This is a genomic window from Citrobacter sp. Cb080 (assembly GCF_030334745.1).
Lineage (GTDB): Bacteria > Pseudomonadota > Gammaproteobacteria > Enterobacterales > Enterobacteriaceae > Citrobacter > Citrobacter braakii.
The window spans coordinates 1-57,671 of sequence record NZ_JAOWDG010000037.1 but is presented as its reverse complement, the minus strand read 5'-3'; the positions used below and the strand labels follow the sequence as shown (position 1 = coordinate 57,671).

The 57,671-nt window shown below is 50.7% G+C and carries 49 protein-coding genes, 1 other RNA gene, 5 pseudogenes and 1 other annotated feature (1 of these 56 running past the window's edge); of the genes and pseudogenes, 34 read left to right on the top strand and 21 right to left on the bottom strand.

Going from position 1 to position 57,671, the window contains the following annotated elements; translation table 11 throughout:
• Window positions 1–188, bottom strand: partial view of a Fe-S cluster assembly scaffold SufA gene (sufA, locus tag OGV38_RS07280; protein WP_016152905.1) — the 5' portion only. The gene continues 181 nt to the left of window position 1, outside the view; only the first 188 of its 369 coding nucleotides appear in the window; its start codon is at window positions 186–188; the stop codon falls past the left edge of the window.
• 724 nt (window positions 189–912) lie between these two features.
• Between sufA and OGV38_RS07275 the strand changes: the two genes are divergently transcribed.
• Window positions 913–1,395 (top strand): Hcp family type VI secretion system effector, encoded by a 483-nt coding sequence (locus tag OGV38_RS07275; protein ID WP_016156368.1) that lies wholly within the window; start codon window positions 913–915, stop codon window positions 1,393–1,395.
• The gene (locus OGV38_RS07270; protein WP_286473115.1) at window positions 1,392–1,871 is read left to right on the top strand and encodes a DUF2778 domain-containing protein; all 480 of its coding nucleotides are present in this window, start codon (window positions 1,392–1,394) and stop codon (window positions 1,869–1,871) included. The genes OGV38_RS07275 and OGV38_RS07270 overlap by 4 nt, the downstream gene beginning before the upstream one ends.
• Before the next feature lie 701 nt (window positions 1,872–2,572).
• Here the strand turns inward: OGV38_RS07270 and OGV38_RS07265 are convergent.
• Window positions 2,573–3,460, bottom strand: coding sequence for a LysR family transcriptional regulator (locus tag OGV38_RS07265; protein ID WP_016156365.1), 888 nt, complete (start codon window positions 3,458–3,460; stop codon window positions 2,573–2,575).
• 122 nt (window positions 3,461–3,582) lie between these two features.
• Here OGV38_RS07265 and OGV38_RS07260 point away from each other — a divergent pair, with 122 nt between their 5' ends.
• Entirely contained in the window at window positions 3,583–4,434 is an 852-nt protein-coding gene (locus tag OGV38_RS07260) for a Vmh family MBL fold metallo-hydrolase (RefSeq protein ID WP_200103890.1), read from the top strand.
• Between the two features lie 67 nt (window positions 4,435–4,501).
• Here the strand turns inward: OGV38_RS07260 and OGV38_RS07255 are convergent, their stop codons facing one another.
• The 3 genes from OGV38_RS07255 to ydiJ form a co-directional block, all read right to left on the bottom strand.
• A complete protein-coding gene (locus tag OGV38_RS07255) occupies window positions 4,502–4,690 on the bottom strand; it encodes a YdiH family protein (protein ID WP_029139522.1) in 189 nt (62 codons plus the stop codon).
• 77 nt (window positions 4,691–4,767) lie between these two features.
• The gene (gene menI, locus OGV38_RS07250) at window positions 4,768–5,178 is read right to left on the bottom strand and encodes a 1,4-dihydroxy-2-naphthoyl-CoA hydrolase (protein ID WP_016152900.1); all 411 of its coding nucleotides are present in this window, start codon (window positions 5,176–5,178) and stop codon (window positions 4,768–4,770) included.
• Window positions 5,175–8,231, bottom strand: coding sequence for a D-2-hydroxyglutarate dehydrogenase YdiJ (gene ydiJ / locus OGV38_RS07245; protein WP_269517305.1), 3,057 nt, complete (start codon window positions 8,229–8,231; stop codon window positions 5,175–5,177). Before ydiJ ends, menI begins: the two co-directional genes overlap by 4 nt.
• A gap of 213 nt (window positions 8,232–8,444) precedes the next feature.
• On the opposite strand from ydiJ, the gene ydiK reads away from it, so the two are divergent.
• From ydiK to OGV38_RS07200, 9 genes are all read left to right on the top strand, one after another.
• Complete coding sequence (gene ydiK, locus OGV38_RS07240; protein ID WP_286473112.1) at window positions 8,445–9,554, top strand: AI-2E family transporter YdiK; 1,110 nt, start codon at window positions 8,445–8,447, stop codon at window positions 9,552–9,554.
• A gap of 184 nt (window positions 9,555–9,738) precedes the next feature.
• An RNA gene (gene rprA / locus OGV38_RS07235) (antisense sRNA RprA) lies at window positions 9,739–9,846 on the top strand.
• Between the two features lie 158 nt (window positions 9,847–10,004).
• Window positions 10,005–10,361 carry a YdiL family protein gene (locus OGV38_RS07230; protein WP_016156361.1) on the top strand — a complete coding sequence of 119 codons (357 nt, stop codon included), beginning with the start codon at window positions 10,005–10,007 and terminating at the stop codon, window positions 10,359–10,361.
• A gap of 48 nt (window positions 10,362–10,409) precedes the next feature.
• Entirely contained in the window at window positions 10,410–11,630 is a 1,221-nt protein-coding gene (locus OGV38_RS07225; protein WP_269517306.1) for an MFS transporter, read from the top strand.
• 240 nt (window positions 11,631–11,870) lie between these two features.
• Entirely contained in the window at window positions 11,871–13,106 is a 1,236-nt protein-coding gene (locus OGV38_RS07220; RefSeq protein ID WP_137380454.1) for an MFS transporter, read from the top strand.
• Window positions 13,107–13,127: 21 nt separating this feature from the next.
• Entirely contained in the window at window positions 13,128–13,994 is an 867-nt protein-coding gene (ydiB, locus tag OGV38_RS07215; RefSeq protein WP_016156358.1) for a quinate/shikimate dehydrogenase, read from the top strand.
• Between the two features lie 36 nt (window positions 13,995–14,030).
• A complete protein-coding gene (aroD, locus tag OGV38_RS07210; protein WP_046274672.1) occupies window positions 14,031–14,789 on the top strand; it encodes a type I 3-dehydroquinate dehydratase in 759 nt (252 codons plus the stop codon).
• A gap of 156 nt (window positions 14,790–14,945) precedes the next feature.
• Complete coding sequence (locus tag OGV38_RS07205; protein WP_046274671.1) at window positions 14,946–16,541, top strand: acyl CoA:acetate/3-ketoacid CoA transferase; 1,596 nt, start codon at window positions 14,946–14,948, stop codon at window positions 16,539–16,541.
• A 13-nt stretch (window positions 16,542–16,554) separates the two neighbouring features.
• The gene (locus OGV38_RS07200) at window positions 16,555–17,706 is read left to right on the top strand and encodes an acyl-CoA dehydrogenase (protein WP_003836610.1); all 1,152 of its coding nucleotides are present in this window, start codon (window positions 16,555–16,557) and stop codon (window positions 17,704–17,706) included.
• 54 nt (window positions 17,707–17,760) lie between these two features.
• Here the strand turns inward: OGV38_RS07200 and OGV38_RS07195 are convergent, their stop codons facing one another.
• Complete coding sequence (locus OGV38_RS07195) at window positions 17,761–18,651, bottom strand: AraC family transcriptional regulator (RefSeq protein WP_016156354.1); 891 nt, start codon at window positions 18,649–18,651, stop codon at window positions 17,761–17,763.
• Between the two features lie 505 nt (window positions 18,652–19,156).
• On the opposite strand from OGV38_RS07195, the gene OGV38_RS07190 reads away from it, so the two are divergent.
• The 5 genes and pseudogenes from OGV38_RS07190 (at window position 19,157) to fadK (ending at window position 24,240) form a co-directional block, all read left to right on the top strand.
• The gene (locus tag OGV38_RS07190; protein WP_016156353.1) at window positions 19,157–19,921 is read left to right on the top strand and encodes an electron transfer flavoprotein; all 765 of its coding nucleotides are present in this window, start codon (window positions 19,157–19,159) and stop codon (window positions 19,919–19,921) included.
• Window positions 19,922–19,942: 21 nt separating this feature from the next.
• Window positions 19,943–20,878 (top strand): electron transfer flavoprotein subunit alpha, encoded by a 936-nt coding sequence (locus OGV38_RS07185; protein ID WP_019076670.1) that lies wholly within the window; start codon window positions 19,943–19,945, stop codon window positions 20,876–20,878.
• A gap of 53 nt (window positions 20,879–20,931) precedes the next feature.
• Window positions 20,932–22,220: pseudogene (locus tag OGV38_RS07180) on the top strand (FAD-dependent oxidoreductase).
• Complete coding sequence (locus OGV38_RS07175; protein ID WP_016152887.1) at window positions 22,217–22,510, top strand: ferredoxin family protein; 294 nt, start codon at window positions 22,217–22,219, stop codon at window positions 22,508–22,510. The pseudogene OGV38_RS07180 and the gene OGV38_RS07175 overlap by 4 nt, the downstream one beginning before the upstream one ends.
• Window positions 22,511–22,593: 83 nt before the next feature.
• Window positions 22,594–24,240 (top strand): medium-chain fatty-acid--CoA ligase, encoded by a 1,647-nt coding sequence (gene fadK, locus OGV38_RS07170; RefSeq protein WP_049040470.1) that lies wholly within the window; start codon window positions 22,594–22,596, stop codon window positions 24,238–24,240.
• A gap of 95 nt (window positions 24,241–24,335) precedes the next feature.
• On the opposite strand, the gene ppsA is transcribed toward fadK, so the two are convergent.
• Window positions 24,336–26,714 carry a phosphoenolpyruvate synthase gene (ppsA, locus tag OGV38_RS07165; protein ID WP_016152885.1) on the bottom strand — a complete coding sequence of 793 codons (2,379 nt, stop codon included), beginning with the start codon at window positions 26,712–26,714 and terminating at the stop codon, window positions 24,336–24,338.
• Between the two features lie 328 nt (window positions 26,715–27,042).
• On the opposite strand from ppsA, the gene ppsR reads away from it, so the two are divergent.
• The 8 genes from ppsR to OGV38_RS07125 all read left to right on the top strand — a co-directional run bounded on the left by ppsR (window position 27,043) and on the right by OGV38_RS07125 (window position 35,125).
• Entirely contained in the window at window positions 27,043–27,876 is an 834-nt protein-coding gene (ppsR, locus tag OGV38_RS07160; protein ID WP_016152884.1) for a posphoenolpyruvate synthetase regulatory kinase/phosphorylase PpsR, read from the top strand.
• Between the two features lie 126 nt (window positions 27,877–28,002).
• The gene (gene aroH, locus OGV38_RS07155; RefSeq protein WP_016152883.1) at window positions 28,003–29,049 is read left to right on the top strand and encodes a 3-deoxy-7-phosphoheptulonate synthase AroH; all 1,047 of its coding nucleotides are present in this window, start codon (window positions 28,003–28,005) and stop codon (window positions 29,047–29,049) included.
• A 124-nt stretch (window positions 29,050–29,173) separates the two neighbouring features.
• Window positions 29,174–29,404 carry a hemin uptake protein HemP gene (hemP, locus tag OGV38_RS07150; protein ID WP_016156349.1) on the top strand — a complete coding sequence of 77 codons (231 nt, stop codon included), beginning with the start codon at window positions 29,174–29,176 and terminating at the stop codon, window positions 29,402–29,404.
• A gap of 74 nt (window positions 29,405–29,478) precedes the next feature.
• Window positions 29,479–31,464 carry a TonB-dependent hemoglobin/transferrin/lactoferrin family receptor gene (locus OGV38_RS07145; protein ID WP_153646486.1) on the top strand — a complete coding sequence of 662 codons (1,986 nt, stop codon included), beginning with the start codon at window positions 29,479–29,481 and terminating at the stop codon, window positions 31,462–31,464.
• Window positions 31,465–31,511: 47 nt separating this feature from the next.
• Entirely contained in the window at window positions 31,512–32,543 is a 1,032-nt protein-coding gene (gene chuS, locus OGV38_RS07140) for a hematinate-forming heme oxygenase ChuS (RefSeq protein ID WP_016152880.1), read from the top strand.
• Window positions 32,540–33,361, top strand: a complete 822-nt coding sequence (locus OGV38_RS07135; protein ID WP_286473110.1) for a heme/hemin ABC transporter substrate-binding protein — start codon at window positions 32,540–32,542, stop codon at window positions 33,359–33,361. Before chuS ends, OGV38_RS07135 begins: the two co-directional genes overlap by 4 nt.
• Window positions 33,361–34,353 carry a FecCD family ABC transporter permease gene (locus OGV38_RS07130; protein ID WP_286473109.1) on the top strand — a complete coding sequence of 331 codons (993 nt, stop codon included), beginning with the start codon at window positions 33,361–33,363 and terminating at the stop codon, window positions 34,351–34,353. Before OGV38_RS07135 ends, OGV38_RS07130 begins: the two co-directional genes overlap by 1 nt.
• Window positions 34,346–35,125, top strand: a complete 780-nt coding sequence (locus OGV38_RS07125; RefSeq protein ID WP_104651784.1) for a heme ABC transporter ATP-binding protein — start codon at window positions 34,346–34,348, stop codon at window positions 35,123–35,125. Before OGV38_RS07130 ends, OGV38_RS07125 begins: the two co-directional genes overlap by 8 nt.
• Here the strand turns inward: OGV38_RS07125 and selO are convergent.
• The 6 genes and pseudogenes from selO to btuC all read right to left on the bottom strand — a co-directional run bounded on the left by selO (window position 35,122) and on the right by btuC (window position 40,541).
• A complete protein-coding gene (gene selO, locus OGV38_RS07120) occupies window positions 35,122–36,564 on the bottom strand; it encodes a protein adenylyltransferase SelO (protein WP_137380460.1) in 1,443 nt (480 codons plus the stop codon). The genes OGV38_RS07125 and selO overlap by 4 nt on opposite strands.
• A 61-nt stretch (window positions 36,565–36,625) precedes the next feature.
• Window positions 36,626–37,338 (bottom strand): annotated as a pseudogene (locus OGV38_RS07115) (EAL domain-containing protein).
• A gap of 319 nt (window positions 37,339–37,657) precedes the next feature.
• On the bottom strand, window positions 37,658–38,122 hold the full coding sequence (locus OGV38_RS07110; RefSeq protein WP_003832591.1) for an NlpC/P60 family protein: 465 nt from the start codon (window positions 38,120–38,122) through the stop codon (window positions 37,658–37,660).
• A 77-nt stretch (window positions 38,123–38,199) separates the two neighbouring features.
• Complete coding sequence (btuD, locus tag OGV38_RS07105) at window positions 38,200–38,949, bottom strand: vitamin B12 ABC transporter ATP-binding protein BtuD (RefSeq protein ID WP_016152874.1); 750 nt, start codon at window positions 38,947–38,949, stop codon at window positions 38,200–38,202.
• Entirely contained in the window at window positions 38,949–39,500 is a 552-nt protein-coding gene (locus OGV38_RS07100; RefSeq protein ID WP_047500296.1) for a glutathione peroxidase, read from the bottom strand. The genes btuD and OGV38_RS07100 overlap by 1 nt, the downstream gene beginning before the upstream one ends.
• 60 nt (window positions 39,501–39,560) lie before the next feature.
• Window positions 39,561–40,541: a vitamin B12 ABC transporter permease BtuC gene (btuC, locus tag OGV38_RS07095; RefSeq protein WP_286473108.1), complete on the bottom strand. Its 981-nt coding sequence runs from the start codon at window positions 40,539–40,541 to the stop codon at window positions 39,561–39,563.
• A gap of 304 nt (window positions 40,542–40,845) precedes the next feature.
• Between btuC and OGV38_RS07090 the strand changes: the two genes are divergently transcribed.
• The 5 genes and pseudogenes from OGV38_RS07090 (at window position 40,846) to OGV38_RS07070 (ending at window position 45,284) form a co-directional block, all read left to right on the top strand.
• Window positions 40,846–41,004, top strand: a complete 159-nt coding sequence (locus OGV38_RS07090) for a DUF1427 family protein (RefSeq protein ID WP_049268801.1) — start codon at window positions 40,846–40,848, stop codon at window positions 41,002–41,004.
• An 85-nt stretch (window positions 41,005–41,089) separates the two neighbouring features.
• Window positions 41,090–42,304 carry a PfkB family carbohydrate kinase gene (locus tag OGV38_RS07085; protein ID WP_286473107.1) on the top strand — a complete coding sequence of 405 codons (1,215 nt, stop codon included), beginning with the start codon at window positions 41,090–41,092 and terminating at the stop codon, window positions 42,302–42,304.
• 31 nt (window positions 42,305–42,335) lie between these two features.
• On the top strand, window positions 42,336–43,070 hold the full coding sequence (locus OGV38_RS07080; RefSeq protein ID WP_016152869.1) for an outer membrane protein OmpK: 735 nt from the start codon (window positions 42,336–42,338) through the stop codon (window positions 43,068–43,070).
• Window positions 43,071–43,087: 17 nt separating this feature from the next.
• Window positions 43,088–44,050, top strand: a complete 963-nt coding sequence (locus OGV38_RS07075; RefSeq protein ID WP_047417849.1) for a nucleoside hydrolase — start codon at window positions 43,088–43,090, stop codon at window positions 44,048–44,050.
• Window positions 44,051–44,053: 3 nt separating this feature from the next.
• A pseudogene (locus tag OGV38_RS07070) lies at window positions 44,054–45,284 on the top strand (NupC/NupG family nucleoside CNT transporter).
• A 40-nt stretch (window positions 45,285–45,324) separates the two neighbouring features.
• Here the strand turns inward: OGV38_RS07070 and ihfA are convergent.
• The 8 genes from ihfA to thrS all read right to left on the bottom strand — a co-directional run bounded on the left by ihfA (window position 45,325) and on the right by thrS (window position 52,608).
• A complete protein-coding gene (ihfA, locus tag OGV38_RS07065) occupies window positions 45,325–45,624 on the bottom strand; it encodes an integration host factor subunit alpha (protein WP_003030571.1) in 300 nt (99 codons plus the stop codon).
• Between the two features lie 4 nt (window positions 45,625–45,628).
• Window positions 45,629–48,016, bottom strand: coding sequence for a phenylalanine--tRNA ligase subunit beta (pheT, locus tag OGV38_RS07060; protein WP_269517309.1), 2,388 nt, complete (start codon window positions 48,014–48,016; stop codon window positions 45,629–45,631).
• 15 nt (window positions 48,017–48,031) lie between these two features.
• Window positions 48,032–49,015, bottom strand: a complete 984-nt coding sequence (pheS, locus tag OGV38_RS07055) for a phenylalanine--tRNA ligase subunit alpha (RefSeq protein WP_016152865.1) — start codon at window positions 49,013–49,015, stop codon at window positions 48,032–48,034.
• 167 nt (window positions 49,016–49,182) lie between these two features.
• Window positions 49,183–49,307, bottom strand: a sequence feature (Phe leader region).
• Window positions 49,258–49,302 (bottom strand): pheST operon leader peptide PheM, encoded by a 45-nt coding sequence (gene pheM, locus OGV38_RS07050; protein ID WP_001386830.1) that lies wholly within the window; start codon window positions 49,300–49,302, stop codon window positions 49,258–49,260. Its footprint overlaps the feature before it by 45 nt.
• Window positions 49,308–49,427: 120 nt before the next feature.
• Window positions 49,428–49,784: a 50S ribosomal protein L20 gene (rplT, locus tag OGV38_RS07045; RefSeq protein WP_003030578.1), complete on the bottom strand. Its 357-nt coding sequence runs from the start codon at window positions 49,782–49,784 to the stop codon at window positions 49,428–49,430.
• A gap of 55 nt (window positions 49,785–49,839) precedes the next feature.
• Window positions 49,840–50,037, bottom strand: a complete 198-nt coding sequence (gene rpmI / locus OGV38_RS07040; protein WP_003030583.1) for a 50S ribosomal protein L35 — start codon at window positions 50,035–50,037, stop codon at window positions 49,840–49,842.
• Window positions 50,038–50,133: 96 nt separating this feature from the next.
• A complete protein-coding gene (gene infC, locus OGV38_RS07035) occupies window positions 50,134–50,676 on the bottom strand; it encodes a translation initiation factor IF-3 (RefSeq protein WP_048997935.1) in 543 nt (180 codons plus the stop codon).
• Between the two features lie 3 nt (window positions 50,677–50,679).
• Window positions 50,680–52,608 (bottom strand): threonine--tRNA ligase, encoded by a 1,929-nt coding sequence (thrS, locus tag OGV38_RS07030; protein WP_016152864.1) that lies wholly within the window; start codon window positions 52,606–52,608, stop codon window positions 50,680–50,682.
• A gap of 527 nt (window positions 52,609–53,135) precedes the next feature.
• Here thrS and OGV38_RS07025 point away from each other — a divergent pair.
• The 4 genes and pseudogenes from OGV38_RS07025 (at window position 53,136) to ltrA (ending at window position 57,579) form a co-directional block, all read left to right on the top strand.
• Entirely contained in the window at window positions 53,136–54,233 is a 1,098-nt protein-coding gene (locus OGV38_RS07025) for a glycosyltransferase family protein (protein ID WP_286473104.1), read from the top strand.
• Window positions 54,234–54,779: 546 nt separating this feature from the next.
• Window positions 54,780–54,902, top strand: a pseudogene (locus OGV38_RS25065) (transposase); the annotation flags it as partial.
• An 88-nt stretch (window positions 54,903–54,990) separates the two neighbouring features.
• Window positions 54,991–55,398: pseudogene (locus OGV38_RS07020) on the top strand (IS3 family transposase); the annotation flags it as partial.
• A 672-nt stretch (window positions 55,399–56,070) separates the two neighbouring features.
• Window positions 56,071–57,579, top strand: coding sequence for a group II intron reverse transcriptase/maturase (gene ltrA / locus OGV38_RS07015; protein WP_001189111.1), 1,509 nt, complete (start codon window positions 56,071–56,073; stop codon window positions 57,577–57,579).
• Window positions 57,580–57,671 lie beyond the last annotated feature (92 nt).

Here is a 57,671-nt window from a genome sequence, read left to right as displayed (position 1 = left end):
GCCTGGCGAACGGTGTCCAGCACGTAGCCAAATCCCGCGCATCCCGTTTGCTTCACGCCTAAACGCACGCCTAACATGTCGGGTTGCTTTGCCACCAGCTCGCGGATGTGCGCCGCAGCCGCTGGCGTTAACGTCAGACCACGCCAGGCAAAATCGTCCGGGTTAAATGTTCCTGAATGCAATTCCATAGGGTTACCTCGAGTCACTAGCTTTCAAGCTATAACAACATGTTAGTGATAATGATTATCACTTCAACCCCTCAACAGCAGGGGCATTCGGGTTAATCGCCCTTTTTACCCCCTTTTACTAAGCATAGACCCTGCTGCGTGGGTTAACAGGGATGGATTTTTTTGTTCAATGCATTGATTAATAATGGATTTTAACAATTGAATCGTACAGACAGGTCAAAGACTAAAAGATGTATAGATAATGTCTATTTAAGTGATAAGTTTTAAAAATTTAATGAAATCATACGACTATTGTATAATCATTCTCTTAATCTCTTCTTGTTATAGACAAAAACGGACTAGTTAATCCTCTAAATTGCGCCCCAGTGCGTTTTTGCCCCCCAAACTTCACCCTTTTTCATGCGCCCTCTGCGCGTGATTTATCCCAAACACCACAACACCTTCCGAACAAAATCGACAGTACGGTTTGCGCGTCTACTTTTAAGATCCTGCTTGATAGCATTACAAAGACTTTCTCAATATCAGAATTAAGAAATATATTTCGCTTCAAAATCTCACTATTCTTATATGTGCATCATTACTATTCATTTTTAATTCTAAGCTTTTTATTCCTCTCATAAATATCAATAAAACATAATAAAAATGTATGACATTTATTGCCTTGCGTATTCATGCGTCATGTCGTTTATTACAGTTACCTTGCGTATGTGAAATGGAGTTTTAAATGGCTATACCTGCGTATTTGTGGTTAAAAGATGATGGAGGAGCAGACATCAAGGGTTCTGTAGATGTTCGCGACCGTGTGGGGAGCATTGAGATCTTAGGGTTTAGTCATGGCCTGCACCTCCCTACCGACAACAACACAGGGAAAATAACAGGAACACGAGTACACACCGCTCTTATATTTGAAAAGGAGTTTGATAGCTCCAGTCCATATTTTTACAAAGCAGTAGCCACTGGACAAACCCTTAAAGAGGCCGAATTTAAATGGTACAAAATCAATGATGCAGGACAGGAAGTTGAATACTTCAATATGCTACTCGAAACAGTGAAGGTGGTTTCAATTTGTCCTCTAATGCATGACGTGAAAAACGCAGCCACTGAAAAACACAATCACCTTGAAAGTATTGCTCTTAGATATGAACGAATAACCTGGAAACACTGCGACGGGAATATAATATTTTCTGATTCCTGGAGTGAACGGTGATTCGTTGCACATTTCATTTAAACGGTGGGCAGCTATCAAGTCTTAGCTGCCCCGGAGTTGGCTTCTTCCCTGCATATTCAGGTAACAGTGGGGAGCATAGAAACAACCCTGAATCGATAGCAATTAAGGATATCGGGCCGCTTCCTCCCGGTAAATACTATATTGTTTCGCGTCCGAAAGGCGGGATTTTCAGCGCAATTAAAGATTATACTGCGTCAGAGATTAGCGGTTCAGACCGCGATATCTGGTTCGGATTATTCAGAGAGGATGAAAAATTAGATGACGTTACGTTCTATAACAAGGTCAGCTGTGGGTATTTCAGATTGCACCCTGCGGGGTATACTGGCGTCAGTAATGGCTGCATAACTCTTCCCAGCAGAGCTCATTACAACATACTCCGGGAAGCACTTTTAAGCACTCCACAAATGCTGGTTACCCCCAGTCTTCGTGCATACGGCACTATTCAGGTGTATTAATGAAACATATTAAAAAAGTCATCACATGGTATTTATTTGCAATATCTTGGGTTTGTTTTTTTCTATTTATTTTCAAATATTTACCTGAAAATAAATTATTTGATTTAATCTATCCCGATGTGAAAGAGATGGACCCCAGCGTCTGGGACAATACACACATGACCATTATCTTTATGGGCGCATTATTATTGAACGGAATTTTTATATTGTTCATGTCAATGATAATGGAAAGATGCAAAAATTAAATGAAAATGCTGAACAGTGGGACTTCAGTCCCACTGTTTTCAGTATCGAACCTACCCCACTGCCAATTTAGGCGAGTTCACATTCCACAACCCAATTGGCTGGCAACAAGGTCATCTAGTCAGTATGCGTCGTTGATAGCCAGTTGCCTACAGCACTGTCCTCAATCGCAAGGCTGGTAAAAAAAATTCTTTAGATTTAGATATATACTCATTTTACAGAATTAATATCTATTTAGAGAGACGTAGGAATGACGGGAGGGAAAAAATTCAAATTATGAACAAACAACAAAAAACCCTTAAGGCTGCTTGCTGGCAGGCTTAAGGGTTCCGGCCCCATCCGGCGCTTATCTCCGGCACTCACGATGGCTTAGCTCTTGAAGGGGCGATAAGAATAATCTCACTTCCGGATATGTTTTGTTTAACACAAATTGCGATTTGACTATTTTATAAGCGTATTCAATCAATTATTAGGCGCTGTTTTTCACTGAGCGCGTCCAGCAACAGGCGCAGTCCTGCAGGCTGATGCTCCCGCGAAAGATATAAACCATAAATTGGCAGGCTTTTTGGTTGAAGCTCGGGCAAGAGTCTAACCAGCTTTCCCTGTGCCAGCCCTTCCCGCGCCTCCAGTTCCGGCACCAGCGCAATGCCCGTTCCCGCCAACGCCGACTCACAGAGCAACGAAGAGATCCCGGCGCTCAAATTGCCTTTAATCGCAACAGCGGCAGCCCGCCCCTGGGCATCCAGAAAGTGCCAGGATTTTCCGGCAAACCCGCTGTAGTAGAGACAATTATGCTGCGTAAGGTCGTCGATAGTCTCAGGAGTGCCATGTTGATGCAGGTACTCTACAGACGCGCACAGTACCGATTTACAGTCGCCAAGGCGACGGGCGATAGTTCCAGGTTCAGGGTTTTCCGTTATACGGATCGCCACATCAATGCGTTCTCCAACGAGGCTTACCGGTTGATTATTGATCTCCACCTCGATACGCAGTTGTGGATACTTCGTCAGAAACGCGGGCAGTACCGGCGCTAAAATATGCATAGCTGTAAAATGCGCACAGGCCACACGTAGCGTGCCAGAGGGAGTTTGCGCGGCGCTGGCGGCTCCAATATCCAGCGAAAGCTGCGCCAGAGAACGCGTTTTCACCAATGCCTCTTCACCCGCTGGCGTGATCGTCAGACGGCGCGACGAGCGATGGATAAGCCTTGCACCCGCCCATTTTTCCATCTCGTCGAGGTAACGACTGACCATCGGACGGGAAAGCCCCAGCGCACGCGCGGCGGCGCTCAGACTGCCCAAATCACAGATATGGTTGAATACCGTTGCCGCCATCACTCTGTCCATTACATCCCATCCGATCGTTTTATGAAACTCAGCATGTCCTAATAAGGGAATTCTAACAGATCCGAATTTCCTTAAAATACAGGAACTATCAAAAGACAATTTCCTGCACAAGGATACCTGGCATGAAAGTTAAAACGCTGGCCCTGCTGTTACCTCTGTTCGCCTCTTCAACCTTTGCCGCGACACTACAGCTGGACGTCTACAATCCACAGGACAAGGCTATTTTCCCGGTCTCTTCAACGCTGGTTTCAGGACCGAAAGAAGCAATATTGTTTGACGCACAGTTCAGTACTAAAGATGGTGAACAGCTGGTGCAGATGATTCGCGCCAGCGGTAAAACGCTGAAGGCCATCGTGATCACCTCCGGCGATCCGGATTTCTATTTCGGACTGCAGCCTATCGTCAAAGCCTTTCCACAGGTAAAAGTCCTGGCAACACCGCACGTAGTAGACCATATCCGTGCCACCAAAGAGGCCAAACTGCAATTCTGGGGTCCGCAAATGAAGGATGGCGCGCCAACATCGCTCACTGTTCCGCAAGCGACAACGCAAACGCATTTCACAGTTGATGGTGAAGCGCTGGAACTGCGCCACCCTAATGATTATGCAGCCTATGTCTGGATCCCGGCGAACCGTGCCATTATTGGCGGTACCGGCGTGGCGTCTGGTATACACGTCTGGACGGCGGATACGCAATCTGCAGAACAGCGTAGCGCGTGGCGTAGCGTACTGAGCGAAATGCAGAAGTTACAACCCACCCAGGTGGTCCCGGGGCATTACATCGGCGAACGCCCTGCGGGCGATAAAGCGATTCGCTTCACACAGGACTATCTGCAATCGTTTGAGCAGGCGTTAGGGGCGAAGAAAGGTTCGGATTATGTGATTAAAACCATCACCGCGGCATGGCCAGGTCTTGCAGACGCAAGTTCTCTGGAGCTAAGTGCGAAGGTTAATACTGGTGAGATGAAGTGGTGATTGAGATTTAACGCAAAAAATAACCCCGAACGCGTGTCGGGGTTTCATTACGATAAGCATACCGGAATCAATGAACGCCCATGCGCCAGGCAAAATAGATCTCTTCTTTTAGTTCAGTCGAAGAAAGCGTCAATAAATCCGCGAACTCCAGCTCTAACTGTTTCAGTCTTTTCAGGTACTGAGCTGGTGAAAGATCGGTTTTATCACGACGTAAAAACTCTATTGCCAGTTGGGCCGGGTCTAATTGGGTAGACATATCATCCTCGCTTGTGTTCAAAACCTGCACAGTATAACACCATTCCCTGTGCAGATAATGACCAAAAGCAATATGCATCACAAAATTGCTGTCGTCAGACGCGACGTGCAGCACAATCGTCCCTGCTCATCGAAGATTTCGATTTGCCAAACCTGATGACGAGAGCCGGTATGCACCGCGCGACATACCCCTCTGACTCGCCCTTCCCGCGCCGAGCGAATATGGTTGGCGTTGACCTCCAGGCCCACCACTTTCTGCTCACCCTGAGTACACAGGTAGCCAGCCACCGAACCAATGCTCTCAGCCAGCACTACGGACGCGCCGCCGTGCAGCAAACCAAATGGTTGTTTAGTACGGTGGTCTACCGGCATTGTGGCTTCCAGCGTGTCATCGCCAATGTGCACAAAACGAATATCAAGCAGCCCAACCATATTTCCTTCACCCATGGCGTTGAGCGCTTCGAGTGTGACTTCACGTTTCCAGATCATCCTATAATCTCCAGCAGTGCCTGTAATGGATGGCGAACGCCCGTACCTTCAACGCGTTTAACCTGACTGCGACAGGAGTATCCGGTAGCCAGACAACGGTTACGCGGCAATCGTTGCATTGCCTGGTGCCATGATAGCTCATAGATCCCCAGTGAGTTCTGATGATTCTTCACTTCGTGGCCATAGGTGCCCGCCATGCCACAGCACCCTACGCTGATGTTCTCCAGCTTTGCGCCAAAGCGGGCAAAAATAGCCGCCCACTGAGCAGGCGCGCCCGGCAGGGCCGTCACTTCGGTACAGTGTCCAAAGAAGTACCACGGTTCACCGCCCACAGCGACTGGCGGCTGTGACTCCACAACTGTCGATAACCATTCGTTGGCGAGTAACACATGGAAATCACCCCGCTGTTCCCCGAGCGCCAGTTTGTATTCATCGCGATAGCAAAGCACCAGCGCCGGATCGACACCCACCATCGGAATATTCAGCTTCGCCACCCGATTGAGAAACTCAGATGTTTTCTTTGCGGTTTTAGCAAAACGGTTTAAAAAGCCCTTAATATGCTGGGCCTTGCCGTTTGGCGAGAACGGCAGCAGTACCGGCTGCAAACCCAGCTTTTCAACCAGACGTATAAAATCAGCCACCACCTGTGCATCGTAATAGCTGGTGAACGGATCCTGCACCACCAGCACCGTACGGTTTTTTTGCTCAAGGCTGAGTAATTCGAGCTGTTCCAGCGTCATATTGGCGGAACGATGACCAACCAACTGACGTTGAAGCGACGGCGCAGACAGCAGCGGTAAGTCGACCATGCCGATGTGCTTTTTAGCCAGATTACGCACCAGCGGCTGGTTGATGAAGAAGTTAAACGTGTTGGGCGCCCGCGCCATTAACGGCGCATAGCTCTCAACGGTCGCCACCATGTGATCGCGCAACGGCCGCAGATAACGCGTGTGATACAACTGCAGGAAGCGTGAGCGGAACTCCGGCACATCGATTTTAATCGGACACTGTGTGGAGCAGGCTTTACACGCCAGACAACCCGACATTGCCTCTTTCACTTCGTGCGAGAAATCGTATTCGCCTTTGCGCGCATGCCAGCTGTTGCGGGTACGGGCAATCAGCGTACGTAAACTGGCACGTTTTTCCGGTAGCTCTTTTTCCAGCTGTAGCGGGTCAATCCCGCGATCTGCCAACAGACGCAGCCATTCACGCACCAGCGTAGCTCGCCCTTTCGGTGAATGGATGCGGTTGAGGCTGATTTTCATCGACGGACACATCGGGCTTTTCGCATCAAAGTTAAAGCATAACCCGTTGCCGTTACACTCCATCGCCCCACGCCACTCCTGGCGTACGGCCAGCGGGATCTGACGGTCATACGTTCCGCGCTTCACCGCGTCCACTTTCATCATCGGCGCATCAACATCCTCCGGTGGACAGATTTTGCCCGGATTGAGCCGGTTTTGCGGATCAAACACCGATTTCACTTTACGCAGTTCGCGATACAATTCCTCACCGAAGAACGCCGGGCTATATTCTGCACGAAAACCTTTCCCGTGCTCGCCCCACAGCAGACCGCCATATTTTGCCGTCAGCGCGACAACATCGTCAGAAATGCGTTTCATCAGCACTTCCTGCTGCGGGTCGCACATATCCAGCGCCGGTCTGACGTGCAGCACGCCTGCATCCACGTGACCAAACATGCCGTAACTCAGGCCGTGGCTATCGAGCAGCGCACGGAACTCGGCAATATAGTCAGCCAGATGTTTCGGCGGAACGCAGGTATCTTCAGCAAACGGAATCGGCTTCGCGGCCCCTTTCGCATTCCCCAGCAGACCGACGGCTTTTTTACGCATCGCGTAAATGCGCTCGACGCCTGCCAGCTCGGTACATAGCTGCCAGCCTATAACACCCGCTTCCTGACGCGCAATTAAGCCATCCAGCCGTTCGCACAGTGCGCTGACCTGCGAATCAATCAATGCTTCATCGTCACCGGCAAACTCTACAATATTCAGACCCAGCATCTCTTTATCCGCCACATCGGTAATCAATTCACTTACCGAGTGCCAGACAATATCTTCCCGTGCCAGGTTAAGCACTTTGGAGTCGACGGTTTCTACCGACAGCGCGCGCGCTTCTACCATCACCGGGGCATTACGCAATGCCGAGTCGAAAGAGTCGTACTTAACGTTAACCAGTTGTCTGACTTTGGGTAGCGGCGTGATATCGAGACGGGCTTCGGTGATAAACGCCAGCGTACCTTCAGAGCCAGTAAGAATGCGGGTTAAATCAAATTCGGTCATCTCATCGTTAAAGACGTGCCGCAGATCGTAACCGGTCAGGAAGCGATTAAGTTTCGGGAATTTATCAATGATCAGCTGTCGGTTGTCGCGGCAACGCTCATAAACCGTCTTGTAAATGCGGCCAATAGTGGTGTTGCTATTACCCAGAGTTTGGGCAAGTTCGACCGGCATTGGCTGGGTATCAAGAATATCGCCGCCCATTAGCACCGCGCGGATACCCAGCACGTGATCGGAGGTTTTACCGTAAACCAACGAGCCTTGTCCGGATGCGTCGGTATTGATCATCCCACCCAGCGTTGCCCGGTTACTGGTGGATAACTCGGGGGCAAAGAAATAGCCGTAAGGCTTCAGAAACTGGTTGAGCTGGTCTTTTATCACCCCGGCTTCAACCCGCACCCAACCTTCCTGCACATTGATTTCAATGATGCGGCTCATATAGCGGGACATATCAACAATAATGCCCTGATTCAGCGCCTGACCGTTGGTCCCGGTGCCGCCGCCGCGTGGGGTAAAAATCAACGAAGAGAAAAGAGGTTCCGCCGCCAGACGAGCGATGAGCGCCACATCTGCGGTTGAACGAGGGAATACGACAGCATCAGGAAGCAGCTGATAAATACTGTTATCCGTCGACATTGTCAGACGATCGGCATAGCTCGTTGCCGTATCGCCCGTAAATCCTTGCTGCTCCAGTGCCTGCAAAAAATTGAGCACCAGTTGAACGACACCTGGCGCCTGAGAAATTTGTGGAATCATTATAGTGACCCTTTCCTGCGGTCTGTGTTGTGAATTTAATCGTTTGCGTGTTGCTTTGTTTGTTGTATCACATTTTTTTCTAATACGCTCAGCAGATTTACAGGCAGAATCCGCCTGTTAAAAACCGCTGAAATTGCTCATCATTACAGGGTGTCATTTAAGTGTTCACGTCGCGTCAACGTTCTGGCGCAAAGACAAAGGTGAAAAGTATTTATGGTAAATTTCCGCCAGCCCAAGGATATTGCACAAGTGCTGCTATCGGCGCTGTTTTTAGCCGTCATGATTGTGGCCTGTCTTTGGATTGTTCAGCCCTTTATCCTCGGTTTTGCATGGGCGGGGACGGTGGTCATTGCGACCTGGCCGATCCTGCTACGCTTACAAAAATTGCTCTGGGGCCGTCGCTCGCTGGCCGTGCTGGTGATGACCCTGCTGCTGGTGCTGTTGTTCATCATTCCTATCGCGCTACTGGTCAATAGCATTGTTGATGGCAGCGGGCCATTGATCCATGCCGTAACCGCAGGCGATATGACCCTGCCGGATCTGGCGTGGCTGAATAGTATTCCGTTGGTCGGCGCCAAATTGTATGCCGCTTGGCACAGTCTGCTGGATATGGGCGGCGCGGCCATCATGGCCAAGGTTCGTCCTTATATCGGCACGACGACGACCTGGTTTGTTGGCCAGGCTGCACATCTTGGCCGCTTTATGATGCACTGTGGTCTGATGCTGCTGTTCAGCGCCCTGCTGTACTGGCGCGGTGAACAGGTGGCGTTAGGTATTCGCCACTTCGCTTGTCGCCTGGCATCCAAACGTGGCGATGCCGCCATTCTGCTGGCAGCACAAGCCATTCGCGCCGTCGCATTAGGGGTTGTGGTCACCGCGCTGGTGCAGGCAGTGCTCGGTGGTATTGGTCTGGCGGTAACCGGCGTGCCGTACGCCACGCTGCTGGCGGTATTGATGATCCTGTCTTGTCTGGTGCAACTGGGGCCATTGCCGGTGCTGGTCCCGGCCATTATCTGGCTGTACTGGACGGGCGATTCAACCTGGGGCACGGTGCTGCTGGTGTGGAGCGGCGTGGTCGGAACGCTGGATAACGTTATTCGCCCGATGCTGATTCGCATGGGGGCCGATTTGCCACTGATCCTGATTCCCTCAGGGGTCATCGGCGGACTGATTGCCTTCGGCATGATTGGTCTGTTTATCGGCCCGGTGGTACTGGCCGTGTCCTGGCGTCTGTTCTCCGCCTGGGTAAACGAAGCCCCTGCGCCAGGTAGCGATCCCGACGAAATCCTCGAAGAAATTGCTGAAATCGAACGCAATAAGTAATCCCACGTCAGGCGGCACCGCCGCCTGATTGTTTAACATTGCTAATCAATTCCGCCCACTTACTGAATAAGACCCAACGTTATCCTTCTTTAAATACTCATTTGCTTCGCAAATTATTTACAGTTTTTAAACTATTGAGATGAATCTGATCGACGTAAAAAATCAGTATGCCTACTATTAGCCCATGGCTTTAGATCAACACATTGATTTATAAGCATGGAAATCCCCTGAGTGAAACAACGAATTGCTGTGTGTAGTCTTTGCCCATCTCCCACGATGGGCTTTTTTTTGTCCTTCGCGCGCCTCGCCACCAACCTTACCGCACCACAGCTCCCCTCTTCCCCGTTGATAAACAAATAATATTGCACAAGATACTGTGACTCTCTTCAAGCCGAAATATCCACAGCAATGTTATTACTATTCCACCGTCTTTTATGAGGTGATCAAATAATGAACGCATTAGAACTCCAGGCTATCCGCCATATTTTTGCTATGACGGTAGAAGAAAGCGCTATGTATATCTCGCGGGATCACAATGTTGCCGCCTGGCAACAATGGGAGAATGGCGAAAGGGAAATCCCGGAAGACATCACGCGCATTTGTGCAGAAATGAAAGCCAGACGAAAGTTAAGAATTAACGCCATTATCGAAAAAATAAATAACCGTATCGGTAATAACACCATGCGTTTCTTTCCCGATCTGATCTCTTTTCAGGCGGTTTATCAGCACGATGATTTTCTCGACTGGAAAATCTATCAATCGGCCGCTGTTGAACTGTATGCCCACGACCTTGAGCGTTTGTGTTAAGAGACCGCAGCGCCACACTCATTTAGCCTTTTCGCTGAGTAACATATTATGAAAAACACCTATTTCTCCACTGCGATAGGGCTGTACTTTAATTACCTGGTACACGGCATGGGGGTCATTCTGATGAGCCTCAATATGTCTTCACTGGAACAACAGTGGCACACCGATGCCGCAGGCGTCTCAATTGTTATTTCCTCACTCGGCATTGGCCGTTTAAGCGTGTTATTGGTGGCGGGCATGCTTTCCGATCGCTATGGCCGCAGACCGTTTATTATTTTAGGCATGGCCTGCTACCTGCTGTTCTTTGTAGGCATCATCAATACTCACAGCATTTATATTGCCTATGCTTTTGGATTTTTAGCCGGAATGGCAAACAGTTTTCTTGACGCCGGAACTTACCCCAGCCTGATGGAGGCGTTTCCCCGCTCTCCCGGCACGGCTAATATCTTAATTAAAGCGTTTGTTTCCATCGGTCAGTTTCTGCTGCCGATGATTATCAGTCTGCTGGTGTGGGCAGAACTTTGGTTTGGCTGGTCCTTCCTTGTGGCGGCCACGGTGATGCTAATTAATGGCTTATTTTTGTTTCGCTGTCGATTCCCGGCCCATCCTGGGCATCAAGTCCCTCTCAAGGCATTACCCGTTGAACAGAAAAGCATACAATCTGAACATCGTTGTTCTCTTCTCGATCTCGCCAGTTACACTCTGTACGGCTACATCGCCATGGCGACATTTTATCTGATAAGCCAGTGGTTGGCACAGTACGGACAGTTTGTCGCCGGGATGTCCTACACCTTATCGATCAAGCTGTTAAGCATTTACACCTGCGGTTCTCTACTGTGTGTGTTGATCACCGCGCCACTGGCACGAAAGACGGGGCGCGCAACCTCTCTGTTAATGCTGTACACCTTTATCTCATTTATCGCATTGCTGATGGTCTGCCTGCATCCGTCGATCTACATGGTGATCGTCTTCGCGTTTGTCATCGGTTTCTCTTCAGCCGGAGGCGTTGTACAAATCGGTTTAACGCTGATGGCCGCACGCTTTCCCGATGCGAAGGGCAAAGCTACCGGGATTTACTACAGCGCGGGCAGCATTGCGACCTTCACCATCCCACTGATAACGGCAAGACTCTCGCAGACCAGCATTGCTCACATCATGTGGTTTGATACCGGCATAGCCGCGGTAGGCTTCCTGTTAGCATTGTTTATTGGCTATCGCAGCCGTATCGCGACAAAGCAGCAACTAAACATGGCGACGGTCGTAAAATAACGCGGATGCAATATTGTTCTCCCCCGCTGCAAAATAATTGGTCGCGGTTTTAAAACTTCAGCAAAATGTTGGTTGAAAGAATTAAGTTTCACAGTTGAGCATGCAACATACCTGGTAACTTAAACGCCATGCTATGTAGGCACAATATCAGCGCCCCGGTATATTAATCACAAGGTCGCCGCAATTTAAACAATATCGACGAGCACAGAACAATTTTAAAATCCGCAAGGAGTTGTGAACATGTCTCAAAATAAGACCTTTAATACGCCATTTCTTTTGGCGATAACCTGTATTTATTTAAGTTATTTTTTACACGGCATTAGCGTCATTACACTGGCGCAAAATATGAGCTCTCTCGCAGAAAAATTCTCCACCGACAATGCTGGGATAGCCTATTTAATTTCCGGCATTGGTCTTGGTCGCCTGGTGAGTATTTTATTCTTTGGCGTGCTCTCAGATAAATTTGGTAGACGGGCTATCATTCTGTTAGGGGCAATTCTGTACATGCTGTTTTTCTTCGGCATTCCCGCCAGCCCGAATCTGATGATTGCTTTTATTCTCGCTGTTTGTGTCGGCGTCGCTAACTCGGCCCTGGATACAGGGGGCTATCCGGCTTTGATGGAATGCTTCCCTAAGGCGTCTGGGTCAGCGGTTATCCTGGTTAAAGCGATGGTCTCATTTGGGCAGATGATCTACCCCATCGTCGTCAGCACCATGCTGCTCAACCATATCTGGTACGGCTATGCGGTCATTATCCCGGGGGTACTGTTCGTCGTCATAACGTTGATGCTGCTCAAAAGCCGCTTCCCCAGCCAGATGGTGGATGCGGGCATTGCAAAAGAGCTACCACAGATGAACAGTAAACCGCTGGTCTGGCTGGAAGGTGTAGCCTCCGTTATGTTTGGGGTGGCCGCATTTTCGACCTTTTACGTCATCGTAGTCTGGATGCCGAAATACGCGATGGCATTTGCCGGCATGGCAGAAGCCGACGCGCTGAAAACCATCTCTTACTACAGTATGGGTTCGCTGGTCTGCGTGTTTATTTTTGCTGTACTGCTCAAGAAAATGGTTCGACCCATTTGGGCGAATGTGTTTAACGCCGGACTGGCAACCCTCACCGCAGCGGTTATCTATTTATATCCATCCCCATTGGTGTGTAACGCCGGTTCATTTCTTATCGGGTTTTCTGCCGCAGGCGGTATTTTACAGCTCGGCGTTTCGGTGATGTCAGAGTTTTTCCCCAGGAGCAAAGCCAAGGTCACCAGTATTTATATGATGATGGGGGGCGTAGCCAACTTTATTATCCCATTAATCACCGGATACCTTTCTAACATAGGCCTGCAGTACATCATTTTGCTGGACCTCGCATTTGCTTTGCTGGCCTTCATCACCGCCATCATCGTCTTTATTCGTTACTACCGCGTATTTGATATTCCCAAAAATGATGTGCGGTTGGGCGAACGTTATTTTCAATAAATTGCTTAGAAGGAGTATCAAATGGACGTAACTGCAAAATATGAACTGATTGGTCTGATGGCCTACCCGATCAGACACAGCCTGTCGCCTGAAATGCAAAATAAGGCATTAGAAAAAGCGGGATTACCTTTTACCTACATGGCATTTGAAGTCGATAACTCCACGTTTGCTAATGCGATTGCCGGGCTGAAGGCCTTAAAAATGCGCGGTACCGGAGTCTCAATGCCCAACAAGCAACTGGCATGTGAATATGTTGATGAATTAACGCCTGCAGCCAAACTGGTCGGCGCGATTAATACTATCGTCAATGATGATGGTTACCTGCGCGGCTACAATACTGATGGCACGGGTCATATTCGTGCCATCAAGGAAAGCGGTTTCGATATCAGGGGTAAAACCATGGTACTGTTGGGCGCAGGCGGCGCGTCAACGGCCATTGGCGCCCAGGCGGCGATTGAAGGCATCAAAGAAATCAAACTCTTTAACCGTCAAGATGAGTTCTTTGCCAAAGCGCAGGAATTCGCCAAACGTGTTAATGAAAATACCGATTGCGTGGTCACCGTTATCGATCTCGACGATCGACAGGCTTTTGCGGACGCACTGGCCAGCGCGGATATTCTGACCAACGGTACGAAAGTGGGAATGAAGCCGCTGGAGAACGAATCTCTGGTGACCGACGTTTCCCTGCTACGCCCGGATCTGCTGGTGACTGAATGCGTCTACAACCCGCATATGACCAAATTATTGCAACAGGCACAACTTGCCGGTTGCAAAACGATTGATGGTTACGGCATGTTGTTATGGCAAGGGGCTGAACAGTTCAAACTCTGGACCGGGAAAGATTTCCCTCTTGAGTATGTGAAACAGGTTATGGGTTTTGCAGCCTGATGGGCAAGCATTTGTAAAATATTTAAAGGGTAATCGATGAAAACCGTAACCGTAAAAAACCTCGTCATTGGCGAGGGTGCGCCGAAGATCATTGTCTCACTGATGGGTAAAGACATCGCAACGGTAAAAAGCGAAGCGCTGGCCTATCGCGAGGCGGATTTCGACATTCTGGAATGGCGCGTTGACCATTTCACCGAGGTGTCCTCCGTTGATGCCGTACTGGAAGCTGCACGCGTCATCCGCGAGGTGATGGCTGACAAACCGCTGCTGTTCACCTTCCGTAGTGCCAAAGAAGGTGGTGAACAGGCGCTGGCTGTCGAAAACTATATTGCGCTAAACCGTGCGGCGGTAGATAGCGGTCTGGTCGATATGATTGACCTGGAGCTTTTCACCGGTGACGAACTGATTAAAGCCACCGTCGAATATGCACATGCAAAAAATGTCGCCGTCATTATGTCGAATCATGATTTCCATAAGACGCCAGCGGCACAAGAGATTGTCCTGCGCCTGCGTAAAATGCAGGAGCTTGGCGCTGATATCCCGAAAATCGCCCTGATGCCGCAAAACAAAACGGATGTATTGACCCTGCTTGGCGCAACTCTGGAAATGCAGGAACGCTATGCCGATCGCCCGATCATTACTATGTCGATGGCTAAAACAGGGGTGATTTCACGTCTGTCCGGTGAGGTTTTCGGTTCAGCTGCAACCTTTGGTGCGGTGAAAAAAGCCTCTGCCCCTGGGCAAATTTCGGTCACCGACCTACGTACCGTTTTGACCATATTGCATCAGGCGTAATAGTACTGTTTATCCATATTAATATCAGTAATGCCCTGCCCCAGATATTCGCTTAATCACGAATATCGGGCAGATGGCCGGACATTATTAAATAACTCACATTATTATTGTCGAATATAGCGACAGATAGTCGCACGCATATAATCTGGAGTTCATATGAAATTATCAAGACCAAAACGCATTGATGGTCGGGTCCCCGTATTATCCGCAGCGGATGCCATTAATTATATTCCTGATGAGGCAACGCTCTGTGTATTAGGCGCAGGTGGCGGTATTCTCGAAGCAACAACATTAATTAATGCGCTGGCTGAAAAATATAAAAACGCACACTCCCCCCGAAACTTATCATTGATTAGCCCAACGGGATTAGGTGACCGTGCTGACCGTGGAATTAGCCCGTTAGCACAAGAAGGTTTAGTCAAATGGGCATTATGCGGCCACTGGGGACAATCACCACGAATTTCCGACCTCGCTGAGCAGAATAAAATTGCCGCCTATAACTATCCTCAGGGCGTATTAACCCAGACCCTGCGTGCCTCGGCAGCCCACCAGCCGGGTATTCTGAGTGAGATCGGTATCGGAACATTTGTCGATCCCCGCCAACAGGGCGGAAAGCTGAATGAAGTGACCACCGAAGATCTGATCAAGCTGGTGGAAATTGATAACAAAGAGTACCTCTATTACAAAGCCATTGCGCCAAACATCGCCTTTATTCGCGCCACCACCTGCGACAGCGAAGGTTACGCCACGTTTGAAGATGAAGTTATGTATCTCGACGCGTTGGTGATTGCTCAGGCCGTTCACAACAACGGCGGTATCGTCATGATGCAGGTGCAAAAAATGGTGAAGAAAGCCACACTGCACCCAAAAGCCGTGCGTATTCCGGGCTATCTGGTCGATATTGTGGTCATCGATCCCGATCAAACTCAATTGTACGGCGGCGCGCCGGTTAACCGCTTTATCTCGGGCGATTTTGTCCTTGATGACAGCCAGCAGACTGCCCTGCCGCTCAATCAGCGTAAACTGGTGGCCCGACGCGCCCTGTTCGAAATGCGTAAAGGCGCGGTCGGCAACGTTGGCGTGGGTATCGCCGATGGTATTGGTCTCGTTGCACGCGAAGAAGGCTGCGCTGACGACTTTATTCTGACGGTCGAGACCGGCCCGATTGGCGGAATTACCTCCCAGGGCATCGCTTTTGGTGCCAACGTCAACACCCGCGCGATTCTGGATATGACCTCCCAGTTTGACTTCTACCACGGCGGCGGGCTGGATGTATGCTATTTAAGCTTCGCCGAAGTGGATCGCCACGGCAATGTCGGCGTACATAAATTCAATGGCAAAATTATGGGAACCGGCGGTTTTATCGATATTAGCGCCACCTCGAAGAAAATAATATTTTGCGGCACGTTAACTGCCGGAAGCCTGAAAACGGAAGTTGCCAATGGCAAATTAAATATCGTGCAGGAAGGCCGGGTGAAAAAATTCGTCAACGAACTACCTGAAGTCACATTCAGCGGAAAAATTGCACTCGAGCGCGGACTGGATGTGCGTTACATCACCGAGCGTGCTGTATTTACGTTAAAAGAAGATGGTCTTCATTTAGTCGAAATTGCGCCAGGTGTCTCTTTACAGGAAGACATTCTGGACAAAATGGATTTCCCTCCGGTTATTTCTCCGGAACTGAAACTGATGGACGAAAGATTATTTATCGATGCTTCGATGGGTTTTATATTGCCCGATGCCGCCAATTAAAAGGAGTACCCTGATGGATTTTTCATTAACTGAAGAACAAGAGCTGCTGCTTGCCAGCATTCGCGAACTGATTACCAGCAATTTCCCGGAGGAATATTTCCGTACCTGCGATCAGACGGCTACCTATCCGAAAGAGTTTATGCGCGCCCTTGCGGACAACGGTATTTCAATGCTGGGCGTTCCGGAAGAGTTCGGCGGTATCCCGGCAGATTACGTCACGCAGATGCTGGCACTGATGGAAGTTTCCAAATGCGGCGCACCCGCTTTTTTAATCACGAACGGTCAGTGTATTCACAGTATGCGTCGTTTTGGATCCGCCGAGCAGTTACGTAAAACGGCAGAAAGCACCATGGAAACGGGCGATCCGGCTTATGCGCTGGCATTAACCGAACCGGGAGCAGGTTCAGACAATAACAGCGCCACCACCAGCTACACCCGCAAAAACGGCAAGGTATATCTCAACGGGCAAAAAACCTTTATCACCGGCGCTAAAGAGTATCCTTATATGCTGGTACTGGCTCGCGATCCGGAGCCGAAAGATCCGAAGAAAGCCTTTACGCTGTGGTGGGTGGATTCGAAGAAACCCGGTATTAAGGTTAATCCGCTGCATAAAATCGGCTGGCACATGCTCAGCACCTGCGAAGTTTATCTTGATGATGTTGAAGTAGACGAAAGCGATATGGTCGGCGAAGAAGGCATGGGCTTCCTCAACGTCATGTACAACTTTGAGATGGAACGGTTGATCAACGCCGCGCGTAGTACCGGTTTCGCCGAGTGCGCCTTCGAAGATGCCGCCCGTTACGCTAATCAGCGCATCGCATTTGGTAAACCGATTGGCCATAACCAGATGATCCAGGAAAAACTGGCGCTGATGGCGATTAAAATTGAAAACATGCGCAATATGGTGTTGAAAGTGGCCTGGCAGGCCGATCAGGAACAGTCGCTGCGGACCAGCGCGGCGTTGGCAAAACTGTATTGCGCCCGCACGGCAATGGAAGTGATTGATGACGCCATTCAGATCATGGGCGGGCTGGGTTACACCGATGAAGCGCGAGTTTCCCGATTCTGGCGCGATGTTCGCTGCGAGCGCATTGGCGGCGGCACCGACGAAATTATGATTTACGTCGCCGGACGCCAAATCCTGAAAGATTACCAGAATAAGTAAGCGGTAATTCGTGCCGGATAGCGCACAAGCGTTTTCCGGCACGATCCAGGATAATCAGACCTCTGGGATCAAGCATTCCTGCTCAACCAGATTATTTTTAAACTGCTTGCGATAATCACTGGGGGTACAACCCACATGCCGCTGAAAGAGTTTGGCAAAGTGATCGACATTTTCATACCCTACCCGCCAGGAGATTTCCGCTAACGAAGCTTCCGTATTCGTCAGGGCAAATTTCGCCTCGGTCATTCGTCGCTGAATCACATAATTGATCGGCGAAATTCGATACTCCTTAGTAAATTCATGGCAGATATAACTCACGCTGGCCCGGAATTTTTTGGATAACTGATCGAGAGTAATTTTTTCGCGGAAGTTATTATTTAAATAAACCAGCACATCTTTAATTAAGACATCTTTTTTAATATAACCTTGCTCAGAACGATAGGCATTTTTAAAGTTTTCGTAAAATAAAACGGTTAGAGCATAAGCAAAAGCGTCGTAGGCTGAAGATGTCAGGTTATTTTTGCTCTGGGGGAGCATAACCCCCAACTCATTAAAGATACTCTTAATAACCTCCTTCCCCTGAGTAACGCTAATCACCGGACACGAGTGCATCTGCAATAGCTGATTATCCTGCCAGCCGTTGAAACGAAAACCGTAGAGCGCGCAGGTGTAAGTCGTTGCAGGCGCGCTACTATCCGAAGCAACCGCATGGAGTCGCCCTTGCTCTATCACCACGATATCCCCGGCATGCGCGACATACAGCGACGAATCGATAATTAATCTTGCGACCCCTTTTTTGACATAAATAAGCTCTGTTTCATTATCGTGAACGTGATGACCCGACTCCCAGTTAGGGTCATCACTGATGACGAATCGCGAGAATCTCGGGGTTTTCCCCTGTTCAAAAAGGGTCTCCACGGCATTATCAAAGCAGCGTTGATACATGACAACCTCCACCTAAAGGCAGCAATTTTGGGATTATTAATATCAGAAAATAAAAATGATAATGACGTTATACAACGTTATTCCTTCCCGGCGAAACAAAATTATTTGCCCCGTCTGCAAGATGACACCTTTTGCTTTGGTACATTGCTGCCATTGATTATTTGCGTTTTATAATAATCAAAAAGAATAAATGTTATTAAGTCTGCATTAATAATTTACATATAAGAAACAAATTCAGCGCAGAGGCGATTAAAAACATGACGCATTTCGCAATTATTTTCACTGTCTTTGTGTTCCCGTTTTTTCCTCTGGTACGCACCGTCTGATTATTGCTGATAAACCAGGCATTCCCGGGACGTTTTTTTTGCAAGATTGTTGGCAATGAAAACAGATTTCCCCGTCGAAAACAGCCCTCCCTCTGTCGCACACTATTTTCAGTCAATTTTCCCTACTGTCGATAATGACGCACCACGTCATCATCCACACGAGAATCACTGGAGATGCCATGAAAATAATAACCTGCTTTAAGTTGGTGCCTGAAGAACAGGACATTGTTGTTACCCCACAGCGCTCGCTTAACTTTGACCGGGCCGATGCCAAAATCAGCCAGTTTGACTTAAATGCGATAGAGGCCGCAGCGCAGCTTAGCGCGGAGGGTGATGAAATCATCGCCTTAACGGTGGGCGGGTCGCTACTACAAAACTCCAAAGTGCGTAAAGACGTGCTGTCCCGCGGGCCGGACAGTTTGTATATGGTGCAGGATGCACAACTGGAGCATTCATTACCCCGGGATACCGCTCAGGCGCTGGCCTGTGCGGCCAACAATATGGATTTCGACCTGATGCTGTTCGGTGAAGGATCGGGGGATATCTACGCGCAGCAGGTCGGCTTACTGGTTGGCGAACTATTACAGCTCCCGGTGATTAATGCCGTCAGCAGCATCCAACGTAACGGCGATCGCCTTGTGGTTGAGCGCACACTTGAAGATGAAGTCGAAGTAATTGATCTGCCGCTCCCCGCCGTACTGTGCGTGACGTCGGATATCAACACACCGCGTATTCCCTCGATGAAGGCGATTCTGGGCGCGGGTAAAAAACCGGTCACCCCGTGGCAAGCCAGCGATATTGGTTGGATACCTGCATCACCGTTAGCGGAACTGGTGAGCCTTACCGTGCCGCCGCAAACCGAACGTCAGCACATCATTCTGGAAAATGACTCAGCAGAAGCCATTGCCGAACTGGCTGAACACCTGAAAAAAGCCCTGAACTAAGCCCAACGGAGAGAAATCATCATGAGTAAATTAGCCAACGTCTGGGTGTTCAGCGATAACGTAGAACGCTATGCAGAATTAATGGCCGGCGCTCGCCTGTGGGGTGAGCAGGTACACCTTATCGTACAAGGCAGCGACCAGGCCAATCAGTTGCAAGCCTTGGGTGCCGATAAGATAGTCGTGCTCGACGCAACCTCCGGTTTACAGCGTGTTGAAAATTACGCTGAGACCATCGCCGCCCTGATGCAGGAACACGCCGGGCTGCTGCTGATGTCCGCGACTAAACGAGCCAAATCCCTTGGCGCACGCTTAAGCATTCAGCTCAACGCAGCGATGGTGAACGACGCCACATCGGTAACGCTGGATGCAGGCATTTTGTTCGCCGAACACCGGATGTATGGTGGTCTGGCATTTGGCAAAGAAAAAATCAAAAGTACGCTGGCGATTATCACGCTTGCTCCAGGCCAGCTTGAACCGGTCGCGGAAAATGCCTCGCACAACTGCCCGGTTGTCTCAGCAACGTACATCGCGCCGCACCATGAAGTGATGTGCCTGGAGCGTCGTGCCAAATCCGTGAGCAGCGTGGATCTCAGCAAAGCCAGGCGCGTGGTGGGTGTGGGTCGCGGCCTGGTGGCGCAAAACGATCTGGAAATGGTGCGCCAACTGGCATCTGTGCTGGGTGCTGAAGTGGGTTGTTCACGACCGATTGCCGAAGGCGAAAACTGGATGGAACGCGAACGCTACATTGGCGTTTCTGGCGTGTTATTGAAATCAGACCTGTATCTCACGCTGGGCATCTCAGGACAAATTCAGCATATGGTCGGCGGTAACGGCGCGAAAGTCATTGTCGCCATCAACAAAGATAAAAAAGCCCCTATTTTCAATTACGCCGATTACGGTCTGGTGGGCGACATCTACAAAGTGGTTCCGGCCCTTATCGACCATCTCAGCCGCTAATCCCGTTAACGCACATCTCCCGCTGCCCTCGCGGCGGGAAAGGAGCATAAAGCATGTCAGATGAAAAATTTGATGCCATTGTGGTCGGGGCTGGTGTAGCGGGTACAATGGCAGGTTACGTTATGGCCCGGGCCGGACTGGACGTACTGGTCATCGAGCGCGGCAACAGTGCGGGCAGTAAAAATATGACCGGCGGGAGACTCTACGCGCACAGCCTTGAGCGCATCATGCCCGGATTCGCGCAGGAAGCGCCTCTCGAACGTAAAGTCACCCGCGAAAAAATCTCCTTCCTGACCGAAGAGAGCGCCGTTACCCTCGACTTCCATCGTGAAAAAGACAACGCGCCAGCGCAGGACTCTTATACCGTTTTGCGCAACCGGCTTGACCCATGGCTAATGGAAAAAGCGGAACAGGCTGGCGTGCAGTTCATCCCCGGCGTGCGCGTCGACGCGCTAATTCGCGAAGGCAATAAGGTCACCGGAGTGCAAGCCGGGGACGATATCCTCGAAGCCAATATTGTCATCCTTGCCGATGGCGTTAATTCTATGCTGGGACGGTCGCTGGGGATGGTTCCCCCTCTTCTGCGCAGCACTATGCCGTTGGCGTAAAAGAGCTGATCGGCTTACCGTCGGCGGTGATTGCGGATCGGTTCAATCTGTCAGGCAACGAAGGTGCAGCCTGGCTGTTCGCAGGCTCACCGTCTGATGGACTGATGGGAGGCGGATTTCTGTATACCAACCAGGATTCCATCTCTCTGGGCCTGGTGTGTGGTCTGGGGGATATTGCCCATGCCACGAAAAGCATTCCGCAAATGCTGGAAGACTTTAAGCGACACCCGACTATTCGTCCGCTGATTGCCGGCGGTGAACTGCTGGAGTATTCCGCACATATGGTACCGGAAGGCGGTCTGGCAATGGTTCCGAAACTGGTTGATGACGGGGTAATGATCGTCGGCGATGCCGCTGGTTTCTGTCTGAATCTGGGTTATACCGTGCGCGGCATGGATTTGGCGATAGCCTCCGCAGAAGCCGCCGCCCAAACAGCCATTGCAGCAAAAGAGCGCCAGGATTACTCGGCCAGTAGCCTGATGGATTACAAACGCGCCCTCGAACAGGGCTGTGTGATGCGTGATTTGCAGCATTTTCGCAAGATCCCGGCGCTGATGGAAAACCCGCGCCTGTTCACCCAGTATCCCCGCATGGTGGCCGATATCATGAACGATATGTTTACCGTTGACGGAAGCCCAAATCAGCCCGTTCGCAAGATGATCATGTCCCATGCCAGGCAGATTGGGCTGATGAACTTACTGAAAGACGGCATCAAGGGGGCCACCGCACTATGAATCAGGACACTAACGTTAACGTCGACGTCAAACTGGGCGTCAATAAATTTAATGTTGATGAAGGCCACCCGCACATCATTCTGGCTGAACATCCCGACCTTAATGAATTTCGCAAGTTGCTGAAAGCCTGCCCCGCCGGACTGTATAAACAGGATGAGAGTGGAAATATTCATTTTGATTCCGCAGGCTGCCTGGAGTGCGGCACCTGCCGGGTGCTGTGCGGTGACACGATCCTCACACAATGGGAATACCCGCTCGGAACATTTGGCGTTGATTTCCGCTACGGCTAACGGATTTTGCATGTTGTACGCCGGATTGGCCCCGCCTGGCCATCCGGTCAGATGTATGCCGAAATAATCCTGGGAATAACTTCATGAGTATCACACTTACGTTTAACGCCGAACGTCGCCAGGCCTGGCGACAACTGGGTTTATGGGGAGATGCTTCGCTTGGCGATTACTGGCACCAAACCGCCAGAGCCATGCCGGATAAAATCGCCGTGGTTGATAATCATGGCGCTTCATATACCTACGCTGCACTCGACGATGCTGCCAGCAGTCTGGCAACCTGGTTTGTAGCCTGCGGGATCCAACCCGGCGATCGCATTGCCTTTCAGTTGCCTGGCTGGTGCGAGTTCACCATTATCTACCTGGCCTGCCTGAAAACCGGAGCCGTTTCCGTACCACTGCTGCCTGCCTGGCGCGAAGCGGAACTGGTGTGGGTACTGAACAAATGCAAAGCGAAGATTTTTTTCGCACCGACGTTGTTTAAACAGACCCGACCGGTTGATCTGATCCTCCCCTTGCAAAACCAGTTGCCGCATCTGCAACAGATTGTCGCCGTAGATAAACTGGCACCGGCCACCGCCTCGCTGGCGTTCAGCCAACTGCTTCAGGCTCCGCCATTAACCCAGGTTATTAACGTTCACGCCGATGAACTGGCTGCCGTGCTGTTTACCTCCGGAACCGAGGGAATGCCGAAAGGCGTAATGTTAACCCACAACAATATCCTTGCCAGCGAACGCGCCTACTGTGCCCGACTCAATCTCACCTGGCAGGATGTGGTTTTGATGCCCGCCCCACTGGGACACGCTACCGGTTTTTTGCATGGCGTTACCGCGCCGTTTTTAATCGGCGCACGCAGCGTATTGTTGGATATATTCACCCCAACCGCCTGTCTTGAACTGCTCGAGCAACAACGCTGTACCTGCGTGCTCGGTGCAACCCCCTTCGTCTACGACATGTTGTGTAGTCTGGAAAAACGGCCCTGTGATCTCACATCACTACGTTTTTTCTTATGCGGTGGCACCACCATTCCGCAAAAGATTGCCCGTGACTGCCAACAGCGCGGCATTAAATTGTTAAGCATCTATGGTTCGACGGAGAGCTCGCCGCATGCGCTGGTCAATCTCGACGATTCACTTTCACGCATAATGAATACCGATGGATATGCCGCCGCAGGCGTGGAAATTAAAGTCGTCGATGAAGCGCGCAATACGTTGCCTGCAGGGTGCGAAGGTGAAGAGGCCTCGCGTGGCCCCAATGTTTTTATGGGCTACCTCGATGAGCCTGAACTGACCGCCCGCGCGCTGGACAAAGATGGCTGGTATTACAGTGGCGACTTATGCCGCATGGACGAAGCGGGATACATCAAAATTACCGGGCGTAAAAAAGATATTATTGTGCGCGGTGGGGAAAACATCAGCAGCCGCGAAGTGGAGGATATTTTATTACAGCATCCGCGCATTCATGATGCCTGCGTTGTCGCGATGCCAGACGATCGGTTAGGTGAACGGTCGTGCGCTTATGTGGTGCTGAAACCGCCGCATCATTCGCTGTCGCTGGAATCAGTGGTGGCCTTTTTTAGCCGCAAACGGGTGGCAAAGTATAAATATCCGGAACACATCGTCATTGTCGAAACGTTACCGCGCACGGCGTCAGGCAAGGTACAAAAATACCAGCTGCGTCAGGATATCATTCAGCGTTTAAGCGTGGAGAGTGTGGAAAGCGTTGAAGGGTAAAGTACCGGATGGCAATGCTAACACCTCTAATCCGGCCTACGTTGCATACTAACCGTAGGCCGGATAAGGCATTTACGCCACCATCCGGCATGATGTTACTTCTTCAGTTCAGCCAGGCTCAGCCAGGTCTGCACGACGGTGTCCGGGTTCAGCGACAGACTGTCGATCCCCTCTTCCATCAGCCAGGCGGCGAAGTCTTCGTGATCGGATGGACCCTGACCGCAAATACCCACGTATTTGCCCTGCTTCTTGGCTGCACGAATCGCCATCGACAGCAGCGCTTTCACCGCATCATTACGCTCGTCAAACAGTTCAGATACCACACCAGAGTCGCGGTCCAGTCCCAGCGCCAGCTGCGTCATGTCGTTTGAACCGATGGAGAAGCCGTCAAAGTACTCAAGGAACTGCTCGGCCAGCAAGGCGTTGGACGGGATCTCACACATCATGATGATCTTCAGTCCGTTCTCACCGCGTTTCAGCCCCTGACGCGCCAGCTCTTCCACTACCGCTTTCGCCTGGGCAACGGTACGGACAAACGGGACCATCACTTCTACGTTAGTCAGGCCCATATCGTTACGGACACGTTTCACTGCGTCACATTCCAGCGCGAAACAGTCGCGGAAGCTATCAGCAATGTAACGGCCCGCCCCGCGGAAGCCCAGCATCGGGTTTTCTTCATGCGGCTCATAACGCTCACCGCCGACGAGGTTGGCATATTCGTTGGACTTAAAGTCTGACATACGCACGATAACGCGTTTTGGATAGAACGCCGCACCCAGCGTGGCGATCCCTTCCGTCAGACGACCAACGTAGAATTCACGCGGGGAATCAAAACCTTTCATCATGCCGCGGATTTCGTTTTGCAGCTCAGGCGTCTGGTCATCGAACTCCAGCAACGCACGCGGGTGTACGCCAATCATGCGGTTGATGATAAATTCCAGACGCGCCAGGCCGACACCTTCGTTTGGCAGACAGGCGAAGTCGAAAGCCCGGTCCGGGTTACCCACGTTCATCATCACCTTCAACGGCAGATCCGGCATGGTTTCCACGCTGGAACTCTTCACGCTGAAGTCGAGCATCTCAGCATAAACATAACCGGTATCACCTTCGGCACAGGAGACAGTGACTTTCTCACCGTCCTTCATACGCTCGGTGGCATCACCACAGCCAACCACGGCCGGGATCCCCAGTTCACGGGCAATGATCGCCGCGTGACAGGTACGACCGCCACGGTTGGTGACAATCGCCGCCGCTTTCTTCATGATCGGTTCCCAGTCCGGATCGGTCATGTCGGTAACCAGGACATCGCCAGGTTCGATACGGTTCATTTCGCTGATGTCCTGAATGACTTTGACCGGACCCGCGCCAATGCGGTGACCGATAGCACGACCTTCAGCAATAATTTTACCCTGAGCATGCAGCGTATAACGCTCCATCACCTGGCCGCGCGAGCGCACAGTTTCCGGACGCGCCTGCACAATGAACAGTTTGCCGGTATGACCGTCTTTCGCCCATTCGATGTCCATCGGACGACCGTAGTGCTTCTCGATCTGTACCGCCTGCTTCGCCAGCTCCTGCACTTCTGCGTTGGTCAGGGAGAAAATGTCGCGCTGCTCCTGCGGTACATCTTCAATCGTCACCTGCTTGCCGTGTTCCTGGGTTGGCGCGTAGACCATGCGGATTTTTTTCGAACCCATTGTGCGACGGACGATCGCCGGACGGTTTGCCGCCAGAGTCGGTTTGTGCACGTAGAATTCATCCGGGTTAACGGCACCCTGCACAACCATCTCGCCCAGGCCCCATGCGGAAGTGATGAACACCACCTGATCGAAACCGGATTCGGTATCGATGGAGAACATTACGCCGGAAGACGCGAGGTCTGAGCGCACCATCCGCTGAACGCCAGCAGAGAGCGCTACGCCACGATGGTCATAACCCTGGTGAACGCGATAAGAGATTGCACGGTCGTTAAACAGCGAGGCAAAGACGTGTTTGATAGCAACCAGTACGGCATCAAATCCCTGGACGTTGAGGAAGGTTTCCTGCTGACCGGCAAATGACGCATCTGGCATATCTTCTGCGGTGGCGGAAGAGCGCACGGCAAAAGAGGCATGGGCATCGTCTGCTGACAGCTGCGCGTAGGCATCGCGGACGGCATTTTCCAGCTCCGGCTGGAAAGGAGTGTCGATAATCCACTGGCGGATCTGTGCGCCGGCTTTCGCAAGCTCGGTGACATCGTCAATATCCGTTTTATCCAGCAGCTCATAAATGCGCTGGTTAACACCGCTCTGGTCCAGAAACTGGTTAAACGCATCGGCGGTCGTTGCAAAACCATTCGGTACGGAAACACCCATACCGGAAAGGTTAGTAATCATTTCACCCAGGGAGGCATTTTTGCCCCCAACTCTGTCTACATCATTCATGCCGAGTTGGTTATACCAAAGCACCAGCGGTGACGAGCCATTGTTGGACATCGAACAATCCTTATATATGAACGAGGTTAGGAAACTCAATTTTGCGTAATTATCTTTGCATATTTACCTCAACGAAAAAAACGGTGAATCGTTCAAGCAACTTTATTTTTTATTTTTTCAGATTGTTTCCGCATTTGCGCAAACCCGCGAGCCACAGGGGATCACCACAAAAACTACCGGTATAAACATTTGTTCCGAAAAATGAAATGTACTTTTCAGTAAATATAAAAATACCGTTTCATTTTACAAAATAGATGCAGCAATATTCGCTTCTGGCGAATTTTAATTTATGCTTTCAGAGAATTATGTCAGCCCCAGGATGAGCAAAATGGATAATGCTGTTGATCGTCACGTATTTTATATTTCTGATGGTACGGCCATCACCGCCGAGGTATTGGGCCACGCGGTAATGTCGCAATTTCCGGTTACGATCAGCAGCATTACGCTGCCGTTTGTGGAAAATGAGAGTCGTGCGCGAGCGGTTAAAGACCAGATTGACGCGATCTATCAACAAACTGGCGTGCGCCCTCTGGTGTTTTACTCTATCGTTTTGCCGGAAATTCGCTCGATCATTTTGCAAAGCGAAGGATTTTGTCAGGATATCGTGCAGGCGTTGGTTGCCCCACTGCAACAAGAGATGAAGCTCGACCCTACGCCGATCGCCCATCGTACCCACGGCCTGAACCCCGGCAACCTTAACAAGTACGACGCGCGCATTGCCGCCATTGATTATACCCTCGCTCATGACGACGGCATTTCGTTGCGCAACCTCGATCAGGCGCAGGTGATCCTGCTTGGCGTTTCCCGTTGCGGTAAAACCCCGACCAGTTTGTATCTGGCCATGCAGTTTGGCATTCGCGCGGCCAACTACCCCTTTATTGCCGATGATATGGATAATCTGGTGCTGCCAGCATCCCTGAAGCCGTTACAGCATAAATTGTTCGGCCTGACCATTGACCCTGAGCGCCTGGCGGCCATCCGCGAAGAGCGCCGGGAAAACAGCCGTTACGCCTCGATGCGCCAGTGCCGGATGGAGGTTGCTGAGGTGGAAGCGCTATACCGGAAAAACCAGATCCCATGGCTGAACAGTACCAATTATTCGGTAGAAGAGATTGCTACCAAGATCCTCGACATCATGGGGCTGAATCGCCGCATGTACTAGAATGCTAGTGCATTGGTTCGATTTTTTGTTATTATGCTCGCCACCAGGCAGGATGAGTATGATATTGTGATATACATCACTTCCCGGTAGTCCTGCCGTTGAAGCAACAAATTTCTGAGACAAGTAATGAACAGAACCGATGAACTCCGTACTGCGCGTATTGACAACCTGGTCACTCCAGCAGAGCTTGCGCAACGGCATCCTGTTTCGTCCTCCGTCGCCCGTCATGTTACGGACTCCCGACGCCGGATAGAAAAAATATTAAATGGTGAAGACGCTCGTTTACTGGTGATCGTAGGTCCCTGCTCGATTCACGATCTTGATGCCGCCATGGAATACGCGACGCGTTTACAGGCGCTGCGCGAAAAACATCAGGCGCGTCTGGAAATCGTGATGCGCACTTATTTTGAAAAACCGCGCACCGTAGTGGGCTGGAAAGGCTTAATTTCCGACCCGGATTTAAACGGCAGCTACCGCGTGAACCACGGCATTGAACTGGCGCGTAAACTGCTGTTGCAGGTCAATGAACTGGGCGTACCCACGGCAACAGAATTCCTCGACATGGTGACCGGTCAGTTTATTGCCGATTTAATCAGTTGGGGAGCCATTGGCGCACGCACCACCGAAAGCCAGATCCACCGTGAAATGGCCTCTGCGCTTTCCTGCCCGGTCGGCTTTAAAAACGGTACGGATGGCAATACGCGTATTGCCGTCGATGCGATTCGCGCCTCCCGTGCCAGCCATATGTTCCTCTCTCCGGATAAAACCGGCCAGATGACCATTTATCAGACCAGCGGTAATCCTTACGGGCATATCATCATGCGCGGCGGTAAAAAGCCGAATTATTATGCTGAAGATATTGCCGCCGCCTGCGATACCCTGCACGAATTTTCCCTGCCTGAACATCTGGTGGTCGATTTTAGCCATGGCAATTGCCAGAAGCAGCATCGTCGTCAGTTGGACGTTTGTGATGATGTGTGCCAGCAAATTCGCAATGGTTCGACGGCGATTGCCGGGATTATGGCGGAGAGTTTCCTGCGTGAAGGTACGCAAAAAATCGTTAGCGGCCAGCCGCTGGTTTACGGCCAGTCCATTACCGACCCGTGCCTGAACTGGGAAGATACTGAACTGCTGGTTGAAAAACTCGCCTCTGCGGTTGATAGCCGTTTTTAATGCTGTTCGCCGGGTAACATCACGTTGCCCGGTGCTAATTCTTTGTTTTCCCCCTCCTTATTGTACAAAATTTATTCTCGTCACAATTATTTCACAAAAAGGCTTGCCGCAATTTTGCAGTTTGATGATAATGATTATCATTGTTAAATTGATTGTTATTTTTAAAAACTATTCACGTATGGATAACACAACAACGCCCGCAAAAGAAAAAACACCGCCTGCCGTCGCGCCAAACGAGCGCCGAATTGACAGTAAAAGTCTGCTGGGCAAAGAGGGGCGCGTGATCATAGAACACGATGGCCAGCTCTATTTGCTGCGCCAGACACAAGCCGGAAAACTCATTCTGACCAAATAAACACCACTTTTCGCCAGCCACCCAGGTAATACCCAGGCAGCCAGCGCTTTTCGATTTCCTAATGGAGAGTTGCTATGCCACACCTGCACACTGCATCCTTGCGCCCTTCGCTCTTGGCGCTGGCGATTATCAGTAACCTGCCCACCGTCGCGTATGCGGCGGTAGAAGATATGACCGTCACCGCTACCGGCAATGCCCGTAGTGCTTTTGAAGCGCCGATGATGGTCAGCGTGATTGATGCCACCGCGCCGGAAAACCAGACCGCCAGCTCAGCAGCCGACCTGTTGCGTACGGTTCCGGGCCTGACCCTTGACGGCACCGGTCGCACTAACGGCCAGGACGTGAATCTGCGCGGCTACGATCGACGTGGCGTTCTGGTGCTGGTTGATGGCGTTCGTCAGGGAACCGACACCGGACACCTGAACAGTACCTTCCTCGATCCGGCGCTGATCAAACGCATCGAGGTCGTCCGTGGCCCTTCTGCACTGCTGTACGGTAGCGGCGCGTTAGGTGGAGTGATCGCCTATGACACTGCGGATGCCAAAGATCTGCTGGAAGCCGGACAAAACAGCGGTTATCGCGTGTTCGGTACCGCGGCAACCGGCGATCACAGCCTCGGTATGGGCGCCAGCGCGTTTGGTCGCACCGATACGCTGGACGGACTGCTTGCCTGGTCCAGTCGCGATCGCGGTGATTTGCGCCAGAGCGACGGTACTACGGCACCAAACGACGAAGCGATTAACAATATGCTGGCGAAGGGCAGCTGGAAAATTGACAGCGCCCAGACGCTGGCCGGCTCGCTGCGTTACTACAACAATGACGCCCGTGAACCTAAAAACCCTCAAACCAGCGCGGCGGATGCCACCAGCAACCCGATGACCGATCGCTCAACCATCCAGCGCGACGCGCAACTGACCTACTCGATTGCTCCAGCCGACAATGACTGGTTGAACGCGGATGCCCGCGTCTACTGGTCCGAAGCACGCATTAATGCGCAAAACACGGATAACACCGGCGAGTTTCGCAAACAAACCACCAAAGGCGGCAAAATCGACAACCGCAGCCGCCTGTTTACCGACTCTTTTGCATCTCACCTGCTGACCTACGGCGGGGAATACTATCGTCAGGAACAACAGCCAGGCGGCGCAACCACCGGTTTCCCGGAGGCAAAAATCGATTTCAGCTCCGGTTGGCTACAAGATGAAATCACCCTGCGCGACCTGCCGGTTACGCTGCTGGGCGGTACCCGTTATGACTCTTATCGCGGCAGCAGCGACGGCTATGAAGATGTCGATGCCGATAAATGGTCGTCCCGCGCCGGGCTCACCGTTGCGCCAACCGACTGGCTGATGCTGTTCGGATCATACGCTCAGGCCTTCCGTGCGCCGACCATGGGCGAGATGTATAACGATGCGAAACACTTCTCGATTGGCCGTTTTTACACCAACTACTGGGTGCCGAACCCTAACCTACGCCCGGAAACCAACGAAACCCAGGAATACGGATTTGGCCTGCGCTTTGACGATCTGTTGATGGCGAGCGATGCGCTCGAATTTAAAGCCAGCTATTTCGACACCAAAGCGAAAGATTACATCTCCACCAGCGTCGACTTCGCCGCCGCGACAACCATGTCCTATAACGTACCCAACGCCAAAATCTGGGGCTGGGACGTGATGGCGAAATATTCCGCCGATCTGTTCAGCCTCGACATGGCCTATAACCGTACGCGCGGCAAAGATACAGACACCGGCGAATACATTTCCAGCATTAACCCGGATACCGTCACCAGCAAACTGAACGTACCGGTTGCGCACAGCGGTTTTTCCGTTGGCTGGATAGGTACATTTGCTGACCGTTCAACGCATATCAGCAGCAGCTACACGAAACAGCCCGGTTATGCGGTAAACGATTTCTACGTGAGCTATCAGGGCCAACAAGCGCTGAAAGGCATGACCACCACGCTGGTACTGGGCAACGCCTTCGACAAAGAGTACTGGTCGCCGCAGGGCATTCCGCAGGATGGTCGTAATGGAAAAATTTTCGTGAGTTATCAGTGGTAATCACTTTTCCCCGGTTCGCCGGGGCAGCAATCTGGAAGGAAGAGACAATGAATCATTACACACGCTGGCTGGAACTGAAGAAAGAAAATCCTGGCAAATACGCACGTGATATTGCGGGATTGATGAATATTAGCGAAGCCGAACTGACCTTCGCGCGCGTCGGTCATGACGCCTGGCGCTTACGTGGCGAAGTGCGTGAAATCCTCGGCGCACTGGAAGCCGTCGGCGAAACCAAATGTATATGCCGCAACGAATATGCGGTGCATGAGCAGGTTGGTGCGTTTACCAATCAGCACCTGAACGGTCATGCCGGACTGGTACTCAATCCGCGCGCTCTCGACCTGCGCCTGTTCCTCAATCAGTGGGCAAGCGTGTTCCATATCAGCGAAACAACCGCCCACGGCGAACGTCAGAGCATTCAGTTCTTTGACCATCAGGGGGATGCGCTACTAAAGGTCTATGCCACACAGAATACCCTCATTGAGGAATGGGCTGCGTTGCTGACCCGTTTCATCTTCGCTGAAAACCCGCCTCTGGCGCTGCAACCCGCCCCCCCTTCTGCTCCAGCCACCGTCACGGTCGATGCGCAGACTGTTGATCAAGAGTGGCGAGCCATGACCGATGTACACCAGTTCTTCGGTCTGCTGAAACGCCACGATCTCACCCGCCAACAGGCGTTTAACCTGGTGGGCGACGATCTGGCCTGTAAAGTCGCAAATAGCGCTCTGGCGCAGTTACTCGACACCGCGCGCCAGGATGGCAATGAAATTATGGTCTTTGTGGGTAATCGTGGCTGCGTACAGATTTTTACCGGTGTGATAGAAAAACTGGTGCCGATGAAAGGCTGGCTGAATATATTCAACCCGACATTTACCTTACACCTGCTGGAAGAGAGCGTGGCAGAAACATGGGTAACGCGCAAACCGACCGCCGATGGCCACGTCACCAGCCTGGAACTGTTTGCTGCCGACGGCACGCAAATCGCCCAGCTGTATGGTCAACGAACGGAAGGCGAACCGGAGCAGACGCAATGGCGCGCGCAAATTGACGCACTGACGCCGAAGGGGCTGGCCGCATGAAAAAACTGCTGGTCCTGATTGCGCTACTGCCCATCGTAGCGCTGGCTGCGTCCAGGGAACGGGTTGTTGCTCTCGGTGGCGATGTCACCGAGATTGTATACGCACTGGGAGCACAGTCTTCCCTTGTGGCGCGAGACAGCACCAGCCAGTGGCCTGAAGCAGCAAACGCCCTACCTGATGTCGGTTATTTGCGCCAACTCAACGCCGAAGGGATCCTTGCCACCTGCCCTAAGCTGGTCCTTGCCAGCGCGCAGGCGCAGCCCTCTCTGGCGCTAAAACAGCTCGAACAGAGCAACGTCAGGGTTGTGACGATCCCGGCAAGCAACGCGCTTAATGTGATTGATGAAAAAATTCGCGTCATCGCCGAAGCCACCCATAGGGAGGCCGATGGCGAAACGCTGCGCACCCGCTTACGTCAGGAACTGGCGGCGCTGCCGTCATCTGAACTCAACAAACGCGTGCTGTTTATTCTCAATCATGGCGGGATGACCGCGATGGCGGCGGGCCAGCAAACCGCAGCCGATGCGGCTATTCGTGCCGCCGGTTTGCGCAACGCAATGCAGGGTGTTAACCGCTATCAGCCGCTGTCGCAGGAAGGTGTCATTGCCAGCCAGCCCGATCTGGTGGTGATTTCACAGGACGGCGTTGAGGCGATGGGGGGCGAAGATAACCTGTGGGCGCTGCCGGGCCTGGCGCAGACGCCTGCCGGACGAAATAAACAGGTATTGCAGGTTGACGATATGGCGCTGCTCGGCTTTAGCGTACGCACCCCGCAGGCCATTTTGCAGCTTCGCGCTAAAGCTGAGCAATTGCCCTGATGTCGCGACGTATCCGTTGTTCTTTATGGACACTCGCACTCATGTTGGTCGTGATGACAATTATGGCTACCGGTTTTGGCGCGTTGCGCCTGCCGGTAAGTCTGCTGTGGCGTGATGGCGATGAGGCACTGCGTCAAATCTGGCTCACCATTCGCCTGCCCCGCGTCCTGCTGGCGCTGGTGATTGGCGGTTCTCTGGCGCTCGCGGGCTGCGTGATGCAGGGCCTGTTTCGCAACCCGCTTGCCGATCCGGGATTACTGGGGATAAGCAGCGGAGCCGCCTGCGCCGTCGCCCTGTGGGTAGTGCTGCCGGTCTCTTTGCCCGCGCTGTTGATGCTGTACGCCCCCATGCTGGCCGCTTTTCTCGGTGCGCTGGCGGCAACGGTGGTTATTTTTATCCTTAGCCAACAGCGCGACGCTTCACTCTCACGTCTGCTGTTGGTCGGTATTGCCATCAACGCGCTGTGCGGGGCGGCGGTTGGCGCTCTGTCGTGGGTCAGTAATGACGCGCAACTGCGCCAGTTGTCGCTATGGGGGATGGGCAGTCTGGGGGCCGCGCAATGGTCCACGCTGCTGGCTGTCACTTCATTGACTGTCCCGACGGTGCTGATCATCTGGCGTCTGGCACCGGCGCTGAACCTGCTGCAGTTAGGTGAGGAAGAGGCGCATTACCTCGGCGTAGATGTGCGTACCGTTCAGCGTGTTTTGCTACTTTGTAGCGCATTGCTGGTTGCCGCAGCCGTGGCGGTAAGCGGCGTAATAGGCTTCATCGGGCTGGTTATCCCGCATCTGATGCGCATGTGGCTCGGCTCAGACCATCGGGCCGTTATCCCAGGTTCCGTGCTGGCGGGCGCATTTTTATTGCTGATAGCCGACACGCTGGCCCGTACGGCGGTTGCGCCTGCGGAAATGCCGGTCGGTTTGCTAACCAGTCTTCTGGGCGCACCGTGGTTTTTATGGCTTATTTTTCGTCAGCGAGGACCTCATGGCTGAACATTTCATCGCTGAAGGGCTTCACTATCGCGTCGCGGGCAGAGCGGTGATTGACGACGTCACTCTTGCTCTCGAAAAAGGTGAACTGGTAGCGCTCATCGGCCCAAATGGTGCGGGAAAATCCACCCTGCTGCGCCTGCTGACCGGTTTTCTGAAACCGGCTACAGGGCGCTGCGTGCTGGCGGGTAAACCGCTGGATGAATGGCATAGCCAAACACTGTCGCGGCATCGGGCGGTGATGCGCCAGCAAACACAACTGGGATTTGACTGGCCGGTAGAGGCCGTCATCGCGATGGGGCGTGCGCCCTGGACCCAGCGGTCGGAACCTCGACTTATCGCTCAGGTGATGGAAATGATCGGATGTACACCGCTGGCGGGCCGGCAATACGCCGCGCTTTCCGGCGGCGAACAACAGCGAGTACAGTTAGCCCGTGCACTGGCGCAACTTTGGTGCGACGGCGCGCCTCGCGGCTGGTTATTCCTTGATGAACCGACCTCTGCGCTGGATCTTTACCACCAGCAGCATCTGTTGCGCTTGCTGAAGACGCTTACCGCTTCACAAGAGCTGCATGTGTGCATTGTGCTTCACGATCTGAATCTCGCCGCACTGTGGGCAGACAGAATAGTGTTGCTGCACAACGGCAGACTGGTGTCGCAGGGAACGCCTGAGGCCGTGTTACAGGCCGATGACCTGAAGCGCTGGTATGGCGCGCAGGTACACGTTGGCCAGCATCCGACCAACGGATCCCCGCAGGTGTTTCTGGCCCCTTAGCTTGAACAGCTCACTTCCAGCCGTTTACCCCAGTCAGGTGGACGGCTGACATAGTCATCATCACGATCGACAAATGGGGTACGCAACGCTTCGTGTAACCGATGCAGCTCGGCGTAATCCCCCTGCTCTGTCTGATTAATCGCCCGTTGCGCCAACCAGTTACGCAATACCATCGCCGGATTAGCCGCCTTCATCTGCGTTTGTCTGGCTGCGTCGGCAATGTTGTCTTGCTGCAGGCGTGAGCGATACCGCGTGAACCAATCGTCAAACGCTGCGCGGTCGATAAACTCATCGCGCAGCGGGGATTGCGCGCTGTGTTGTTCCGTCTGACTGAGCATGCGAAACGTTCGGGTATAGTCGCTTCTTTCCCGCGCCATCAGGTTAAACAGTTCACTAAGCAGTTCGTTATCGTTTTTTTGCTCGCTAAAGAAGCCAAGCTTTTGTCGCATCCGCTGACCGTAGCGTGTTAACAGCGCCAGTTGATAACTGTCCAGCGCATCATTAAGCGCCTCGACCGGGATAAATGGCGACAGAGTTTGCGCCAGACGTTGCAGGTTCCAAAGCGCCGCGGCCGGTTGATTATCGAAACTGTATCGCCCCTGGTTGTCTGAGTGGTTGCAGATAAAATCGGGCACGTAATCATCAAGGAAACCGAATGGGCCGTAATCCATCGTCAGTCCCAGAATCGACATGTTGTCGGTGTTCATGACACCATGCGCAAATCCTACCGCCTGCCAGTCCGCGATTAACGTCGCAGTACGCGTGACAACATCGTTAAACCACAGCTGATACTTATCGGCTTCTTCCTGCCATTGCGGCCAATAATAGCGAATCGCAAAGTCAGCCAACTGGCGCACTTTTTCCGGCTCGCGGCGATAGTAAAAATGCTCAAAATGGCCAAAGCGCATATGGCTTTGCGCCACGCGAATGAGCATCGCCCCTGATTCTACCGTTTCGCGATACACCGGCGTGTCGCTGGTAACAATCGACAATGCCCGCGTGGTCGGTATTCCCAGGTAATGCATCGCTTCGCTGGCCAGGCTTTCGCGAATTGTCGAGCGCAGAACGGCGCGACCATCCCCCATACGGGAATAAGGCGTAAGTCCGGCGCCTTTCAGGTGCCAGTCACACGTTGAGCCGTCAGCGAGCTGTTGTTCGCCCAACAGGATCCCGCGTCCATCGCCAAGCTGGCCCGCCCAGACGCCAAACTGATGTCCGCTATAAACTTGCGCTAAAGGCGACATCCCGGGAAGCAACGATTCACCGCCCCAAACACCGGCTCCGGTCGGAATATCAAATAGTGTCTCTGGAATAGCTAATTGCTCCGCCAGCGCATCGTTATGCCAGATCAGGCGCGCGTTTTTCAGGGGAGTGGGTGAAAGTGCTGTATAGGTTGCTGGTAATTCATCACGCCAGCGGGTGGTAAAAGACAGGGTCATAGGGCCTCCTGTCTCTAGTGTAGACTGTTAAAAGCCTGTTAAACACCAGCAAATATGAGGGCTATATCTTCGCGAGCGAAATTATCTGCGCGGGGGGCACAGCAGGCCACAGCGCGCCCTGCATGGCGCTGAATCCCAGTGGCAATACGCGCGCTAACATCTCGGGGGTATCAATACCGCTAATGATGATTGACTCACTGCAGGGAAATAGCTGTGCCAGGATAGCCCGCATAAATGGCTCAAACGAAATATGTGTAATCCTTTGTTGAACAAAGTTTTTATCGAGCACGACGCGTTTGAACAGCCCATCAAAAATTGCCCGGTTTGATATGCCGCCAGCACCATAGTTTGTCAGTACTAATGGAAATCGCGCCGCCAGTGCTGCCAGCGTTGGATTCGCTTTTCCATTATTTAACTCTGGATAGTTTTCATTAATAGCCAGTTCCAGAAATGACAATCGTTCAACTTGTGAAGCAAATTTAGCATCTGATAATAAAGTATTAGCAATTGCCGGCGTTAAATTAATCCAGGCAGAAACCTTTCGTTGAATAAAAAAATGTTGGCACGTTTCGATTAATTCAAGCTTTTCGGTAAATAAGCGACATTGCTCTTCGTCCGACATCCGAGGTAGGACCAGCTCGGTGGGTATACGCACATCCCCTGCGCACTGGCAAAACTGGTAATGATATCTACGTATTCAAGATCGCCTTTTTCGTTTCTCGCAGGGAGAAAAGAGAACTCTGAATGGTAAAGAGTATCCATTGAAACAATCATCGTGCCAGCCCCTCTGCATAGGTGTTATCCGGCATCCTGTAGCAAAGGATGGAGAAATACGTTATTGCTGATGCAAGTAGAGGCCCTTTCATTTTTCCCTTTATAGCCAGTAAATCGAATCCCTTTTTTTTAGCTTATCCTGATTATAAGCGAATATCCAGCTTTGCACTTTTTAATATCTCGGAATAAATCATATTTTTAGCAAGATACGCTCTTAATGTTCAGGGGTATTGTCCGGCTGGCGGCAGAAATAAGAAGTTACTAACAAATGGAAATGTCGAGGCTGCTCAGCCGTAGGCAGCCTCGTGACTGATGAGGATTAAATACGTCGCGCCTGCCAAAAGTTTTTGCGCCAGTAAACGTTGTCCAGTGACGAGCGCATCACACCACGGCTGGTTGAGGCATGAATAAATTGATTATTGGTGTCGTAAATTCCGACATGCAGACCGCTTTCCCCAGAACCGGTTTTAAAGAACACCAGATCGCCGGGCAGCAAATCATCTTTATCAATTTCGGTACCAATCTTTGATTGCGTGCGCGTATCACGCGGGAGTTGCAGATCGAATTTATCGCGCATTGTCATCAATACAAATCCAGAACAATCCACTCCGCTACGGCTCATGCCGCCATAACGATAGGGTGTGCCATGCCAGGTTTGTAGCTGGTCATTAAGCCCGGCGATAACGGCGATAGAATCCGACAAGCGGGCATTTGGCGCAGGAGCACGATGGCTGCTGCAGCCCGCCAAAAACAATGCTGTGATGAAAAGAAGCCAAAAGCGCATTCAGGACGAATCCTCTGAATTATATTTTTATGTCAATTTAGCGTGGAAATTATATGATTTTCAAGAACCCATTTAACTTAAGTGGTTGATATGAGCATTCTGTGGCCTTCAATATCCAAACGACGGAAGTTCACGCCATAAGCCGCAGACAGATTGGCCGGCGTTAGTACCGTATCACGAGCACCACTGGCAAGCAGCTTCCCGCGTTTGAGGAGCCAGGCCTTGTGCGCATGACGTAAGGTATGATTAAGGTCATGGCTGCTCATTACAATCGCGATGCCCTGCAAACACAGCTGACCCAGCATCCGGTCCAGCGCATTTTGTTGCGCCACGTCCAGGCTGTTCATCGGCTCATCCAGCAGCAAAAGCTGGCCGAATGGATTCGCTTGTGGGCAAATCTGCAGGATAACCGCAGCCAGGCGCACGCGCTGCCACTCACCGCCGGAGAGCTGATTCACGCTGCGTCCCAGCTTATCCCCAAGCCCAAGCGCATCGGCGACTTCCTGTAACAGATCGGTGCGTGCTTTATCGGGTTGATGCAGCGTCAGAAAATGCCAGACCGGCATCGCAAACGGCGGGTTTTGCTGTTGCGCAAGATAAGCGCGATATTGCGCCAGCTTTGCTGCCGGCCATTCATCCAATGACACATCACCAAAGGTGATGCTGCCCTTGCCGGTCGTCAGCCCCGCCATTCGCGCCAACAGCGTGCTCTTTCCTGCGCCGTTAGGCCCCACTAAATGCAGGATCTCCCCTGCTTTTATCTCACCAGAAAGCGGGCCAAGTCGGGTCGATTCTGCTACGTCCTGTAGCTGCATCAATCGAGACATTAGTTTGCCAGCGCCATCTTGATGGATTGCACCAGAACAGGATCCTCAGGCGTCATATCGGGTGAAAATCGTTGCAGTACCTGACCATCCCGACCCACTAAAAACTTCTCGAAATTCCACAGAATATCGTCCGGGTAGAGCGGCGCCCGACCTTTACTCGCCATACGCTCATAGAATCCACTATCCGCAGGCGCAACGGCGGTTGGCGCGGCATCAATCAGTTTCTGATACAGCGGATGGCGTCCCTCGCCGTTGACCTCAATTTTGCTGAACATCGGGAAGGTAACGCCCCAGGTGGTACTGCAGTACGTTTTTATTTCCTCTTCACTGCCCGGCTCCTGGCCCAGAAACTGGTTGCAGGGGAACCCAAGAACGGTAAAGCCCTGCTGATGCCAGGCTTTCTGCAGATTCTCCAGTTGCTCATATTGCGGCGTTAGACCACATTTTGAAGCAACGTTGACGATTAACAGCACATTTCCGGCATACGGCTGCAGTGAGGTCACCTCGCCGTCGATGGTCGTCACGTCTGTATCGAGGATAGTGTTTTGCATAGCATCTCCAGAACAACAGGTGGATTTTCAGTTTTTAATCATAGACCGAATCAACGCGTTCTAGCGCGCGGCTTTTAACAATAGCCAGATAAATACCGGTGCACCCATGGTGGCCGTCACCACGCCAATTGGCAGCTCAGCCGAGACCAGCACCAGACGCGCGACAACATCAGCCAACAGTAATACGATAGCGCCAGCCAATGCGCAGCCCGGCAGTAACACGCGATGATCGGTTAAGCCGCACAGCCGCAGAATATGTGGGATCACAAGCCCAATAAAGCCAATCGCTCCTGCCAGAGCCACGCTTACGCCAACCATCCAGCCCGTGGCGACCACCAGCAGGTTGCGCCAGAACCATAATGGCAATCCCAACTGACGTGCAGAAGTCTCCCCCAGCGCCAGCATATTCATCGGCTGCGACTGACAGCAGATCCACACCAGCACCGGAATCAACGCCACCATGAGCCAGGCCTGATGCCAGTCAACGCCACCAAAGCCCCCCATCATCCAGTACATTAGCTGTCGCAAATCAAAAGAAGTGGAGAAGTAGATGGCCCATGTCATTAGCGCGCTACAGATAATCCCCAGCGCCACCCCCGCCAACAGCAGACGGCTGGTAGACAAATGACGGCGGGCAAAACGGAGCAGAATAAGCGTGATAATCAGCGCCCCAGCGATGGCACATAAACCCAACGCCCAGCCGGGGAGCTGCCCCTGCCCCAGCAACACCGCCGCGATGAGCCCGACTCCCGCGCCATTAGACACGCCCAGTAATCCAGGCTCTGCGAGCGGGTTTTCAAAGAGAGCTTGCATCACTGCGCCAGATAAGGCCAACGCAGCGCCTACCAGCAAAACGGCGAGGGTACGGGGAAATCGGATTTGCCAGACGAACAGATCACCGCGGGCGCTGAACCAGTCGCCGGGGGCGATCCACTGTTCTCCTGCGCATAAGCTAATCACGAGCATGACCAATAGCAACAGCGATAAAGTGCCTAACCAGTATCGGTCTCGCCGACGTTGTAATTGTGCAAAAGGTTGCATGTTTATACTTTTTTTATGGGTTATCTCATTAATTTTACGATGAAAGCAAAAAACATGGAAGGAAGCTCTACCGCAAATGAGGCAATGGCCCAAAACAGCATGAACCTTAGACTTTTGCATAATGCAATGCTGGTAGCAATACCAGGTAGTAGCTGTCATTATTAATATCGTTCCTGAGATTAAATAAATAACCACAACCGGACAAGGTGTCCGGTTGCAGAAGTTTTGTGTGATTGTCTTCTCATCAATACGTAAATATATTGTGTAGTCTTCGTATCATCATAACACCCTCAGGAATTATCTTATGGATATAATTCTTTCGCTTATTGCTGGTGCAATTATTGGTTTCATATTTACATTAATAAAACTCCCCATTCCAGCCCCTACTGTCTGGCCTGGTGTATTTGGTATCATCGGTGTACTTAGTGGTAATCAGATCTTTAATTATTTATTCAACAAATAAATTCATTCACCAAAGAAATTAACGTATAGACAAAATAAACTTATTACATGGACCTCTCATCACATTCATGAAAAGTGAGGATTAGATGCCCTGTCGTTACAAAAAACAGCGTCTTCGCTATATTTTAACACTACTCAAAAAACAAGGAAGTGTAAAAATATCATCTCTTGTTAAGGTACTTGATGTTACGGAAAGAACACTCCGCCGCGACATCAATGACCTCGTAAAAACAGGACATGTCCGCTCATGCTATGGAGGTGCTGTATATAATCACGACAATGCATTCCCATTATATGAGAACAACTCTCTTTATTTGCACCAAAACATCATCATTAACCAATCAAAGATCGAACGAGAAATATCAATGAACGAAAACAATGGGAAAATTTACATTCTGGGTTCATTTAATACTGACTTAGTATATCGGCTTCACCGTTTTCCTATTTCAGGGGAAACCACGCGCGCGCTTTTTTCCTGTTGTTTACCCGGAGGGAAAGGCAGCAACCAGGCGATAGCATCCGCACAAGCCAATGCTCGCACTTATTTTACAGTCAAATTAGGTGAAGATGAGTTTTCAACCAAAGCCCAGCATTTTTTAAATGGCGTAGGATTAGAAAAGCTAACCATCTTTACCAAAAGTGATGCACCAACCGGCAGTGCCGTAGTGATGATATCCGAAGAGGCTGGCGATAATGTAATCGTTATTAATCCAGGGGCTAATCAGGAAATAACGAGTGAAGAAATTATATCCTGTTATGACGAGATAGGCACCGCCAATGTTTTTTTGACGCAGATGGAAAACAATCCTGACGCTACAGCTCAAGCTATTAAGTTCGCACATGCCGCAGGGGTGATGACAATCCTGAATCCAGCGCCATGGCGTAAGGAGGTGACAGACCTTCTCCGCTGGACACACATCCTGACCCCAAACCTCACAGAAGCAGAGGCGATAATTGGCAAGGCTATTCGTACGCCAGACGATATTCGTCAGGCCGCCGAAACCATGCACCAAATGGGACCACAATATATTCTAATTACGTTAGGCAAAGATGGGTGCTGGTTATTTGATGGTTCTACTCACCAACAGTTCCCGGCATATCCCGCCGTTAATATTGATACCTCCGGCGCCGGTGATGCATTTAATGGTGCACTCGCTGCACGACTTGCCTGTGGAGAAAATATTGCCAACGCAATTCATTACGCCTGTGTAGTTGCAGCACTGGCCGTAGAGCGTGAAGGTGCAGCCAATATGCCATCCCATGAACTCGTATTAAAACGATTAGCTTGTACTAAATACTGATATTAATCCACCACCAAAATAGGGATATAAAATGAAAAAAATCGCCTTCGGGGCTTTATTATCGTGCGTAGCTTTTTCCTCATTAGCTGAACAACAATACGGTTGGGGAAATATACATTTTGACTATCAATCCTGGGATGCCGGTGTTAAAGACCTCGAATATGAACAAGCCTTAATTGGTATTGAGGGAGGTATTGGTTTTGATTGGGGTGAAATGTACGGCTTTTATGATTTTGAAAATATTCTAGATGACGAAGGAAATCAGGGGCAGACTGCGAATGGTGAAATTCATACCTACCTCTGGAAAACAGGTGCCAGCCTATTTACAAAAGTCTATAATTCGCAAAGCCCTAATTTTAAAGAAACGAATCAATTTATTGGGCTTGGCTATACCGACCTGAAAGGCGATGGATGGTGGTTTAAACCCTGGATTGCTCGTCAGTACATTACCGCACACAGTAATTTTGGCCCAGCTTATGATATTAATGGACTCAATGGTTTCTCAATCGGATGGAACGCTGGTTATGCTTTCAATCTTCTCAACCAGGACTTCTTACTGTCCAATTGGAATGAAATAGAACTTGACCGTAATGATGACTATACCGCTAACAATCATGGTAGCAATGGTTTAAACGGCGGCCTGAATATTACCTGGAAAATCATGCCTCATATATCCACCACATTAATGTATCGGTACTTTTATAACAAACTTGGTGCGGATGGATATGGCGATATTCTCATTTATCGACTGGCCTACGACTTCTAACTTAAGGAACATTAACGATGTTAAGTATCCACTGGCCTGAATTAACTTCAGCGCAGCGTATTACCTTAATTACGCCACCTAAGTATGGCAAAGTGCCTATCGTTATTGACAGCGATACCTACAATGAAATTGACGATCAGATGGCCATTGCCTGGGCATTCTTACACCCGGAGCGCCTCGATCTGCAAGCTGTTTACGCCGCTCCGTTTACCAACCACTATTTTGGTAAAGAGGGCTCACACACATATGTTGACGATCCCGCAGTAGGCATGCAACTGAGCGTCGATGAGATCTATCGCGTATTTAACAAACTCCCCCGCCGCGAAAACATACCGCAAATATTCCAGGGTTCAACACGCTATCTGAAAGATAGCAACCAGCCGGAGATGTCAGCAGCAGTACAGGATTTGATTAACCGGGCAAGAACGGCTGAGCAAACATTACATGTACTCGCAATCGCCGCGCCGACCAATATCGCTAACGCACTGCTCCTCGCGCCGGACATCGTCACAAAGATTCATGTCATCTGGCTTGGGGGTAACAGTTATGCCTGGAAAGATAATCATGAATTCAACCTGATGCAGGACATTGTGGCGAGTCGGGTACTTTTTGATAGCGGCGTAGCGCTCACCCAAATTCCCTGCTTTGGCGTGGCTAACACTATGGCCTCATCGGTCCCAGAGATGCAGCACTATTTTGCAGAGACCAGCCGCATTGGTAGCTACTTTGCTGAAATTGCCCCGCGATGCCCCTGGATTGGTTTTGCATCCCGCAAAGTCATTTGGGATATCACTACGGTTGGCTATGTCCTGAATCCTGACTGGTTCACCTGTGAATACCGTACATCCCCTTTGATCAATGACAATCTGAGCTGGAGTTTTGATAACCGCCGTCACGTCATTCAGGTCGCAAAGTTTATTGAGCGGGATGCTCTCTTTAAAGATCTTTTCCGTAGCATCATTGATGCCGATGAGGGATAAACCATGCAGATACTCATCGTCATACTTGGCATTGTTGTCCTGTTACTCGTTGCCTGGCTATGTTCAGAAAATCGCAAAGCTATCCGGTTTCGCACTGTTGGCGGCGCCTTTGCAATCCAGGCTCTTTTTGCTGCATTTATCCTGTATGTCCCCTTAGGGGAAAAAATCTTACTCGCCATATCAAACAGTCTGTCAGGCATGCTGAACTATTCGTCGGAAGGGATTAACTTTCTCTTCGGTAATCTCGGACAGTTCAAAATGGGGTTTGTATTTGCCGTGCATGTTCTGCCGATTATCATTTTTATGTCAGCATTGTTCTCCGTGCTGTACTACCTGGGCATCATGCAGTGGATTATCCGTCTCATCGGTACGGGTATCCATAAACTGCTACGCACCAGCCCGGCAGAATCCATGGCTGCAACGGCCAATATTTTTGCGGGCAATACTGACGTCTTCGTCCTGATGAAGCCTTATGCGCCACGCATGACGCGCTCAGAACTGTTTGCCCTCATGACAGGTGGTGTGGCCTCTATCGCAGGCTCAGTGCTGGTTGGCTATGCCAGTATGGGGATCGAAATTCGCTATCTGGTAGCCGCCTCTTTTATGTCAGCACCAGGCGGTCTGTTAATGGCGAAAATGCTGTTTCCAGAAACGGAACCCGAAAACACTGCCGACGTGTCAGGCGATATGCTTGGTCAAGATGAAAAGCCTATCAACATCGTTGAAGCGGCGACAAATGGCGCGACTATCGGGCTGAAGCTCGCCGCTAACGTGGGGGCAATGCTTCTGGCACTGATTGCATTAATTGCTATGGTGAACGGCTTGTTGGGCTGGTTTTGTGGCTTTTTCGGCTATGGTAACGTCACGCTACAATTTATCTTCAGTTACCTTTTTGCTCCGGTTGCCTGGCTGTTGGGCATTCCCACTAACGAAGTCTTGCAAATTGGCAGCCTGTTAGGTCAAAAATTGGTGCTGAATGAGTTCGTCGCGTATACCAGCTTTATTCCAATGAAAGACCAACTCTCGGAATATTCGCAGATAATAACGATCATGGCGCTGGCTGGGTTTGCCAATTTGTCCTCTCCTGCCGCATTGATTGGCGTACTGGGGGGGGATTGTGCCGGGGAAAAAAAGTTTCATTGCTAAAATGGGGCTTAAAGTGATCCTGGCGGGCACGTTGTCTAACCTGCTGAGTGCAGCATTGACCGGGCTGTTTTTCCTTCTGGCTCACTAAGAAAAAAGGCCGCATTCGCGGCCTTTTTAGTTAGTTCAGATTACTCTTCTTTCGGCGTTGCGTTTTCAACCCGGCTTTTTAACTTCTGTCCGGGTCTGAAGGTCACCACGCGCCGTGCTGTAATGGGAATATCTTCGCCCGTTTTCGGATTACGGCCCGGACGTTGATTCTTATCACGCAGATCGAAGTTACCAAAACCAGAGAGTTTTACCTGCTCACCATTTTCCAGAGCACGACGGATCTCTTCGAAAAACAGCTCGACCAGTTCTTTGGCATCCCGCTTGCTAAGCCCAAGCTTATCAAACAGATATTCTGACATTTCAGCTTTTGTAAGCGCCATAGGTTCAATCCCTCAATGATGCCTGGAATCGCTCTTTTAATGCCTCTACACATTTGGCGACGGTAGCGGCAATCTCCTCTTCTTCAAGTGTACGGCTGGTATCCTGAAGGATCAGGCTGATAGCGAGGCTCTTATAACCCTCCGCAACACCCTTACCGCGGTACACGTCAAACAAGTTTACGCCAACTACCTGATTTACGCCAACTTTCTTACATTCGGATAAAATATCCGCAGCGGGAACGTTTTCTGCCACAACTACCGCGATGTCGCGACGGTTCGCCGGGAAGCGAGAAACTTCACGCGCCTGAGGCACCACGCGGTCTGCGAGCTTGTTCCACTCCAGTTCAAACACCAGAGTGCGACCGTTCAGATCCAGTTTACGTTCCAGTTCAGGATGAACAACCCCAATGAAACCAATGCGTTCACCTTTCAGATAAATCGCCGCAGACTGCCCCGGATGCAGTGCTGGATTCGCTTCAGCTTTGAACTGAATATCCGCCAGCTTGCCGGTCAGGTCGAGAACCGCTTCCAGATCGCCTTTCAGATCATAGAAATCAACGGTCTCTTTTGCCAGATTCCAGTGTTCATCATGACGGTTACCGCAGATCGCGCCCGCCAGCATCAGATCCTGACTGATCCCGAGGTTGGCCTGCGTGTCCGGTACGAAACGTAAACCCGTTTCGAAAATACGCACGCGGTTTTGCTGACGATTCTGGTTGTACACTACCGTAGACAGCAAGCCGGTCCACAGGGATAAACGCATTGCCGACATATCAATCGAGATTGGGCTTGGCAGCAACAGCGCTTCTTCACCCGGGTGTAGCAGCGCCTGGACTTTCGGGTCGACAAAGCTGTAGGTAATAACTTCCTGGTAGCCTTTGTCATTCAGCATGGTTTTTACGCGTTTCAGCGACAAATCCGCTTCACGATGCGTACCCATGATAAGACCCGCCTGAATTGGCGTATTCGGGATATTGTCATAACCGTATACACGGGCGACTTCTTCGACCAGGTCTTCTTCGATCTCCATATCGAAACGCCAGCTCGGCGCTACCGCTTTCCACTCATCTTGCCCTTCCGTGACATCACAACCCAGACGGCGCAGAATATCGCTCACCTGCTCATCCGCAATATGGTGTCCGATCAGACGATCCAGTTTGCTACGGCGCAGCGTAATGGTTGCGCGTTTTGGCAGCGAGGCTTCGTTCGTCACGTCAATGATTGGACCCGCTTCGCCGCCGCAGATATCGATCAGCAGGCGCGTAGCACGTTCCATGGCTATATGTTGCAGCGCCGGATCGACACCACGCTCATAGCGGTGAGAGGCATCGGTGTGCAGACCGTGACGACGTGCGCGACCGGTAATAGACAGCGGGCTGAAGAACGCGCATTCCAGCAGGACGTTTTGCGTTTCATCATTCACACCGGAGTGCTCGCCACCAAAGATGCCGCCCATTGCCAGCGCTTTGTTATGGTCCGCAATCACCAGCGTATCCGCATTCAGCTTCGCTTCGCTGCCGTCCAGCAATACCAGGGTTTCACCTTCTTTTGCCATGCGGACAACAATCCCGCCTTCAATGCGGTCTTTGTCGAATGCGTGCATCGGCTGGCCCAATTCGAGCAGCACATAGTTAGTCACGTCAACCACGGCATCGATCGAGCGGATGCCGCAACGACGCAGTTTTTCTTTCATCCACAGCGGGGTTGGCGCTTTAACGTTAATGCCTTTCACCACGCGGCCCAGATAGCGTGGGCAGGCTTCCACCGCGTCGACCTGAATCGGCAGGACGTCGTTAATGGTTGCAGCTACTGGCGTTATTTCCGGCTCAACCAGAGGGGCTTTGTTCAGTACAGCAACGTCACGTGCCACACCGATAATGCCTAAGCAGTCGGCGCGGTTCGGAGTGACGCTGATTTCGATAGTATTATCGTCAAGCTTCAGGTATTCACGGATATCGGTACCAATTGGTGCATCGACAGGCAGTTCGATAATACCGTTGTGATCGTCGGAAATGCCCAGCTCGGAGAACGAGCACAGCATGCCTTCAGACGGTTCACCGCGCAGTTTCGCGGCTTTGATTTTGAAATCGCCCGGCAGAACGGCACCAACGGTTGCTACAGCCACCTTCAGCCCTTGACGGCAGTTTGGCGCACCGCAGACGATATCCAGCAGGCGGTCGCCGCCGACATTCACCTTGGTGACGCGCAGTTTGTCAGCGTTCGGATGCTGAGCGCACTCAACCACTTCGCCCACCACAACGCCGTTGAACGCGCCAGAAACAGGATCCACACCGTCAACTTCCAGACCCGCCATCGTGATTTGGTTTGACAACGCATCGCTATCAATCGCCGGGTTTACCCATTCGCGTAACCACAGTTCACTGAATTTCATTGTTTTATCCTGCCTTTATTTAAACTGTTTGAGGAAACGCAGATCGTTTTCGAAGAAAGAACGCAGATCGGTTACGCCGTAACGCAGCATGGTCAGACGCTCCATACCCATACCGAATGCAAAGCCAGAGTAGATTTCCGGATCGATACCGACGTTACGCAGCACGTTCGGGTGAACCATTCCGCAACCCAATACTTCCAGCCATTTGCCATTTTTACCCATCACATCGACTTCCGCAGAAGGTTCGGTGAACGGGAAGTAGGAAGGACGGAAACGAACCTGCAGGTCTTCTTCAAAGAAGTTGCGCAGGAAATCATGCAGCGTGCCTTTCAGGTTGGTGAAGTTGATGTTGGTATCAACAATCAGCCCTTCCATCTGATGGAACATTGGGGTGTGCGTCTGATCGTAGTCGTTACGATATACGCGGCCCGGAGCGATAATACGGATCGGCGGCTGTTTTTCTTTCATAGTGCGGATCTGCACGCCGGAAGTCTGCGTACGCAGCAGACGCGTCGCATCAAACCAGAAAGTGTCGTGGTCAGCGCGCGCCGGGTGATGGCCAGGAATGTTCAGCGCATCGAAGTTATGATAGTCATCTTCGATTTCCGGACCGGTTGCCACGGTAAAGCCCAGCTCACCAAAGAAACTTTCAATGCGATCGATAGTCCGCGTTACCGGATGCAAACCGCCGTTTTCGATACGACGCCCAGGCAAGGAGATATCGATCGTTTCTTCAGCCAGACGAGCATTCAGCGCGGCATTTTCTAATTCGGCTTTACGCGCGTTCAGCGCTTGCTGAACCTGCTCTTTGGCTTCGTTTATCACCGCACCTGCTGCCGGGCGCTCTTCTGCCGGCAGTTCACGCAGGGTAGTCATCTGAAGGGTCAGGTGCCCTTTCTTGCCCAAATATTCGACGCGGACATTGTCTAACGCGGCAACATCTGAAGCCTGGTTAATGGCGGCCGTTGCACTGGCAACCAGCTCTGCGAGATGTGACATGGTTTTCCTCGTTATGTTGCGATATTCACTAGTCGCTCGTATATACACAAAATCATTCTGGCTGAGTCAAGGCAGCAGTAGAGCGCTAATCCTCAGGAGCGTACACAAGTACGAGACTGGGGGAAGCGACTGCAGCCAATGCAGAGGCAGCCTGAAGGATAACGTGTATAAAAAAAGCCTCCACCAGGGAGGCTTTTAGGCGCTGTTTTCCGTTTCTTCTTTCACGCGCAAGCCTCCTGAGTTCAGGTGCTAAAGTAAAAGAAGAAGCGGAAAATAGCAGCATTCATGCTTGCGTTACCTTGTGTGGTAAAAACCGGACAACCTTTATTGAAAAGGCTTACGGATAAATTGTCAACCAATTGATTGCACTACAAATAAAAGAGAGGGAGCCAGGCTCCCTCTTTTCACCGGCTTATGCCAGAGCTGCTTTCGCTTTTTCGACCAGAGCGGTGAACGCTACTTTGTCGAATACTGCGATGTCAGCCAGGATCTTACGGTCGATTTCAACAGAGGCTTTTTTCAGGCCGTTGATGAATTTGCTGTAAGAAATACCGTTCTGACGTGCTGCTGCGTTGATACGCGCAATCCACAGTTGACGGAACTGACGCTTTTTCTGACGACGGTCACGATAAGCGTACTGACCAGCTTTGATAACAGCCTGGAAGGCAACGCGGTATACGCGAGAACGCGCACCGTAGTAGCCTTTAGCTTGTTTCAAAATTTTCTTGTGACGTGCACGGGCAACTACACCACGTTTTACGCGAGCCATATGTGCTCTCCTGTATCTATATTCTTAGTAAAAAAATTAATTAAACGTTAACGGCTTATGCGTACGGCAGGCACGCGATAACCAGACCCAGATCGCCTTTAGAAACGAGGCCTTTTGGACGCAGGTGACGTTTACGCTTAGTAGATTTTTTGGTCAGAATATGACGCAGGTTTGCGTGCTTACGCTTAAATCCACCACCACCGGTTTTTTTGAAGCGCTTAGCAGCACCGCGTACGGTCTTAATTTTTGGCATTTTAATAACTTCCACTTCGCATTGTTAATAAACGAAACGTAGGCGAACAACGGCTGTGGAACCCACGGGCTCCACAGACATTGCTACTTGAAGGCCTTACTGTTTCTTCTTAGGAGCGAGCACCATGATCATCTGGCGGCCTTCGATCTTCGTAGGGAAGGATTCGACTACTGCCAGTTCACTCAGATCGTCACGGACGCGGTTGAGCACTTCCATACCGATCTGTTGGTGGGCCATCTCACGACCGCGAAAACGCAGCGTGATCTTAGCCTTATCGCCATCTTCCAGAAAGCGTACCAGGCTGCGGAGTTTTACCTGGTAATCGCCATCGTCGGTGCCAGGACGGAATTTAATTTCCTTAACCTGGATAACTTTTTGCTTTTTCTTCTGTTCCTTAGAAGACTTACTCTTTTCATAAAGGAACTTGCCGTAGTCCATAATACGACAAACTGGCGGTTCGGCGTTAGGGCTGATTTCAACTAAATCTACTCCAGCTTCTTCAGCTTTTTCGATCGCTTCTCTCAGACTCACAATACCCAAAGCTTCGCCTTCCAGACCTGTTAAGCGAACTTCCAGGGCGCGAATCTCGCCATTGATACGATTCGGACGTGCCGTTTGAACTCGTTTTCCGCCTTTAATACCTTATTCCTCCAGTTGTTGAAGACTGCGGCTGCGAATCTCTTGTTGCAGCTTCTCAATCACTTCATTTACGTCCAGGCTGCCCAAGTCTTTGCCACGACGGGTGCGCACGGCAACTTTGCCTGCTTCTACCTCTTTGTCGCCACAGACCAACATGTAAGGGACACGACGTAAAGTGTGCTCGCGGATTTTAAAGCCAATCTTCTCATTTCTCAAGTCTGCTTTTACACGAATACCCGCATTTTGTAGTTTCTGCGTTAATTCGTTGACGTATTCAGACTGTGAATCGGTGATGTTCATGACGACAACCTGAACTGGCGCAAGCCAGGTCGGGAAGAAGCCAGCGAACTCTTCGGTCAGGATACCGATGAAACGTTCCATCGACCCAAGAATTGCGCGGTGAATCATAACCGGCACCTGACGCTCGTTGTTTTCGCCAACATAAGAGGCGCTTAAACGGGACGGCAGAGAGAAGTCCAGCTGTACAGTACCGCACTGCCATGCACGATCGAGGCAGTCATACAGGGTAAATTCAATTTTCGGACCGTAGAATGCGCCCTCACCCAGTTGGTACTCAAACGGGATGTTGTTTTCTTCCAGCGCAACGGCCAGGTCAGCTTCAGCACGGTCCCACATTTCATCGCTACCGATACGTTTTTCGGGGCGAGTGGACAGTTTGACGACGATTTTCTCGAAGCCAAAGGTGCTATACATATCGTAGACCATACGAATGCAAGCGTTAACTTCATCACGGATCTGCTCTTCTGTACAGAAGATATGTGCATCATCCTGAGTGAAGCCACGAACACGCATCAGGCCATGCAGCGCGCCTGACGGCTCATTGCGGTGGCAGCTACCAAACTCGGCCATACGCAACGGCAGATCACGATAGGATTTCAGACCCTGATTGAAGATCTGCACGTGGCCCGGGCAGTTCATGGGCTTAATGCAGTATTCACGGTTCTCAGAGGAGGTCGTGAACATCGCATCTTTGTAGTTATCCCAGTGACCTGTTTTTTCCCACAGCACGCGGTCCATCATGAACGGACCTTTAACTTCCTGATACTGGTATTCTTTCAGTTTTGAGCGAACAAAGACTTCCAGTTCACGGAAGATTGTCCAGCCATCATTGTGCCAGAACACCATACCCGGCGCTTCTTCCTGCATATGATACAGGTCAAGCTGCTTACCGATTTTACGGTGGTCGCGTTTGGCCGCTTCTTCCAGACGTTGCAGGTAGGCACTCAGGGCTTTTTTATCGGCCCACGCAGTACCATAAATACGCTGCAGCATCTTGTTATTGCTGTCGCCACGCCAGTATGCCCCAGCGGTCTTCATCAGTTTGAAGTGATGACAGAAACGCATGTTCGGCACGTGCGGGCCACGGCACATATCGACATATTCTTCATGATGGTACAAGCCAGGCTTGTCATCATGGGCAATGTTTTCATCAAGAATGGAGACTTTATAGGTCTCGCCACGCTTCACGAAGGTTTCACGCGCTTCGTACCAGCTGACTTTCTTCTTAATGACATCGTAGTTTTTCTCAGCGAGCTCGTGCATCCGCTTCTCGAGCGCGTCGACATCTTCCTGGGTTAGCGTACGGTCAAGATCGATATCGTAGTAAAAACCGTTATCAACAACCGGTCCGATCGCCATTTTGGTGTGCGGCCAGAGTTGTTTGATCGCGTGCCCTAACAGGTGCGCACAGGAGTGACGAATGATCTCCAGACCTTCTTCATCCTTCGCGGTGATGATGGAGAGCTTCGCATCATGCTCAATCAGATCGGAAGCATCTACCAGCTCACCGTCAACACGGCCAGCAATAGTGGCTTTCGCCAGACCTGGACCGATGTCCAGCGCAACATCCATGGGGCTTACAGCGTGGTCGTAATGGCGTTGGCTGCCATCAGGAAGAGTAATAACAGGCATGTTATATCCTTATTTGCAGTGGTGACCCACACGTAAGATCACATACAAAGAGAAAATTTATTTGTTTACAGTAAGTTGTGAAACCATCTAACCAACAATCGCTAAATTGGTACACAATCTGGTACACAAACGAAAAACTGACATCATCAGTCCTTCACCCAGTAAAATGATGGTAACACTAAAAAAGTGGTGATTGCATCACTCTGTTTCACATAGATTCAAATTGCCTTGAACGAATTGGCGCGATCGACTAATCGAAGAAGCATCCAAAGCCTTGCAAACCGATGCAAAGCTTTGTGTGTCCCGTTTTTTTCTCATTCCGCCATTCTTAAAGAGGTCCCTTTATAGGCTGATCAGGTTATTCAACATCCGGTGTTGTCATGGATTACTTGTATCAGAAAATACCCCGTACCTTTTTCATTCAGATAACCAGATGCCTCATCAACTCGCGAACCCAGCTATGGATGAAGGTCAAATGTTGGTGCATAATGTTAAAATTGCACTACTATTAATTTAATGGATTTGTAATGAATACAAGTAGACTTTCAATGGATGGTGTTAAGAAAACACTTTTTATTGTCCCTTATCTTGCAATTGCTGCGGTTTCTGTTTTTCTGACGCTTCTTCAGCGTCCAGGTTATATACTTTGGGGGGATAGTTACGTTAGGTGGGGTTTTGCAAAAAAAATAGCAGAAAATGGATTGTTTTATGATTACTCATTGCTAGGATTTGAAAATTGGCATAATACTTTCCCTACTGTTCTTCAGGGCACCTTCTGGTCAATTGTACCAAGTCTGACTGCATTCTCAATGTCACAAGCTTTTATTACTTTTAGCTCGTCATATTTACTGTTTAATTGCTTCTTCAGGAAAAGAATATCACTGATCGTATCGTTATTATTTTTCCTGTATCCGGTGAACGCTGTTTTTTCTGTTATGCATATGCCTGATGCCATGATTGTGCCGTTTGTTATGCTATCAGTTGTGGTCTTTATCAAGAGAAATATTTTATCTGAGAAGACTAGTATTTATTTTTACTACCTGATTATTTTTACATTATTTATATGTTCGGTGTGGGTTAGACCATCATTTGCTGTGACTGCACCAGTATATGCATGGTTTGTTTTCGATAGATATAAAATAAAAATAATAATGGCAATAACTCTTACTGTTTTTACTGCGCTCACAATGAATATGTGGGATAAAGTTCTTAATGTTGTTGTTTTCTCTCCGGCTTCTGTTGGCATGGCCTCGGAAATAGCAGGAATATCAAAAGCAACTGATGGTAGAGTTTGCTATGATTGCCTTGATAAGTACGGAAGCACAGAGAATTCTAGAAAGTTTTATAGTGATTCAGATATCGGGAAAAGTCTTGGGGGAGAACAACCGGCCTTGGTTCCAGCTAAGGTAGCATCTAAAGATAACTCAAGAGAGATATTTGGCCTTTATGTTAATGCTATAAAAGAAGCCCCAATTGAATTTATCAAAATGAAGACCAGGAAAACCATGTTGTTAATTGGTGTGACGGAGCCTGTTTTTTTACGGGTGCATACGACAGCTCAGAAGATGAAAAGCTATCAGAGTTATGCAGCAACTGTAAAATGTCAAAGCACAGAGAAGAAATAAACTATACTGCAATGAGATCAGTTATAGTCTCTTACTTCCCTATTCATCCATGGGTATTAATACTCTTCTCATCAGTATGTGTAATTCTGTGCCCTAAAGGAAAAAGAAAGGACGTTGGGTTTATCGTTTGTGTCGGTATTGCATTCTATTCAAGTTTTATATTAAATTTACAACGGATAGAATTCAGATATTTTTACTTGACTTGGGTTATGCTCTGTCACGCATCAATCATTTCTTTATTGCTAAAATTGAAAAACAAATAATTATTTAGGTAGGTAGGTAGGGGGTTAAGTTAAATTACTCCCTGCTTTTTATTATTGTATCTCAGGTCACTCGCCTGGCGCATTATCGGTATCGATAGTTCTATTCCCTTCGTCTGATATTGACCCAAGTTGAAGCTCAGTACGCATCATTGATGTAATATTAACCATGCTATCTAACAGATCTTTCTTTTTAATTTCAGCATTTCTTCAGTTGCTCCTTTGAATGGCCACGGGTTTAACAGACACCTCGGAGTCATTTAAAATGGCTTAAAGTGAGGTGCACATGAGCAGTAAGCGTTATCCTGAAGAGTTTAAAATTGAAGCAGTTAAACAGGTTGTTGAGCGTGGTCATTCTGTTTCCAGTGTTGCAACACGTCTCGATATCACTACCCACAGTCTTTATGCCTAGATAAAGAAGTACGGGCCGGACTCTTCCAACAATCCTCCGCAACCCCATGTTTTCACATGACTGTTGCGTTGACCAATTGAATCTACAACTGAGGTACGCCTTTATCCGTGACAACTCCTGTTGCTGGCCTGTTCATCTGCTCTGTTGGGTGCTAGATGTTCATCCCAGTGGTTTTTACGCCAGGCTTCAGCAGCCACATTCTCAGCGCCACCAGGCAGATCTGAGACTGACGTGACAGATCAAACAGTTCTGGCTGGAGTCCGGTTGTGTTTATGGCTATCGCAAGATCCATCTGGACCTGCGGGACAGCGGACAACAGTGCGGAGTGAACAGATTCTGGCGGCTGAGGAAGCGTGCCGGGATAAAGGCTCAGGTCGGGTATCGACGCCCACGAGCGCGTAAAGATGAAGTCAGTATCGTGACACCCAACAGACTCCAGCGGCAATTCAACCCGAAAGCACCGGATGAACGTTGGGTAACGGACATAACTTACAGTGTGCCCGGAGTTCAGGGCGGGCATGGATGCTTAAATGAACCGCGAGTCTGTCTGGAATATTGAACCGGTAACTCACGATGAGAAACCCAACAATCCCACCGGGTGTGACGGTGGAGAACCTGAGCGGCAGTGACCTGCGGCATGCCCGCAGGGTGATGTAACCCGCTGACAACGGGGATTGAGGCGAGATCACTAAGCCGAGATGATCCTCAAGGTTAAGTACTGAAAGGCTGAAGAACATGAACCCGTTAATCCGCCTCTGTGGGTTGAAAACGTCACCACGGCCTACGTGATCTGACAGGCCGTGCAGGAGGAACTGGCAGTGATACGTAAGCACTGCCGGTCGAAGGTGTTTTGACATGTATGCGAAACACCGGGGCAGCAGCGTCTATCACGCTTGCGTTGCTGACTTCTGCCAACTTGCGGCAAGCAAGGATAAAGAGTGCGACGGGCAGCCTCCTCAGTATGCCTGAGTCCAGGCAGGTAAACCGGGGAAGGTCAGCGACGGATGTTAAGGGGGCATGGCTCCGATGACGCGCTGGCTGGCGGAGCTTCCGTAGTAGTCCGCGATGGGGAAAGCCCATTACATGGCGAAGGGAAGCAGTTTGAATGTGTTTGCGACGTGAATTAACTGACCTAACGAGGTGAAGACCTTTGATAATCAGCGAAATGCAACGCAAGCTTGCCACATGGGCAGCCACCGATCCGTCCCTACGGATTCAACGGCTGCTGCGTCTGATAACACAACCAGAATGGCTGGCTGAAGCGGCGCGGATCACGCTTTCATCAAAGGGGGCCCATACCCCCGGCGTTGATGGCGTGAACAAAACAATGCTACAGGCCAGACTGGCTGTTGAGCTGCAAATCCTCAGGGATGAATTACTCTCAGGCCACTACCAGCCCTTGCCCGCCAGACGGGTTTACATCCCTAAAAGCAACGGCAAACTGCGACCACTGGGTATCCCCGCGTTGCGGGATCGTATTGTTCAGCGGGCCATGCTGATGGCGATGGAGCCGATATGGGAGAGTGATTTTCATACGCTCTCATATGGCTTCCGGCCTGAGCGCAGTGTCCACCACGCGATCCGCACGGTGAAATTACAGCTCACAGACTGTGGTGAAACCCGGGGACGCTGGGTGATTGAAGGCGACCTGTCCAGTTACTTCGACACCGTACATCATCGACTGCTGATGAAGGCTGTACGCCGCAGGATCAGTGACGCACGTTTCATGACTCTGCTGTGGAAAACCATCAAGGCGGGACATATCGATGTCGGTCTCTTTCGGGCGGCCAGTGAAGGTGTACCACAGGGCGGTGTTATATCGCCGCTATTATCGAACATCATGCTGAATGAGTTCGATCAATACCTGCATGAGCGCTACCTGAGCGGGAAAGCCAGAAAAGATCGGTGGTACTGGAATAACAGTATCCAACGGGGCCGAAGTACGGCGGTCAGAGAAAACTGGCAGTGGAAACCCGCGGTGGCGTACTGCCGCTATGCCGATGATTTTGTCCTCATCGTCAAAGGCACCAAAGCACAGGCGGAAGCCATCAGGGAGGAGTGTCGGGGTGTGCTCGAAGGCAGTCTGAAACTCAGGCTGAACATGGATAAGACTAAAATCACCCATGTTAATGACGGCTTTATCTTTCTGGGGCACAGGATCATTCGCAAACGCAGTCGTTATGGCGAGATGCGAGTGGTCTCAACGATCCCGCAGGAGAAAGCCAGAAACTTCGCCGCATCGCTGACAGCACTGTTATCAGGCAACTACAGTGAAAGCAAAGTCGATATGGCTGAACAACTCAACCGAAAACTGAAAGGCTGGGCCATGTTCTATCAGTTCGTTGATTTTAAGGCCAAAGTCTTCAGTTATATCGACCGTGTCGTGTTCTGGAAGCTGGCTCACTGGCTGGCCCGCAAATACCGTACAGGTATCGCTTCCCTGATGAGGTGGTGGTGTAAATCACCGAAACCGGGTCAGAGCAAAACGTGGGTTTTATTTGGTAAAACCAATCACGGCAAGCTCAGCGGCGAAATACTGTACCGGTTGGTGGGGCAAGGCAAGAAGCTGTTCCGCTGGCGGCTACCCGAAGGTAATCCCTATCTGAGGACGGAGACCAGAAACACGTATACATCGCGCTTTACAGAAGTGGCAATGGCGTTCGCCAGCATTTAAATGGAGAGCCGGATGCGCTGAAAGGTGCACGTCCGGTTCGGGGAGGAGAGGCAGGGAAATAGTCCGACTACGCCCTGCCTCTTACTCTACTC

What these genes read in the sequence shown, in the direction of transcription:
- OGV38_RS07275 (WP_016156368.1), top strand. Translation starts at nt 913, where the DNA reads ATGGCTATACCTGCGTATTTGTGGTTAAAAGATGATGGAGGAGCAGAC.
- OGV38_RS07265 (WP_016156365.1), bottom strand. Translation starts at nt 3,460, where the DNA reads ATGGACAGAGTGATGGCGGCAACGGTATTCAACCATATCTGTGATTTG.
- OGV38_RS07260 (WP_200103890.1), top strand. Translation starts at nt 3,583, where the DNA reads ATGAAAGTTAAAACGCTGGCCCTGCTGTTACCTCTGTTCGCCTCTTCA.
- OGV38_RS07255 (WP_029139522.1), bottom strand. Translation starts at nt 4,690, where the DNA reads ATGTCTACCCAATTAGACCCGGCCCAACTGGCAATAGAGTTTTTACGT.
- menI (WP_016152900.1), bottom strand. Translation starts at nt 5,178, where the DNA reads ATGATCTGGAAACGTGAAGTCACACTCGAAGCGCTCAACGCCATGGGT.
- ydiJ (WP_269517305.1), bottom strand. Translation starts at nt 8,231, where the DNA reads ATGATTCCACAAATTTCTCAGGCGCCAGGTGTCGTTCAACTGGTGCTC.
- ydiK (WP_286473112.1), top strand. Translation starts at nt 8,445, where the DNA reads ATGGTAAATTTCCGCCAGCCCAAGGATATTGCACAAGTGCTGCTATCG.
- OGV38_RS07230 (WP_016156361.1), top strand. Translation starts at nt 10,005, where the DNA reads ATGAACGCATTAGAACTCCAGGCTATCCGCCATATTTTTGCTATGACG.
- OGV38_RS07225 (WP_269517306.1), top strand. Translation starts at nt 10,410, where the DNA reads ATGAAAAACACCTATTTCTCCACTGCGATAGGGCTGTACTTTAATTAC.
- OGV38_RS07220 (WP_137380454.1), top strand. Translation starts at nt 11,871, where the DNA reads ATGTCTCAAAATAAGACCTTTAATACGCCATTTCTTTTGGCGATAACC.
- ydiB (WP_016156358.1), top strand. Translation starts at nt 13,128, where the DNA reads ATGGACGTAACTGCAAAATATGAACTGATTGGTCTGATGGCCTACCCG.
- aroD (WP_046274672.1), top strand. Translation starts at nt 14,031, where the DNA reads ATGAAAACCGTAACCGTAAAAAACCTCGTCATTGGCGAGGGTGCGCCG.
- OGV38_RS07205 (WP_046274671.1), top strand. Translation starts at nt 14,946, where the DNA reads ATGAAATTATCAAGACCAAAACGCATTGATGGTCGGGTCCCCGTATTA.
- OGV38_RS07200 (WP_003836610.1), top strand. Translation starts at nt 16,555, where the DNA reads ATGGATTTTTCATTAACTGAAGAACAAGAGCTGCTGCTTGCCAGCATT.
- OGV38_RS07195 (WP_016156354.1), bottom strand. Translation starts at nt 18,651, where the DNA reads ATGTATCAACGCTGCTTTGATAATGCCGTGGAGACCCTTTTTGAACAG.
- OGV38_RS07190 (WP_016156353.1), top strand. Translation starts at nt 19,157, where the DNA reads ATGAAAATAATAACCTGCTTTAAGTTGGTGCCTGAAGAACAGGACATT.
- OGV38_RS07185 (WP_019076670.1), top strand. Translation starts at nt 19,943, where the DNA reads ATGAGTAAATTAGCCAACGTCTGGGTGTTCAGCGATAACGTAGAACGC.
- OGV38_RS07175 (WP_016152887.1), top strand. Translation starts at nt 22,217, where the DNA reads ATGAATCAGGACACTAACGTTAACGTCGACGTCAAACTGGGCGTCAAT.
- fadK (WP_049040470.1), top strand. Translation starts at nt 22,594, where the DNA reads ATGAGTATCACACTTACGTTTAACGCCGAACGTCGCCAGGCCTGGCGA.
- ppsA (WP_016152885.1), bottom strand. Translation starts at nt 26,714, where the DNA reads ATGTCCAACAATGGCTCGTCACCGCTGGTGCTTTGGTATAACCAACTC.
- ppsR (WP_016152884.1), top strand. Translation starts at nt 27,043, where the DNA reads ATGGATAATGCTGTTGATCGTCACGTATTTTATATTTCTGATGGTACG.
- aroH (WP_016152883.1), top strand. Translation starts at nt 28,003, where the DNA reads ATGAACAGAACCGATGAACTCCGTACTGCGCGTATTGACAACCTGGTC.
- hemP (WP_016156349.1), top strand. Translation starts at nt 29,174, where the DNA reads ATGATAATGATTATCATTGTTAAATTGATTGTTATTTTTAAAAACTAT.
- OGV38_RS07145 (WP_153646486.1), top strand. Translation starts at nt 29,479, where the DNA reads ATGCCACACCTGCACACTGCATCCTTGCGCCCTTCGCTCTTGGCGCTG.
- chuS (WP_016152880.1), top strand. Translation starts at nt 31,512, where the DNA reads ATGAATCATTACACACGCTGGCTGGAACTGAAGAAAGAAAATCCTGGC.
- OGV38_RS07135 (WP_286473110.1), top strand. Translation starts at nt 32,540, where the DNA reads ATGAAAAAACTGCTGGTCCTGATTGCGCTACTGCCCATCGTAGCGCTG.
- OGV38_RS07130 (WP_286473109.1), top strand. Translation starts at nt 33,361, where the DNA reads ATGTCGCGACGTATCCGTTGTTCTTTATGGACACTCGCACTCATGTTG.
- OGV38_RS07125 (WP_104651784.1), top strand. Translation starts at nt 34,346, where the DNA reads ATGGCTGAACATTTCATCGCTGAAGGGCTTCACTATCGCGTCGCGGGC.
- selO (WP_137380460.1), bottom strand. Translation starts at nt 36,564, where the DNA reads ATGACCCTGTCTTTTACCACCCGCTGGCGTGATGAATTACCAGCAACC.
- OGV38_RS07110 (WP_003832591.1), bottom strand. Translation starts at nt 38,122, where the DNA reads ATGCGCTTTTGGCTTCTTTTCATCACAGCATTGTTTTTGGCGGGCTGC.
- btuD (WP_016152874.1), bottom strand. Translation starts at nt 38,949, where the DNA reads ATGTCTCGATTGATGCAGCTACAGGACGTAGCAGAATCGACCCGACTT.
- OGV38_RS07100 (WP_047500296.1), bottom strand. Translation starts at nt 39,500, where the DNA reads ATGCAAAACACTATCCTCGATACAGACGTGACGACCATCGACGGCGAG.
- btuC (WP_286473108.1), bottom strand. Translation starts at nt 40,541, where the DNA reads ATGCAACCTTTTGCACAATTACAACGTCGGCGAGACCGATACTGGTTA.
- OGV38_RS07090 (WP_049268801.1), top strand. Translation starts at nt 40,846, where the DNA reads ATGGATATAATTCTTTCGCTTATTGCTGGTGCAATTATTGGTTTCATA.
- OGV38_RS07085 (WP_286473107.1), top strand. Translation starts at nt 41,090, where the DNA reads ATGCCCTGTCGTTACAAAAAACAGCGTCTTCGCTATATTTTAACACTA.
- OGV38_RS07080 (WP_016152869.1), top strand. Translation starts at nt 42,336, where the DNA reads ATGAAAAAAATCGCCTTCGGGGCTTTATTATCGTGCGTAGCTTTTTCC.
- OGV38_RS07075 (WP_047417849.1), top strand. Translation starts at nt 43,088, where the DNA reads ATGTTAAGTATCCACTGGCCTGAATTAACTTCAGCGCAGCGTATTACC.
- ihfA (WP_003030571.1), bottom strand. Translation starts at nt 45,624, where the DNA reads ATGGCGCTTACAAAAGCTGAAATGTCAGAATATCTGTTTGATAAGCTT.
- pheT (WP_269517309.1), bottom strand. Translation starts at nt 48,016, where the DNA reads ATGAAATTCAGTGAACTGTGGTTACGCGAATGGGTAAACCCGGCGATT.
- pheS (WP_016152865.1), bottom strand. Translation starts at nt 49,015, where the DNA reads ATGTCACATCTCGCAGAGCTGGTTGCCAGTGCAACGGCCGCCATTAAC.
- rplT (WP_003030578.1), bottom strand. Translation starts at nt 49,784, where the DNA reads ATGGCTCGCGTAAAACGTGGTGTAGTTGCCCGTGCACGTCACAAGAAA.
- rpmI (WP_003030583.1), bottom strand. Translation starts at nt 50,037, where the DNA reads ATGCCAAAAATTAAGACCGTACGCGGTGCTGCTAAGCGCTTCAAAAAA.
- thrS (WP_016152864.1), bottom strand. Translation starts at nt 52,608, where the DNA reads ATGCCTGTTATTACTCTTCCTGATGGCAGCCAACGCCATTACGACCAC.
- OGV38_RS07025 (WP_286473104.1), top strand. Translation starts at nt 53,136, where the DNA reads ATGAATACAAGTAGACTTTCAATGGATGGTGTTAAGAAAACACTTTTT.
- ltrA (WP_001189111.1), top strand. Translation starts at nt 56,071, where the DNA reads ATGCAACGCAAGCTTGCCACATGGGCAGCCACCGATCCGTCCCTACGG.